At 68.5% G+C, this 54,715-nt stretch carries 59 protein-coding genes and 1 tRNA gene (1 of these 60 cut by a window edge); 19 read left to right on the top strand and 41 right to left on the bottom strand.

Going from position 1 to position 54,715, the window contains the following annotated elements:
- The 6 genes in view from ribB to rpiB are tightly spaced (at most 7 nt apart) and all read right to left on the bottom strand, a layout consistent with a single transcriptional unit that may run on beyond the window.
- Positions 1-421: the beginning of a 3,4-dihydroxy-2-butanone-4-phosphate synthase gene (ribB, locus tag B7Z76_RS03250; RefSeq protein ID WP_174503905.1), read on the bottom strand. It extends 707 nt beyond the left edge of the window; the window shows 421 of its 1,128 coding nt (coding positions 1-421); it begins with the start codon at positions 419-421; its stop codon lies off the left edge, out of view.
- Positions 421-1,035 (bottom strand): riboflavin synthase, encoded by a 615-nt coding sequence (locus tag B7Z76_RS03245; protein WP_174503904.1) that lies wholly within the window; start codon positions 1,033-1,035, stop codon positions 421-423. The genes ribB and B7Z76_RS03245 overlap by 1 nt, the downstream gene beginning before the upstream one ends.
- Positions 1,036-1,038: 3 nt before the next feature.
- Entirely contained in the window at positions 1,039-2,130 is a 1,092-nt protein-coding gene (gene ribD, locus B7Z76_RS03240) for a bifunctional diaminohydroxyphosphoribosylaminopyrimidine deaminase/5-amino-6-(5-phosphoribosylamino)uracil reductase RibD (protein WP_291342113.1), read from the bottom strand.
- 2 nt (positions 2,131-2,132) lie between these two features.
- Positions 2,133-2,588, bottom strand: coding sequence for a transcriptional regulator NrdR (gene nrdR / locus B7Z76_RS03235; protein WP_174503902.1), 456 nt, complete (start codon positions 2,586-2,588; stop codon positions 2,133-2,135).
- Between the two features lie 7 nt (positions 2,589-2,595).
- Positions 2,596-3,894, bottom strand: coding sequence for a serine hydroxymethyltransferase (gene glyA, locus B7Z76_RS03230; RefSeq protein WP_174503901.1), 1,299 nt, complete (start codon positions 3,892-3,894; stop codon positions 2,596-2,598).
- Complete coding sequence (gene rpiB, locus B7Z76_RS03225) at positions 3,891-4,343, bottom strand: ribose 5-phosphate isomerase B (protein WP_174503900.1); 453 nt, start codon at positions 4,341-4,343, stop codon at positions 3,891-3,893. The genes glyA and rpiB overlap by 4 nt, the downstream gene beginning before the upstream one ends.
- A 130-nt stretch (positions 4,344-4,473) precedes the next feature.
- On the opposite strand from rpiB, the gene B7Z76_RS03220 reads away from it, so the two are divergent.
- From B7Z76_RS03220 to B7Z76_RS03200, 5 genes are all read left to right on the top strand, one after another.
- Positions 4,474-4,550 (top strand) — tRNA-Arg (locus tag B7Z76_RS03220).
- A 39-nt stretch (positions 4,551-4,589) separates the two neighbouring features.
- Positions 4,590-4,775, top strand: a complete 186-nt coding sequence (locus B7Z76_RS03215; protein ID WP_174503899.1) for a Trm112 family protein — start codon at positions 4,590-4,592, stop codon at positions 4,773-4,775.
- Entirely contained in the window at positions 4,772-5,134 is a 363-nt protein-coding gene (locus B7Z76_RS03210) for a gamma-butyrobetaine hydroxylase-like domain-containing protein (protein ID WP_174503898.1), read from the top strand. Before B7Z76_RS03215 ends, B7Z76_RS03210 begins: the two co-directional genes overlap by 4 nt.
- Positions 5,135-5,280: 146 nt before the next feature.
- A complete protein-coding gene (locus tag B7Z76_RS03205) occupies positions 5,281-6,216 on the top strand; it encodes a tetratricopeptide repeat protein (protein WP_291342110.1) in 936 nt (311 codons plus the stop codon).
- Positions 6,217-6,230: 14 nt separating this feature from the next.
- Positions 6,231-6,884, top strand: coding sequence for an LON peptidase substrate-binding domain-containing protein (locus tag B7Z76_RS03200; protein ID WP_291342108.1), 654 nt, complete (start codon positions 6,231-6,233; stop codon positions 6,882-6,884).
- A 55-nt stretch (positions 6,885-6,939) separates the two neighbouring features.
- Here B7Z76_RS03200 and B7Z76_RS03195 read toward each other — a convergent pair whose 3' ends face one another.
- From B7Z76_RS03195 to B7Z76_RS03170, 6 genes are read right to left on the bottom strand one after another with little or no spacing between them, the layout of a single operon-like run.
- The gene (locus B7Z76_RS03195) at positions 6,940-8,007 is read right to left on the bottom strand and encodes a flagellar biosynthesis protein FlhB (protein WP_174503895.1); all 1,068 of its coding nucleotides are present in this window, start codon (positions 8,005-8,007) and stop codon (positions 6,940-6,942) included.
- Positions 8,008-8,048: 41 nt separating this feature from the next.
- A complete protein-coding gene (locus tag B7Z76_RS03190) occupies positions 8,049-8,828 on the bottom strand; it encodes a flagellar biosynthetic protein FliR (protein ID WP_174503894.1) in 780 nt (259 codons plus the stop codon).
- Positions 8,829-8,830: 2 nt separating this feature from the next.
- Entirely contained in the window at positions 8,831-9,139 is a 309-nt protein-coding gene (locus B7Z76_RS03185) for a flagellar biosynthetic protein FliQ (RefSeq protein WP_236656381.1), read from the bottom strand.
- A 52-nt stretch (positions 9,140-9,191) separates the two neighbouring features.
- Positions 9,192-9,494, bottom strand: a complete 303-nt coding sequence (locus tag B7Z76_RS03180; protein ID WP_174503893.1) for a flagellar hook-basal body complex protein FliE — start codon at positions 9,492-9,494, stop codon at positions 9,192-9,194.
- Positions 9,494-9,898, bottom strand: coding sequence for a flagellar basal body rod protein FlgC (gene flgC, locus B7Z76_RS03175; RefSeq protein WP_174503892.1), 405 nt, complete (start codon positions 9,896-9,898; stop codon positions 9,494-9,496). The genes B7Z76_RS03180 and flgC overlap by 1 nt, the downstream gene beginning before the upstream one ends.
- A gap of 15 nt (positions 9,899-9,913) precedes the next feature.
- Positions 9,914-10,294 (bottom strand): flagellar basal body protein, encoded by a 381-nt coding sequence (locus B7Z76_RS03170; RefSeq protein ID WP_174503891.1) that lies wholly within the window; start codon positions 10,292-10,294, stop codon positions 9,914-9,916.
- A 212-nt stretch (positions 10,295-10,506) separates the two neighbouring features.
- Here B7Z76_RS03170 and B7Z76_RS03165 point away from each other — a divergent pair, with 212 nt between their 5' ends.
- Together B7Z76_RS03165 and fliP are read left to right on the top strand one after the other, a co-directional pair.
- Positions 10,507-10,791, top strand: coding sequence for a hypothetical protein (locus tag B7Z76_RS03165; RefSeq protein ID WP_174503890.1), 285 nt, complete (start codon positions 10,507-10,509; stop codon positions 10,789-10,791).
- Entirely contained in the window at positions 10,791-11,552 is a 762-nt protein-coding gene (fliP, locus tag B7Z76_RS03160) for a flagellar type III secretion system pore protein FliP (protein WP_174504875.1), read from the top strand. The genes B7Z76_RS03165 and fliP overlap by 1 nt, the downstream gene beginning before the upstream one ends.
- A gap of 53 nt (positions 11,553-11,605) precedes the next feature.
- On the opposite strand, the gene B7Z76_RS03155 is transcribed toward fliP, so the two are convergent.
- Both B7Z76_RS03155 and B7Z76_RS03150 read right to left on the bottom strand, forming a co-directional pair.
- Positions 11,606-12,940, bottom strand: coding sequence for a HAMP domain-containing sensor histidine kinase (locus B7Z76_RS03155; RefSeq protein ID WP_236656380.1), 1,335 nt, complete (start codon positions 12,938-12,940; stop codon positions 11,606-11,608).
- 68 nt (positions 12,941-13,008) lie between these two features.
- Complete coding sequence (locus B7Z76_RS03150) at positions 13,009-13,935, bottom strand: patatin-like phospholipase family protein (RefSeq protein ID WP_174504873.1); 927 nt, start codon at positions 13,933-13,935, stop codon at positions 13,009-13,011.
- 219 nt (positions 13,936-14,154) lie between these two features.
- Between B7Z76_RS03150 and rpmH the strand changes: the two genes are divergently transcribed.
- The 6 genes from rpmH (at position 14,155) to argB (ending at position 18,539) form a co-directional block, all read left to right on the top strand.
- Positions 14,155-14,289 (top strand): 50S ribosomal protein L34, encoded by a 135-nt coding sequence (gene rpmH / locus B7Z76_RS03145; RefSeq protein ID WP_076454639.1) that lies wholly within the window; start codon positions 14,155-14,157, stop codon positions 14,287-14,289.
- 67 nt (positions 14,290-14,356) lie between these two features.
- Positions 14,357-14,725: a ribonuclease P protein component gene (rnpA, locus tag B7Z76_RS03140; RefSeq protein ID WP_174503889.1), complete on the top strand. Its 369-nt coding sequence runs from the start codon at positions 14,357-14,359 to the stop codon at positions 14,723-14,725.
- A complete protein-coding gene (yidD, locus tag B7Z76_RS03135) occupies positions 14,722-14,976 on the top strand; it encodes a membrane protein insertion efficiency factor YidD (RefSeq protein WP_174503888.1) in 255 nt (84 codons plus the stop codon). The genes rnpA and yidD overlap by 4 nt, the downstream gene beginning before the upstream one ends.
- The gene (yidC, locus tag B7Z76_RS03130; protein ID WP_291342101.1) at positions 14,969-16,786 is read left to right on the top strand and encodes a membrane protein insertase YidC; all 1,818 of its coding nucleotides are present in this window, start codon (positions 14,969-14,971) and stop codon (positions 16,784-16,786) included. The genes yidD and yidC overlap by 8 nt, the downstream gene beginning before the upstream one ends.
- Positions 16,787-16,796: 10 nt before the next feature.
- Positions 16,797-17,498 (top strand): ribosome biogenesis GTP-binding protein YihA/YsxC, encoded by a 702-nt coding sequence (gene yihA / locus B7Z76_RS03125; protein ID WP_291342099.1) that lies wholly within the window; start codon positions 16,797-16,799, stop codon positions 17,496-17,498.
- Positions 17,499-17,639: 141 nt separating this feature from the next.
- Positions 17,640-18,539, top strand: a complete 900-nt coding sequence (gene argB / locus B7Z76_RS03120; protein WP_291342097.1) for an acetylglutamate kinase — start codon at positions 17,640-17,642, stop codon at positions 18,537-18,539.
- Between the two features lie 54 nt (positions 18,540-18,593).
- Here the strand turns inward: argB and B7Z76_RS03115 are convergent, their stop codons facing one another.
- A complete protein-coding gene (locus B7Z76_RS03115; RefSeq protein WP_236656377.1) occupies positions 18,594-20,264 on the bottom strand; it encodes a methyl-accepting chemotaxis protein in 1,671 nt (556 codons plus the stop codon).
- Between the two features lie 187 nt (positions 20,265-20,451).
- Positions 20,452-21,744 (bottom strand): hemolysin family protein, encoded by a 1,293-nt coding sequence (locus B7Z76_RS03110; protein ID WP_174503885.1) that lies wholly within the window; start codon positions 21,742-21,744, stop codon positions 20,452-20,454.
- A 195-nt stretch (positions 21,745-21,939) separates the two neighbouring features.
- Between B7Z76_RS03110 and B7Z76_RS03105 the strand changes: the two genes are divergently transcribed.
- The gene (locus B7Z76_RS03105) at positions 21,940-24,651 is read left to right on the top strand and encodes a glycosyltransferase (protein ID WP_174503884.1); all 2,712 of its coding nucleotides are present in this window, start codon (positions 21,940-21,942) and stop codon (positions 24,649-24,651) included.
- 162 nt (positions 24,652-24,813) lie between these two features.
- Here B7Z76_RS03105 and leuB read toward each other — a convergent pair whose 3' ends face one another.
- The 11 genes from leuB to B7Z76_RS03050 form a co-directional block, all read right to left on the bottom strand.
- Positions 24,814-25,926, bottom strand: coding sequence for a 3-isopropylmalate dehydrogenase (gene leuB, locus B7Z76_RS03100; RefSeq protein WP_291342095.1), 1,113 nt, complete (start codon positions 25,924-25,926; stop codon positions 24,814-24,816).
- Positions 25,927-25,978: 52 nt separating this feature from the next.
- Positions 25,979-26,599 carry a 3-isopropylmalate dehydratase small subunit gene (gene leuD, locus B7Z76_RS03095; RefSeq protein ID WP_291342142.1) on the bottom strand — a complete coding sequence of 207 codons (621 nt, stop codon included), beginning with the start codon at positions 26,597-26,599 and terminating at the stop codon, positions 25,979-25,981.
- Positions 26,599-27,999, bottom strand: coding sequence for a 3-isopropylmalate dehydratase large subunit (gene leuC / locus B7Z76_RS03090; RefSeq protein ID WP_291342094.1), 1,401 nt, complete (start codon positions 27,997-27,999; stop codon positions 26,599-26,601). The genes leuD and leuC overlap by 1 nt, the downstream gene beginning before the upstream one ends.
- Positions 28,000-28,285: 286 nt before the next feature.
- Positions 28,286-28,660, bottom strand: coding sequence for a 50S ribosomal protein L19 (gene rplS / locus B7Z76_RS03085; protein WP_174503881.1), 375 nt, complete (start codon positions 28,658-28,660; stop codon positions 28,286-28,288).
- A gap of 27 nt (positions 28,661-28,687) precedes the next feature.
- A complete protein-coding gene (gene trmD / locus B7Z76_RS03080) occupies positions 28,688-29,392 on the bottom strand; it encodes a tRNA (guanosine(37)-N1)-methyltransferase TrmD (RefSeq protein ID WP_174503880.1) in 705 nt (234 codons plus the stop codon).
- Positions 29,389-29,898, bottom strand: a complete 510-nt coding sequence (rimM, locus tag B7Z76_RS03075; RefSeq protein WP_291342092.1) for a ribosome maturation factor RimM — start codon at positions 29,896-29,898, stop codon at positions 29,389-29,391. The genes trmD and rimM overlap by 4 nt, the downstream gene beginning before the upstream one ends.
- A 15-nt stretch (positions 29,899-29,913) precedes the next feature.
- Positions 29,914-30,258, bottom strand: coding sequence for a 30S ribosomal protein S16 (gene rpsP / locus B7Z76_RS03070; protein WP_007421700.1), 345 nt, complete (start codon positions 30,256-30,258; stop codon positions 29,914-29,916).
- Between the two features lie 179 nt (positions 30,259-30,437).
- Entirely contained in the window at positions 30,438-31,811 is a 1,374-nt protein-coding gene (ffh, locus tag B7Z76_RS03065) for a signal recognition particle protein (protein WP_291342086.1), read from the bottom strand.
- 168 nt (positions 31,812-31,979) lie between these two features.
- On the bottom strand, positions 31,980-33,398 hold the full coding sequence (locus tag B7Z76_RS03060; protein WP_174503877.1) for an NAD(P)(+) transhydrogenase (Re/Si-specific) subunit beta: 1,419 nt from the start codon (positions 33,396-33,398) through the stop codon (positions 31,980-31,982).
- A gap of 13 nt (positions 33,399-33,411) precedes the next feature.
- Positions 33,412-33,807: an NAD(P) transhydrogenase subunit alpha gene (locus B7Z76_RS03055; protein ID WP_174503876.1), complete on the bottom strand. Its 396-nt coding sequence runs from the start codon at positions 33,805-33,807 to the stop codon at positions 33,412-33,414.
- Positions 33,808-33,817: 10 nt separating this feature from the next.
- Positions 33,818-34,957, bottom strand: coding sequence for a Re/Si-specific NAD(P)(+) transhydrogenase subunit alpha (locus B7Z76_RS03050; RefSeq protein WP_291342083.1), 1,140 nt, complete (start codon positions 34,955-34,957; stop codon positions 33,818-33,820).
- 233 nt (positions 34,958-35,190) lie between these two features.
- On the opposite strand from B7Z76_RS03050, the gene B7Z76_RS03045 reads away from it, so the two are divergent.
- Complete coding sequence (locus B7Z76_RS03045) at positions 35,191-35,853, top strand: ATP-dependent Clp protease proteolytic subunit (protein WP_291342081.1); 663 nt, start codon at positions 35,191-35,193, stop codon at positions 35,851-35,853.
- Between the two features lie 143 nt (positions 35,854-35,996).
- On the opposite strand, the gene B7Z76_RS03040 is transcribed toward B7Z76_RS03045, so the two are convergent.
- On the bottom strand, positions 35,997-36,893 hold the full coding sequence (locus B7Z76_RS03040; protein WP_291342079.1) for a LysR family transcriptional regulator: 897 nt from the start codon (positions 36,891-36,893) through the stop codon (positions 35,997-35,999).
- Positions 36,894-37,223: 330 nt separating this feature from the next.
- On the opposite strand from B7Z76_RS03040, the gene B7Z76_RS03035 reads away from it, so the two are divergent.
- Together B7Z76_RS03035 and B7Z76_RS03030 are read left to right on the top strand one after the other, a co-directional pair.
- Entirely contained in the window at positions 37,224-37,772 is a 549-nt protein-coding gene (locus B7Z76_RS03035) for an SRPBCC family protein (RefSeq protein ID WP_291342077.1), read from the top strand.
- 73 nt (positions 37,773-37,845) lie between these two features.
- Positions 37,846-38,745 carry a GntR family transcriptional regulator gene (locus B7Z76_RS03030; RefSeq protein WP_174503871.1) on the top strand — a complete coding sequence of 300 codons (900 nt, stop codon included), beginning with the start codon at positions 37,846-37,848 and terminating at the stop codon, positions 38,743-38,745.
- A gap of 134 nt (positions 38,746-38,879) precedes the next feature.
- Here B7Z76_RS03030 and B7Z76_RS03025 read toward each other — a convergent pair whose 3' ends face one another.
- The 11 genes from B7Z76_RS03025 to B7Z76_RS02975 form a co-directional block, all read right to left on the bottom strand.
- Positions 38,880-40,367 carry a carboxypeptidase M32 gene (locus B7Z76_RS03025; RefSeq protein ID WP_291342140.1) on the bottom strand — a complete coding sequence of 496 codons (1,488 nt, stop codon included), beginning with the start codon at positions 40,365-40,367 and terminating at the stop codon, positions 38,880-38,882.
- Positions 40,368-40,381: 14 nt separating this feature from the next.
- Positions 40,382-41,098, bottom strand: a complete 717-nt coding sequence (locus tag B7Z76_RS03020; RefSeq protein WP_291342075.1) for an SURF1 family protein — start codon at positions 41,096-41,098, stop codon at positions 40,382-40,384.
- A gap of 3 nt (positions 41,099-41,101) precedes the next feature.
- Positions 41,102-41,953, bottom strand: a complete 852-nt coding sequence (locus B7Z76_RS03015; protein WP_174503869.1) for a cytochrome c oxidase subunit 3 — start codon at positions 41,951-41,953, stop codon at positions 41,102-41,104.
- 48 nt (positions 41,954-42,001) lie between these two features.
- Positions 42,002-42,175 (bottom strand): hypothetical protein, encoded by a 174-nt coding sequence (locus B7Z76_RS03010; RefSeq protein ID WP_174503868.1) that lies wholly within the window; start codon positions 42,173-42,175, stop codon positions 42,002-42,004.
- A complete protein-coding gene (locus B7Z76_RS03005) occupies positions 42,172-43,125 on the bottom strand; it encodes a heme o synthase (protein ID WP_174503867.1) in 954 nt (317 codons plus the stop codon). The genes B7Z76_RS03010 and B7Z76_RS03005 overlap by 4 nt, the downstream gene beginning before the upstream one ends.
- Positions 43,126-43,239: 114 nt before the next feature.
- Entirely contained in the window at positions 43,240-44,838 is a 1,599-nt protein-coding gene (gene ctaD / locus B7Z76_RS03000; protein WP_174503866.1) for a cytochrome c oxidase subunit I, read from the bottom strand.
- Positions 44,839-44,869: 31 nt separating this feature from the next.
- Complete coding sequence (gene coxB / locus B7Z76_RS02995; RefSeq protein WP_174503865.1) at positions 44,870-45,820, bottom strand: cytochrome c oxidase subunit II; 951 nt, start codon at positions 45,818-45,820, stop codon at positions 44,870-44,872.
- A gap of 164 nt (positions 45,821-45,984) precedes the next feature.
- Positions 45,985-46,686 carry a class I SAM-dependent methyltransferase gene (locus B7Z76_RS02990; RefSeq protein WP_174503864.1) on the bottom strand — a complete coding sequence of 234 codons (702 nt, stop codon included), beginning with the start codon at positions 46,684-46,686 and terminating at the stop codon, positions 45,985-45,987.
- Between the two features lie 175 nt (positions 46,687-46,861).
- On the bottom strand, positions 46,862-47,479 hold the full coding sequence (locus B7Z76_RS02985) for a GcrA family cell cycle regulator (protein WP_291342069.1): 618 nt from the start codon (positions 47,477-47,479) through the stop codon (positions 46,862-46,864).
- 119 nt (positions 47,480-47,598) lie between these two features.
- Complete coding sequence (locus B7Z76_RS02980) at positions 47,599-48,147, bottom strand: SH3 domain-containing protein (RefSeq protein ID WP_236656376.1); 549 nt, start codon at positions 48,145-48,147, stop codon at positions 47,599-47,601.
- Positions 48,134-48,901 carry a molybdopterin-synthase adenylyltransferase MoeB gene (locus B7Z76_RS02975; RefSeq protein ID WP_174503862.1) on the bottom strand — a complete coding sequence of 256 codons (768 nt, stop codon included), beginning with the start codon at positions 48,899-48,901 and terminating at the stop codon, positions 48,134-48,136. Before B7Z76_RS02975 ends, B7Z76_RS02980 begins: the two co-directional genes overlap by 14 nt.
- A 267-nt stretch (positions 48,902-49,168) precedes the next feature.
- Between B7Z76_RS02975 and queC the strand changes: the two genes are divergently transcribed.
- The gene (queC, locus tag B7Z76_RS02970) at positions 49,169-49,912 is read left to right on the top strand and encodes a 7-cyano-7-deazaguanine synthase QueC (protein WP_174503861.1); all 744 of its coding nucleotides are present in this window, start codon (positions 49,169-49,171) and stop codon (positions 49,910-49,912) included.
- 267 nt (positions 49,913-50,179) lie between these two features.
- Complete coding sequence (locus B7Z76_RS02965; protein ID WP_174503860.1) at positions 50,180-51,592, top strand: nitronate monooxygenase family protein; 1,413 nt, start codon at positions 50,180-50,182, stop codon at positions 51,590-51,592.
- Positions 51,593-51,756: 164 nt separating this feature from the next.
- On the opposite strand, the gene B7Z76_RS02960 is transcribed toward B7Z76_RS02965, so the two are convergent.
- Entirely contained in the window at positions 51,757-54,111 is a 2,355-nt protein-coding gene (locus tag B7Z76_RS02960; RefSeq protein ID WP_291342065.1) for a xanthine dehydrogenase family protein molybdopterin-binding subunit, read from the bottom strand.
- Positions 54,108-54,581: a (2Fe-2S)-binding protein gene (locus B7Z76_RS02955; protein ID WP_174503858.1), complete on the bottom strand. Its 474-nt coding sequence runs from the start codon at positions 54,579-54,581 to the stop codon at positions 54,108-54,110. The genes B7Z76_RS02960 and B7Z76_RS02955 overlap by 4 nt, the downstream gene beginning before the upstream one ends.
- Positions 54,582-54,715 lie beyond the last annotated feature (134 nt).

The following is a 54,715-nucleotide window of genomic DNA, read 5'->3' as shown; positions in this document are numbered from 1 at the left end:
TCAGCGGGAAGATGTGCCCCGGCGTGACGATATCCGCCGCCCCGCATTCCGGGTTGATCGCGACCGCGACGGTCCGCGCCCGGTCGGCGGCGGAAATCCCCGTCGTCACCCCCTCGCGCGCCTCGATCGAGACGGTGAAGGCGGTCTCGTGCCGCGACCCGTTGGACTGCGCCATGAGCTTGAGCCCCAGCGTCTCGCACCGCGCCCGCGTCAGCGCGAGGCAGATCAGCCCCCGCGCGTGCCGGGCCATGAAATTCACCGCATCCGGTGTGGCGAACTGCGCCGGGATCACGAGGTCGCCCTCGTTCTCGCGGTCCTCGTCATCCACCAGGATGAACATGCGCCCCGCCCGCGCCTCCTCGATGATCTCCTCGGCCGAGGCGAGATATTCCTGCAACGACGCGCTCTTCAGATGGTCCATCAGCCTGCCTCCGCCAGCCGCGCCACGTAGCGCGCCAGCATGTCGATTTCGATATTCACCGCATCGCCCACCGCCAGGGTGGCGAAGCTGGTATGCGTTTCCGTGTGCGGGATGATGTTCACCCCGAATTCCGCCCCGTCAACCTCGTTGACCGTGAGCGACACGCCATTGACCGCAACGCTGCCCTTCGGCGCGATGAAGCGGGCGAGGTCGCGCGGCACCCGGAAGCGCCACCTTGTCGAGCCGCCCTCCGGTTGCGTCGAGACCACCTCGCCCAGCCCGTCGACATGGCCGGAGACGACATGCCCGCCAAGCTCGTCGCCCATCCGCAGCGCCCGTTCGAGATTGACCGCCGTCCCCGCCCGCCAGGTGCCGAGCGTCGTCTTCGACAGCGTCTCCCCCGAAACCTCGACGGCGAACCAGTCCGCCCCCCGCTCGATCACGGTCAGGCAGCAGCCCGAACACGCGATCGACGCGCCGAGCGCCACCTCGCCGATCCCCGCCCAGGCGGGGTTATCCGCCGGCACGCCGATCACGAGCCGCGTGTCCGTCGCGGCCCCGCCCGGCCGCAGCTCGCGCACCGCGCCGACCCCGGTGATGATCCCGGTGAACATCGCTCAGTCCCTCCGATAGCGCGCGCGGCGGTCGCCGCCGCAATCCGTTTCGCCCACGCGCGCGAACCGCGCCGCCGCCGCCGGCGTCTCGATGCCGTACCCCGCCACCGCGCCAAGCCCGTCATCGCCGATCACGATCGGTGCGGTGAACCATTCCAGCCGGTCCACCAGATCGGCGCGGATCAGCGCGGCCGCAAGAGTGCCGCCGCCCTCGGCCAGCACCCGGGTCAACCCCGCCCCCCCCAGCGCGGCGAGGGCCGCCCCGAGATCGACGCCGACCGTCGCCGCCGGCACCTCGAACAGCCGCACACCCAGCGCCAGCAGCGCCGCCCGCCGCGCCGGATCGGCACCGTCGCGATGCACGATCCACAGCGGATCGCGCGCCGCCCCGCGCACCAGCCGGCCATCGAGCGGGATCCGCAGATGCGAATCCACGATCACCCGCACCAGCGGGGTCGTCCGAAATCCCTCGATCCGGCAGGTCAGTTCGGGGTCGTCGGCGAGCACCGTTCCCACCCCGACCATCACCGCGTCATGCATCCCCCGCAGCGCGTGGCCAAACTGGCGCGCCGCCGCCCCGGTGATCCACTGGCTCGCCCCGGTCCGGGTGGCGATCTGCCCGTCGAGCGAGGTCGCGAGCTTGAGCGTCACCAGCGGCCGCCCGGCGCGCACGCGCAGGATGAAGCCTGCATTGATCTCCGCCGCCTCCGCCGCCCCGACACCCTCGACCACCTCGATCCCCGCGGCGCGCAGCCGCGCGATCCCCGCCCCATCGGTCCGCGGATCGGGATCGGCCATGGCGATGACGACGCGCGCGATCCCCGCCGCGATCAGCGCATCCGCGCAAGGCGGGGTCCGGCCATGATGGGCGCAGGGTTCGAGCGTGACACAGGCGGTCGCCCCCCGCGCCGCGTCCCCGGCCATGGCGAGCGCCTCGGTTTCCGCGTGCGGCCGCCCGCCCGGCGCCGTACGGCCGCGCCCGACCACCGATCCGTCGCGCAGGATGACGCAGCCGACGCTCGGGTTCGGCGCCGTCTCGCCCAGGCCGCGCCGGGCCAGCGCGAGGGCGGAGCGCATCGGGGCCAGATCGTCCATGCCTATTTCGGCTGGTCCATCGTGCCAAGGAACGCCTTGAAATCCTTGGTCTCGCGGAAATCGCGATAGACCGAGGCGAAGCGCACATACGCCACCGCGTCGACCTCCTTCAGCGTGTCCATCACCAGCTCGCCGATCTCGCTCGAGGGAATTTCCGCCTCGCCCGAGGCTTCGAGCTTGCGGACGATGCCATTGACGATCCGCTCGATCCGCTCGTCATCCACCGGCCGCTTGCGCAGCGCGGTGCGGATCGAGCGGGCGAGCTTGTCGCGGTCGAAGCCGACCCGCCGCTGGTCCGCCTTGATCACCACCAGCTCGCGCAGCTGCACCCGCTCGACGGTGGTGAAGCGCTGGCTGCATTGCGGGCAGAAGCGCCGGCGGCGGATGGCGGTGCCATCTTCCGCCGGCCGGCTGTCCTTCACCTGGGTGTCGGCTTCACCGCAGAACGGGCAGCGCACCGCGCATTCACCGGTAGATCGGGAACCGGGCGCAGAGATCCAGCACCTTGGCGCCGACCGCCGCCTCGACCGCATCGTTCGTGCCATCGTTGGAGGCCGAAAGCCCGTCCAGCACCTCGACGATGAACCGGCCGACCATGCGGAACTCCTCGGTTCCGAACCCGCGCGTCGTCGCCGCCGGCGTGCCGAGGCGAATGCCCGAGGTCACCGCCGGCTTGGCCGGGTCGAACGGGATCGCGTTCTTGTTGGCGGTCATGTGCGCCCGCTCCAGCGTCGCCTCGGCCGCCTTGCCCGTCACGTTCTTCGGCCGCAGGTCGACCAGCACGAGATGGCAGTCGGTGCCGCCGGTGACGATGTCGAGCCCACCCTCGACCAGCGTTTCCGACAGCACCCGCGCATTCTCCGCCAGCGCCTTCTGATAGGCGCGGAATTCCGGGCGCAGCGCCTCGCCGAACGCCACCGCCTTCGCCGCGATGACATGCATCAGCGGCCCGCCCTGCAAGCCGGGGAACACCGCCGAATTCAGCTTCTTGCCCAGCTCCGAGTCGTTCGACAGGATCATGCCGCCGCGCGGCCCGCGCAGGGTCTTGTGCGTCGTCGTGGTCACCACGTGCGCGTGCGGCACCGGCGAGGGGAAGATCCCCGCGGCGACCAGCCCGGCGAAATGCGCCATGTCGACCAGGAAATACGCGCCCACCTCGTCCGCCACCTTGCGGATGCGGGCGAAATCGATGAACCGCGGATAGGCCGAACCGCCGGCGATGATCAGCTTCGGCCGGTGCTCGCGGGCCAGACGCTCCAGCTCCTCGTAGTCGAGCGTGCCATCCTCGCGCTTGACGCCGTACTGCACGGCGTTGAACCACTTGCCCGACAGGTTCGGCGCCGCGCCATGGGTCAGATGCCCGCCGGCGGCGAGGCTCATGCCGAGGATCGTGTCGCCCGCGTTCAGCAGCGCGAGGAACACCGCCTGGTTCGCCTGCGCGCCCGAATGCGGCTGGACATTGGCATAGGTGCAGCCGAACAGCTGCTTCGCCCGCTCGATCGCCAGCTCCTCGGCAACGTCCACCGCAGAGCAGCCGCCATAATAGCGCTTGCCCGGATAGCCCTCGGCGTATTTGTTGGTCAGCACCGATCCCTGCGCTTCGAGCACCGCGCGGGAGACGATGTTTTCGGAGGCGATCAGCTCGATGCCGTCCTGCTGGCGGGCAAGCTCGCGCCCGATCGCGGCGGCGAGATCGGGATCGGTCTCGGCCAGCGAGGTGTTGAAGAAGCGCGAGATGTTCGCAATCGGGCTCTGCTCGTTCATGCTTTCGGCTCCGGATTGAGTTTGGCGACCCTGTTCTGGTGACGGCCGCCTTCGAACTCGGTGGTCAGAAACGCGTCGAGGGCTTCGAGCGCGACCACTTCGCCGGTCAGCCGCGCGCCCAGGGCAAGGATATTGGCATCGTTGTGCTGGCGCGAAAGGCGCGCCTCCGTCGCGGTGTGGGCCTGGGCGCAGCGCACGCCTGCATGCCGGTTCGCCGCGATCGCCATCCCGATCCCCGACCCGCAGACGAGCAGCCCGAACCGGGCCGCCCCGGCCTCGACACGCGCGCTCACCGCATGGGCAATGTCGGGATAATCGACGCTCGCCGGCGAATTGGTGCCGCAATCGACCACGTCCCACCCCGCCTTGCGCGCGGCGTCCGCCAGCCGGTCCTTCAGCTCGAAGCCGGCATGATCGGCGCCGACCACCAATGTCCTTGTCTCGCTCATTGCGGCGGCTTAGCACGCCCCGCCCCGCCGCGAAACCGGATTTCCGCCCCGCCGCCATGTCATGCGGCGCGCACAACCGTCCCATGGGGTTGCGGGATCGCCGCCGATCCGCTAATGCGCCTCCCACGGCGGACCCGTAGCTCAACTGGATAGAGCACCAGACTACGAATCTGGGGGTTAGGAGTTCGAGTCTCTTCGGGTCCGCCATCTCCCGCCCCTTCAGGTCCATATCCAGGGGATGCCCTCATGGCCGACACCGCGCCGATCGACCCTCGCCTTCTCGAAGTGCTGGTCTGCCCGCTGACCAAGGGCAAGCTGATCTACGACCGCGAGGCCGCCGAGCTGATCAGCCCCACCGCCGGCCTCGCCTTTCCGGTCCGCGACGGCATCCCGATCATGCTGGTCGACGAAGCCCGCCAGATCGAGCCATGACCGCGCCCGAACCCACCGAGCTGCGCCTGCGCCGCGCCGAGCGGATCCTCGAGATCAGCTTCGCCGATGGCGCGCATTTCGCGCTCGATGCCGAATATCTCCGCGTCGAGAGCCCGAGCGCCGAGGTTCAGGGCCACAGCCCGGCCGAGCGCCAGCTCGTCGCCGGCAAGCAGGGCGTCGGCATCGCCAAGCTGGAGCCGAACGGCAACTACGCCGTGCGGATCACCTTCGATGACGGCCATTCCACCGGCATCTATTCGTGGGACTACCTGCACCGGCTCGGCCGCGAGCACGCCCAGCGCTGGGCCGCCTATCTCAAGGCGCTCGACGCCGCCGGCCTGAGCCGCGCCGCGCCGTAACCCAAGGTCGTACAGCTCGGGTCAGACCCGCCGCGCGCGCCATTCCGCGCCGCTTCCGCGACCGGCTCGACCCATCCATGCGTCCGACTGGCTTGCACCCGCGCCGTTGTCTATCATCTATGAAGACATAGAAACGGATCATGACCATGGACCATCTGACAGACTCCGACGCGCAGCGCCCCATTGGCGCCGACGCCCAGATCATCGAAGGCAGCCAGGCCAGCTTCATGGCCGATGTCGTCGAAGCATCGCGCAAGGTGCCGGTGCTGGTCGATTTCTGGGCAACCTGGTGCGGCCCCTGCAAGACCCTGACGCCGACGCTCGAAAAAGTGGTGCGCGCCTATGGCGGGCGCATCCGCCTGGTCAAGATCGACATCGACGAGAACCGCGCCCTCGTCCAGCAACTCGCCAGCCTCGGCCTGCCGCTGCAATCGGTCCCCACCGTCGCCGCCTTCTGGCAGGGGCAGATCGCCGACCTGTTCCAGGGCGCGCTGCCGGAAAGCGAGGTGCGCCGCTTCGTCGACGCCCTGCTCAAGCTCGCCGGCTCCTCCGCCCCCTCGGCGGACCTGATCGCCCAGGCCCGCGCGGCCATGGAGCAAAACCGGGCCGAGGAGGCCGCGGCGCTCTTCGGCGCCGCCCTCGATGAGGATGAAAACCGCCCCGAGGCCTGGGCCGGCCTGGTTCGCGCCCTGATCGCCCTCGGCGCGGACGACCGTGCTGCTGCCATCCTCGCCGAAATCCCGCCAGCCCTCGCCGATCACGCCGAAATCGCCGCGGCGAAAACGGCGCTGTCGGTGGCGCAGGAGGGCCGCGCCGCAGCCCGGCAACTGGCCGAGCTGCAACAGAAGCTCGCTTCGAACGAAAACGATCACGCGGCCCGCCTCGCGCTCGCGGTCGCGCTGAACGCGACCGGCAACCGCACCGAGGCCGCCGAGGCCCTGCTCGACATCATGCGCCGCCAGCGTGGCTGGAACGACGATGCCGCGCGGCTGCAACTCCTCAAGTTCTTCGACGCCTGGGGTGTGGACGACGCCGACACGATGGCCGCCCGGCGGAAGCTTTCCGCACTGTTGTTCAGTTGAGTTCGCTGTTCGGCATGTCAGGCGCACACGCGCGGCTGGAAGGGGTCCCGGAGGTCTTTCCGGTGTTTCCCCTCACCGGCGCCGTGCTGTTTCCCGGCGGGCGGCTGCCGCTCAACATCTTCGAGCCGCGCTACCTCGCGATGGTGGACGACGCGATGGGCGCCGGCCGCCTGTTCGGCATGATCCAGCCCCTGCCGGATGTGCCGCGCACCGACAGCGGCCCGGCCCTCCACCGCATCGGCTGCCTCGGCCGGATCACCGCCTTCAGCGAGACCGAGGACGGCCGCTACCTCATCACCCTCACCGGGCTGATGCGCTTCGAGGTCGTCGAGGAAGCCGAGATGCGCCGCGGCTACCGGCGCGTCCAGGGCGACGTCTCGGCCTTCCGCGACGATGTCGATCCCCTCTCCGGCAACCCAGTAGGAGACGAGGCGCCGGTCACCCGCGCCATGCTGGTCGAGGCGCTGCGCCACTATTTCGAGGCAACCGGCATCGATGCGAACTGGGACGCGATCGAGGAGATTTCCGACGAGGCCCTGATCGTGACGCTCTGCATGGCCTGCCCCTTCAGCCCGGCGGAAAAGCAGGCGCTGCTGGAAGCAAAAACCGATTCCGCCCGGGCGGAAGCCCTGCTGGCCATCCTCGAGATCAACGCCCGCCGCGGCTGATCCCGCTCCCGTCGGCCACCGCCTACGGCCCGACACGCGCCAGGTCCCGAGGCGCTCAGATACGCTGCGTCTGCTTCTCCGCGAGGCGCCAGATATAGGCGATGATCTCGGCGACCGTCCGGTAATGCTCGGGCAGAATTTCGGATTCCAGCTCCTGCTGGAACAGCGCGCGCGCGAGAGGCGGGTTCGGCACGATCGGAATCCGCGCGTCGCGCGCAAGATCGCGGATGCGCGCGGCCTGCTCGTCCACCCCCTTGGCGACGATCTTCGGCGCCTCGGCCTGCCCCGGCTGATATTCGAGGGCGACGGCATAATGCGTCGGATTGGTGACGACCACGGCCGCCCGCGCCATCGCCGCCTGCAGGCTCCGCTTGGCCAGCGCGTTCTGCGCCGCCTTGATCCGCGCCTTGATGCGCGGATCGCCCTCCATCTCCTTTTGCTCGTCCTTGATTTCCTGTTGCGTCATCTTCACCGAATCGGCAAAGCGCCGCCGCGTGAGGACGAAATCGATCCCGCCGGCAATCGCCTGGATGACGACGACAGCCCCGAGCATCGCCACGATCGAGCCGAAAATCGCCCTGACCAGGGTCATGTCCGAGCCGACCAGCAGCGTCTCGATCCCGCGCAGCCGATCGACCATGACGATGTAGAGCGCAACGCCGATCGCGACGAGCTTGAGGATGGTCTGCGCCGAGAACCCGAGGCTCTGGGCGCCGAACATCCGGGTCAGCCCGGTCATCGGGTTCAGCCGCGCGAAGCTCAGCCCGAGTGCCGAGGTGTTCAGCCGCAGTCCGGTCTGAAACAGCGTGACGATCGCCGCCGCCAGCACCATCGTCGCGGCGAGCGGCAGCACGATGCCCGCCGCCGCCATCGCCACATCCGATGTCGCCCGCCCGAGCGAAGCGCCGGCATCCATCGTCGCGGCACGGGTGAACAGCGAGGCGAGAACCGTCACCAGATGATCGGCCGAGTCTGGCAGCCGGCTGCTGGTGAAGGCGAACGCCACCACGAGGCCCGCGAGGGAAGCCACCTCGCGCGACGTTCCCTGGCCATGACCGTCGAGCGCCTTTGACAGCCGGATCGGCGTGGCGGCTTCGGTTTTACTTTCCTTGTCTTCATCCATCGCCGGATGACCTCACGCGCCACCGCCCCCGGCCGGCGCGCCTACCAGCTCGCATAGGCCTGCAGCATCGGCAGCGTCGCGTCATGCCAGACCGAGATCATCGGCGAGGCGAGAAAGGCAAGCAGCGCCGTGCCGCCGAGCAGTTGCAGCGGTGCTGCGATGAAGAAGATCTGGATATTCGGCGCCGCCTTCGACATCAGGCCGAGCCCCGCCTGCCAGACAATGCCGATGAAGAGAAACGGCGCCGCGAGATGCAGCGCGGTGACGAATTCCGCCGAAACCGCCTTCACCGCGAATTCCAGCAGCACGCCGGCCGACGGCAGGTGCGCATCGCCGATCCCGGCCGGCAGCGGCAGGGTGCGGAACGAACGGACGATCGCCAGCACCGGCAGCAGGAACAGACCGCTGGCAAAGACGAGCGCGGGCAGCAGCAATCCCATCGCGTTGGCGACGAGCGTGCTGTTCGGCCCGATCGTCGAATTCGGCAGCAGCACGCTCGACAGGCCGATCTGGTAGGAAATGATCTGCCCGGCGACGGGCAAGCTCAGCAGGATCACGCCGGTCAGCCAGCCGAGCGACAGGCCGATGACGACCTCCCGCAGGATCTCGACCGCGAAGACGAGAATCGACGCCGGCAGATGCGGCATCGCGCCGCCGATCAGCGGAACGATGATCGCGGTCAGCGCCACCGACAGCCCGATGCGCAACTGCGCCGGCGCGAAGCCGGCACCCATGAACGGCACCGCCATCACCAGGCTCGAAATCCGCATCAGCGCCAGCAGCGGGCCATAAATCAGGTCGGCGAGGTCATGCGGAAACATCGCTAGCCCACGTGGATCATGGCGCTGAAGATCTGGTGGGCGAACGCCGCAAGCGTGCTGAACAGGAACCCGCCCATGATCATCAGCGTGCCGACCACGGCGGCGATCTTCGGCAGGAACGAAATCGTCGCCTCGTTGATCTGGGTCACCGCCTGCAACAGCGAGATGACGACGCCCGAAACCAGCGAGGCCAGCAAAGGCGGCGCCGAGAGTTTCGCCGCGACCACCAGCGCCGCGTGCAGCGTGGTGATCACCGCCGGATCGGTCATGCCCTGCACGGGCACCTCCGGCGTGCCGCGCGACACAGGCACGGCCCGGCATCGGGGGCGGGCCGGCGCGCGCGCTGGTGCGATGCCTGCATGGTCAGATGGGCATGTTCATGATCGACTGATACGCCGTGATCAGCCGGTCGCGGATCGCGACGGTGGTCTGCAGCGCGACCTGCGCCTGCGCCACCGAGGCGACGACATGGGTGAGATCGCCATTGCCCAGCAGCCCCGCATTTGCCGCCTGTTCGGTCGAGGCGCTTTGATGGACGGCGCTGGTCACGACATTGGAGACAAAATCGCCGAAGCTCGGCCCGGCCGACGAGGACGGCCCGGCAACGCGCCCATAGGCCGAAAGGGCGCTGGAGGGGCTGACCAGCCCGCTGATGGTGCCCGACATCAGATCAGGCCCAGGGTGCGGGTCATCATGCCGCGCGTCGCGTTCATCACCGAGAGATTGGCGTCATACGACCGCTGCGCCTGCTGCATGTCCATGAGCTCCACGAGACTGTTGACGTTGGGCATCTTGACGTAGCCCTGCGCGTTCGCCGCGGGGTTGGACGGATCGTATTTCATCGGGAACGGCGCCTTGTCCCGGCTGATCGCGGCAACCTGGACGACGTTGGTCCCGGCTGCCTGGCTATAGACGTCCTGAAACGCGATCGTCTTGCGCTGATACGGGTTGCCGCCAGGGGTGGAGCTGGTGCTGTCGGCGTTCGCGAGGTTCTGCGCGATCACCTGCAGGCGGGAATTCTGCGCGGAGAGAGCCGCCGCCGAAATGTCCAGCGTGGTACCGAATTTCATGCTGATATTCCCCGATTACGGGTTGGGGCCAAGTGCAGTCGCGAACATTCCAAGGTAGGTCTTGTAGATGTTCACTGCATATTGCTGGTTGATCTGGTTTCCGGCGATCGCCGCAAGCTGGCTTTCGAGCGAGACGCCGTTGCCGTCCGGCGATTTCGCCGCAACCGTCGAGACCCTGGTGGAAAAGGACTGGCTGGACGATGGCGCGATGTCATTGGCGCTGGTCGTGACCATCGCCAGGTTACCGCTCCCGTTCAGCACGTTCGAAAAGGCAACCGGCGCCTTCGGCACATAGCCTGGCGTATCGGTATTGGCGATATTGCCCGCCAGAACGGATTGCGACTGTGCCAGATACATCAGCCGGTCGGCCGCAAGGCCGAGTAGATTCAAGGTCATTTTGCCCTCCGAAACCCGAACGGAAAAATGCCAGCCAAAGCTTAACGAACAGTCAAGGAAACGCGCCGGTAATTTTTTTATTTCCCGGACGCAAAGATCCTAAAATCAATATTAAATTAACTTTTTTACCGTCATGTCACCGCCAAGACCGCATCCCCTCCCAATTCGGCGAGGCGACGAACCGGTCGATCGGATCCGGAGACCTTCATGCGATGAGCATGGCACAAATCGGCAGCGTGGTCATGGCGCTCGGGGCGGTTCTGCTCCTGATCGCGATTGCCGCCTTCTTCCTGCGCAAGCTGCGCTCCGGCCCGGCGCTCGCCGGCCTCGCTGCGTCCTGGGGCATGCCGGGCCAGACCCTGTCCTGCCGTGTGGGCCGCGGCACGACCCTCTCGATCGTCACCCTCGGCGGGCATCGCTTCGCGGTACTGAACGGCCCGAGGACCGACCAGTTCCAGCTCATCCCCTCCTCCGAGCCCGGCAGCCCCGCGCCATGATGCAGCGCCTCCTCCGCCTCGCCCTGCTGTCGCTGGCCGGAGTCGGCCTCGCGCTGCTGGTCTTCCCGCATGTCGCAAGCGCGCAATCGGTCGATTTCCATCTCGGCTCCGGCAGCGCGCCCGAAACCGCGAAGCTCGTGCAGCTCATCCTGCTCATCGGGATCCTCTCGCTCGCGCCGAGCCTGCTGGTGATGCTGACCGCCTTCACGCGGATTATCATCGTCCTGAGCCTGCTGCGCACCGCGCTCGGCACGCAAACCACACCGCCGACCTCGGTGCTGATCGGCCTCGCCCTCTTCCTGACCTATTTCGTGATGGCGCCGGTCTTCGCCCAATCCTGGCATGTCGGCCTCCTGCCAATGACACAGGGCGATGTCGGCACGATCGAGGGGCTGAAACTGGCAGCCGCGCCGTTCCACACCTTCCTGGCCGACAATGCCCGCCCGGCCGACATCCGGGTCTTCCTCTCCCTCGCCCATGTGAAACCCCCGGCGAACATGCAGGACGTGCCCTGGCGCGTGCTGATCCCCGGCTTCGTCGTCGGCGAGCTGCGCCGCGGCTTCGAGATGGGCTTCATGATCTTCCTGCCCTTCATGGTCATCGACATCGTGATCTCATCGATCCTGATGAGCCTCGGCATGATGATGCTGCCGCCCACCGCGGTTTCCATGCCGTTCAAGATCATCTTCTTCGTGCTGGTGAATGGCTGGCAACTCGTCGCCGGCAGCCTGGTGCGCAGCTTCCCGCCCGTCCATTTCTAGAGCATCATCCGAGCAGATAGAGTCATCTGACCGGGTGAGCCGACGCGCCGCGATCAGGCCGGCTCGAGCGGGATCGCGAGACGGAACAGGGTGCCCAGGTCGCTGGTCGCCACCAGCGACAGCTCGCCGCCATGCGCGCGGACCAGATCGCGCGCGATGGCCAGTCCAAGCCCGGTCCCGCCGCTGCGGGCGGAGCCGGTAAACGGGCGGAACAGATTGGCCCGCGCCCGCTCCGGCAGGCCCGGCCCGTCATCGCCGATCTCGATCAGCAACTGCCCGGCCTCGATGCGGCCGACGACGACGACCCGCGCGGCCCCCGCCTCGGCGGCATTGCGCATGAGGTTGAGCAGCGCGCGCTGGATCTGCGTGCGGTCGAGCATCGGCGCGATATCCTCCGGCACGTCGATCTCGATCGCGAGCCCCTCGTGCAGCAGGCGCGTCTGCCCCGCCACCTCGCCCACCAGCGCCGCGAGCGGACATGCCGCCCGCAGCAGCGGCGGCGGCCCCTCGCGGGCGAAGCCGAGCGTATGGGTGACGAGGTCCGTCGCCCGCTCGACCGCATCGACCAGCGTCGCCGCCCCGCTGCGGATCGCGGGATCGGCGCTGCCCGAAAGCCGGTCGGCGACGAGCAGCGCGGTCGAGAGAATGTTTCGCAGATCGTGGCTGATCTTCGCCACCGCCGTGCCCAGCGCCGCCAGCCGCGCATTGCGCCACAGCGCCGCGCGCAGCTCGGTCTGCATCGTCGCGAGCTCACGCGCGGCGATGGCGATTTCATCGCCCCTGAGCGGTTCGCCCGCGGCCACGGCCAGCGGCATCGCATGCTCCGGGTCCTCGCGGAAACGGGCGATGCTCTCGGTCAGGCGCCGCATCGGCAGCACCAGGATCCGGTTGAGCACCAGATAGACCATCAGCCCCGTCAGCAGCGCGATCGCCACCGACAGCGCCGCGATATGCTCGACATAGCGCCACAGATGCGCCGCGAGAACCGGATTGTGCACCACGATCTGCACGATCACCCCGTGCTGCAGCGGGCTCGGCGCGGTCACCAGCACGTCGCGCGGCGCGAGGCCGAACTGCACCTCGATCGCCCGGACCACCGAGCCGAACAGCGTTTCATGCGCGAGGTTGATCGCCCCTTCCGCGTGAACGGTGCCGCGCGGCGGCAGGACCAGGATGCTGCGTCCCCCCTGCGCCAGGCGGATCGCCTCGGTGCCCGAAAGCCGCAGCAACTCGTTGCGGGTCGACAGGTCGACAACCCCGTGCGGCGCCGCCGACACCGTCAGCGCCGCCAGATGCGCCTCGGTCACCCGGTTCACCAGCCACGCGCTGCGCTCCCGCCCGAGGCTGGGCAGCAGGATCATCACCTCGGTCAGCAGCGTGACGATCACGGTCAGCCAGAGCAGCCTCGCCGACAGGCTATGGCCGATCCAGCGCCCGAAGACGTTGCGCAGCGCGCTCAGGCGGCCTCCGCGCGGAAGGCGGCGCGCCCGGCCTCGAACAGCCGGTCGAGAAAGGCGCGGTCGGCATAGGCGCGGGATTCGGGCGAAAGCCCGGCCAGCGCCCGGTCGGCGGGATATTCGACGAAGTCGAGATCCGCCGGCAGCAGCGCGCACTCCGCGTCGATCGCGGTCTGGAACGCCAGCTCCTGCACCCGGTTGAGAATATCCGCCGGCTGGCTCGGCACCCCCGCCCGCAACCGGCTCTGCGCGCGGATCAGCACGAGCCGCTCCGGCGCCAGCTCCAGCAGCGGCCCGAGCGGCGGATTGCCCGAATAGGCCCCGTCCCAATACGCCACACCGTCGATCAGCACCGGCGGGAACAGCGTCGGCAGGCAGGACGAAGCCAGCAGCGCGTCCACGGTGACGTCGTCATTGGTGAAAATCCTGGGCCGGCCGGATTCCACCGCGGTCGCGGCGATGAACAGGCGCGGCGCCGCCGGCGCGCGCAGCGCCTCGCGGTCGAGCAGGTCGGCGAGGATCGGGCGCAGCGGGTTCTGCCCCAGCGGGTTGACCGATGCCTGGCCGAACAGGCTGAGGACCGTGGCGATCCCCTGCATCGCGAGATTGCTGCCGAATTCGCGGCCGGCCTCGAAGCCGGGCAGCCAGCGGTCGAGATGCGAGGTCAGCGGTGCGAGCATGTTGGTGGCGACCACGCGGTCCCAGAACTGCGCCATCGCGGCGCGCGCGCCGTCCGCCCCGCCGCGGACGAGGCCCTGCACCGCCATCGTGCCGAGGATCGCCCCGGACGAGACGCCGCAGACGGCATCGAACGTCTCGCCCGTTGCCAGCAGCGCGTCGAGCACGCCCCAGGCATAGGCCCCGTGCGACCCGCCCCCTTGCAGGGCGAGCGCGGTTCGGCAAACACTTCGGGCCGGGATTTTCATCGCCTCAATCTGCACGGTCGGAGCAGGGTTGGGCAAGCGGGCGACGATCTTTATCCCCGGCTGCTGCCGGCTTTGTTGACGCCGCCCCCCACAATGCCTAAAGAAAGCCCCCAGCAGGAAGCCGCTCCCGACGGATTGCGGCATTCTATCTGTTTCCTGAATTCCAACCGGCGTTTGCCTTCGGCAATCGCCTCTACGGCAATCATCGGAGTTGAGACCGTGAAGCGCACCTACCAACCCTCCAAGCTCGTCCGCAAGCGTCGTCATGGCTTCCGCTCGCGGATGGAAACCGTCGGCGGCCGCAAGGTCCTGGCGAATCGCCGCGCCAAGGGTCGGAAGCGCCTTTCCGCCTGATTTTTCCTCGCGTCCGCCCGGCGCCGCGCGCCTGCCTGCGCGGCCGGGCCGGGAACTGGTCACGATCATGCGCGCCGCGCCCCTCCACTCCCTGCCTCAGCGTGCCGATTTCCTGCGCGCTGCGAGCCATGGGCGAAAGATGGCGCGCGCCGGTTTTGTCGTGCAAATCCTGCGTACCACGCCCGGCGCTCCCATCCGCCTCGGCCTGACCGCGAGCCGCAAGGTCGGCAACGCGGTGATCCGCAACCGCGCCCGGCGCCGGCTGCGAGCCCTCGCGTGCGAGGAATTGCTGGCCCGCAAGCTGAGCGGTGCCGATATCGTGCTGATCGCCCGCAAGGGCACCGCCGAGATCGATTTCGCCACGCTGAGGGCCGATTTCCGCGCGGTGCTGGACACGGCCTTCCCCCCGCTCACCGCCCCGGCCGCAGCACCGTGACTCCGGCGACGAAACTGCTGCGTGGCGGCGTGCGCGCCTACCAGCTCACCCTGTCCTCGGTGCTGGGCGGACAGTGCCGCTTCTATCCTTCCTGCAGCGCCTATGCGATGGAAGCCCTCGCGGTTCACGGCGCGATGCGCGGCTCCGCCCTCGCCGCGCGGCGCATCCTGCGCTGCCATCCCTGGAACCCGGGCGGGATCGACCCCGTGCCGCCGCCCCCTCACCACGACGAGATGAAACAGAATGGATAACCGACGGCTTCTCTACGCGATTTCGATCTCTCTGGTGATCCTCGTGCTGTTCCAGGTCATCGCGAGCTACGTGCTGCCGCCGCCGAAAAAGGCCCCGCCCCACGCGGTCGCCCACACCGCCCAGACGCAGACGGCCCAGACGGCCCAGACCCAGACTGGACCCGGCGTGCCGGCGCCGCAGCAAGCCGCCCCGGCCGCAACCCCCGGCGGGACGGCGACCGCGGCGACCGCCTCCGGCCCGCGCCTTGCGATCTCGACCCCGCTGCTCAAGGGCTCGATGAGCCTTGTCGGCGCCCGGCTCGATGATCTGGTGCTGACCCATTATCACGAAACGGTGCAGAAAACCTCGCCGCTGGTGCGCCTGCTCGCCCGCGCCGGCAGTGCGAAATCCTATTACGTGCAGTTCGGCTGGGATGCCGCCCCCGGCAGCAGCCTCAAGGTGCCCGGCCCGCAGACGGTCTGGACAAGCTCCGGCGGCGATCTCTCGCCCAGCCACCCGGTCACCCTCTCCTGGGATAACGGCGCGGGCGTCACCTTCGAGCTTCTCCTCGCGGTCGACCGCCAATACATGTTCACCGTCCAGCAGCGCGCCATCAACCACTCCGGCGCCGCGGTCGAGGTCTATCCCTGGTCGCGCATCCGCCGCGACTTCCTGCCGCAGGAGCCCGGCTCCTTCACCCTGCACAAGGGCCCGATCGGCGTGTTCCACGGCACGCTGCACGAGATGGGCTATGAGGGGGTGAAATCCGGCGGCAAGCACCCGAATGCCGGCGAGGCGCCCGGCACCGCCTACCAGACCACCAATCTCGGCGGCTGGGCCGGCATCACCGGCAAATACTGGCTGACCGCGCTGGTCCCGAGCCAGGGCCGCGAGTCGATCGGCGCCTATCGCTACCTCGCAACCCCGGGCAAGACCGATCACGGCGCCTATCAGGTCGACTACATGACCGCCAAGCCGCTCGACGCCGCCCCCGGCGCCACCGCCTCGGCGACGACGCATGTCTTCGCCGGCGCCAAGGTGCTCAGCATCCTCAGCCACTACCAAACGCAATATCGCATCCCCCTGTTCGAGCGGGCGATCGATTTCGGCTGGTTCTTCTTCCTCACCAAGCCGATCTTCATCGCGCTCGACTATCTCGCCGGCGTGTTCGGCAACATGGGTGTGGCGATCATCGTCTTCACCATCGGGCTGAAGCTGGTGCTGTTCCCGCTGGTCCGCACCTCCTACCGCTCGATGGCGCGGATGCGCGCGATCACGCCGAAGGTCCAGGCGCTGCGCGAGCGCTACAAGGACGACCAGATGCAGCAGCAGAAGGAGATCATGGCGCTCTACAAGGCCGAGGGCGTCAACCCCGCCGCCGGCTGCCTGCCGATGCTGCCGCAGATCCCGATCTTCTTCTCGCTCTACAAGGTCATCTTCATCTCGATCGGCATGCGCCACGCGCCCTTCGCGCTCTGGATCCACGATCTCTCGGCCGAAGACCCGACCAACATCTTCAACCTGTTCGGCCTGATCCCGTTCCACCCGAGCACGCTCTCGCCCTTCCTGCATCTCGGCATCCTGCCGATCATCATGGGCATCACCATGTGGGGCCAGCAGAAGCTGAACCCGCCGCCGCCGGACCCGACCCAGGCGAAGATGATGCAGTTCATGCCGGTGATCTTCACCTTCATGCTCGGCCGCTTCGCCGCCGGCCTCGTGCTGTATTACTGCGTGAACAACACGCTCACGATCATCCAGCAATGGACGATCATGCGCAGCACCAACGCCGCCCCCCGCGCCGCCGCCAACGCCAACGCCAAGGGCTGAGCGCGCGCGCATGGACGAACCCCAAACCCCCGAGGCGAGCGAAACCCCCGAGGCGAGCCAGGCGACCGACGCAACCGACCCGACCGACGCGATCGACGCGGTCGAGGAAGGACGGAAGCTCTTCGCCCGCGGGGCGCGGTTCTTCCACGCCGCGCAGACCGCCGAGAGGCTTCCCGAGCCGGAAGGCATCGAGATCGCCCTCGCCGGCCGCTCGAATGTCGGCAAGTCGACGCTGATCAACGCGATCACCGGCCAGCTCGCCCTCGCCCGCGTCGCCCAGGCGCCCGGCCGCACGCGCCAGCTCAACTTCTTCCGCGTCGGCGAGGGTCCGCTGACCATCGTCGACATGCCCGGCTATGGCTACGCCGCCGCCCCCAAGACGGTGAAGCGGGACTGGCAGGGCCTGATGTTCCGCTATCTGCGCGGCCGGCCCAATCTGCGCCGCGTCCTGCTGCTGATGGATGCGCGGATCGAGGACAAGCCGGCCGACCACGCGGTGATGGAACTGCTCGACCAGGCGGCCGTCTCCTTCCAGGTCGTGCTGACCAAGGCCGACAAGATGAAGCCCGAGGCGCTCGCCGCCAAGCGCGCCGCCATCGAGGCGATCGCCCGGCGTCACCCCGCGGCGCTGAACGAGGTGTTCGTCACCTCCGGCGAAACCGGCGCCGGCATTGCCGAGCTGCGCGCGGTGATCCACGGCCTGCTGGCTTGACCGCCCGCGCCCGCCTTCATAGAGCATCATCCGATCCGAAAGGATCGGAAAGCGCCCTGGAGCGCAGCATCCGGCCAGCTCGCTCGATCTGACCGGACGACGCTCTGGACCGCCGGAACAGCAAGGGAAGATCCTGCCGTCATGACGATTTCCGACCGCCACGCCGACGCCGCCGAACAGGCCCGCATCGTTGCCCTGGCTCTGCCCTATCTGCGCCGCTATGCCGGGGCGACGATCGTGGTGAAATATGGCGGCCACGCGATGGGCGAGGACTCGCTCGCCGAGGAATTCGGGCGCGATATCGCCCTGCTCAAGCAGGTCGGCATCAACCCCGTGGTGGTGCATGGCGGCGGGCCGCAGATCAACGCCATGCTCAAGCGGCTGGCGATCCAGTCCACCTTCGTCGATGGCCTGCGCGTCACCGACGCGGCGATGGTCGAGGTGGTCGAGATGGTTCTCGCCGGCACGGTGAACAAGATGGTCGCCGGGCTGATCAACCGGGCCGGCGCGCTGGCCGTCGGCATCTGCGGCAAGGATGGCGGGCTGATCCGTGCGCGCAAGCTGACCCGGACGACGCGCGACCCCGAGGGCGCGATCGAGCGCGCGCTCGATCTCGGCTTCGTCGGCGAGCCGGAACATGTCGATGTCCGGGTGATCCACGCGCTCACCGGCGCGGGGCTCATCCCCGTCGTCGCCCCCGTCGGCGTCGGCGAGGACGGTGCGACCTACAACATCAACGCCGATACGGTCGCGGGCGCCATCGCCGGCGCGCTCGGCGCCAACCGCCTGCTGATGCTGACCGATGTCGCCGGCGTGCTCGACCGCAACGGCACGCTGATCCCCGACCTGTCGATCTCCGAAATCGAGGCCCTGCGCGCCGACGGCACGATTTCCGGCGGCATGATCCCCAAGGTCGAAACCTGCATCGACGCCGTCCGCCATGGCGTGAAGGGCGCCACCATCGTCGATGGCCGCGTCCCCCATGCCTGCCTGCTCGAATTGTTCACCGAAGGCGGCATCGGCACGCTGATCCACGCCTGAGCGCTGCCGGCCGCGTCCTGCCGGGCCGGGTGCTGCCGCGCCGGGCCGCCCGGCTCAGGCCGCGCGTGCCGGCAGACGCTTCACGTTCGCATCCGCGGCGATGCTGAACTGACCCAGCAATTCGGTCAGCGATGCCGCCTCGGACGACATGCCATGGCTCGCCGCCGTGGTTTCCTCCACCATCGCCGCGTTCTGCTGCGTCACCTGGTCCATCTGGTTGACCGCGAGATTGACCTCGGCAAGCCCGGTGGATTGTTCCTGCGACGACGCGGCGATCTCGGCGACCAGCCCATCGAGCGCCGAAACCTGCCTGGCGATGCGCTGCAAGGCCGAGCCGGTCTCGCCCACGAGCTGCACGCCGGCCGACACTTCCCGATCGGAGGTGGCGATCAGCCCCTGGATTTCCCGCGCCGCCGCCGCCGAGCGCTGGGCGAGGGCGCGCACCTCGGTGGCGACCACCGCGAAGCCGCGGCCCGCATCGCCCGCCCGCGCCGCCTCGACCCCGGCATTGAGGGCGAGCAGGTTGGTCTGGAACGCGATCTCGTCGATCAGCCCGCTGATCTGCCCGATCTCGCGCGACGACGCCTCGATCGCGCCCATCGCCTGCACCGCCTTGCGGACGATCTCGTCGGAGTGATCGGTTTCCGACCGCGCATCCCCCATCAGCCTCTTCGCCGCGCTGGTGCCCTCGGCGGTGCGCCGCACCGTCGCGGTGATCTGCTCCAGCGCCGCCGAGGTCTGCTCCAGCGTCGCCGCCTGCTGCTCGGTCCGCCGCGCCAGATCGTCGGAAGCGGCGGTGATTTCATGCGCCCCCGAGCGCACGGCATCGGCATTGCGCGCGATCATCGCCATCACGTCGTGCAGTTGCAGGATCGCGCCGTTGAAATCGTGGCGCAGCTTTTCATACTCGGCGGCGAGCGGACGGCTGAGCTGGAACAGCAGGTCGCCGCTGGCCAGGCGTTCGAGCCCGTCTCCGAGTGCGGCGATCGCCTGCGCCTGCTGCCGGGCGCGGTCCACCCGCTCGGCATCGAGCGCGCGACGGATATCGTCGGCTTCCTGCCGCTGCGCGACGGCCTCGCCCGCGGTCGTCACCTGCGCGGTGAGAACCGTCTTCAGCGCCTCGATGTCGGCCCGCATGCGCGCGAAGCTCCCCGCCCGGCGCTTTGCCTGATCCTGCGTCACCGCGAGCTTCTTCACGCCGACATAAATGACCGCGATCGTCTCGTGATCGGCGATCACCGGCTCATAGATGGAGAAATATCTCTCGCCCAGAATCTCGGCCTCGCCGCGATAGGTGATGCCCTTGCCCAGCACCGCGTCATGGATCGGCCCCGGCGCCAGCCTGGTGCCGACCGCGCGGCCGCCCTCCGGCTTCTGCACATTGGTCGCCACCCGCAGGTCGCGCATGAAGATCGTCACCGTGCCGCCGAACCGCGCCTTGATGTCGTCGACGATATTGTCATCGCCATTGATCCGGTAGTCGCCGAACCAGAGGCACTCCCCCTCGATCCGCGGCTCGCCCAGCTCGGCCAGCCGGGCCCGCAGCGCGTCGATATTGCGGTCGAGCCCGTTCTGCGCCGTCATGTCCCGCTGCACCTCGGCGGCGTGCTGTGCCACCGCATGCAGTGCGGCGGCGAGCCGCGCGATCCGCGCGGTACACATCCGCCCCACGACCGCGACCGCCCCCGCCGCGACGAGCGCGACGACGAGCGCCCAGACGATCATGCGAACCGCGCTCCCCGACCCGCGTGGCCAGGCGACATGACAGGATCGGACGACATCGGCAGGGCTCCTTTCGCCAGGCAGGGTCGTCACCACGACCCCGACGATCAGCCTATCACGGCGCCCTTAACAAACTTCTAAAATTCTGGATTTCAGAGCAACGTCCGATCCGAAAGGATCGGAAAGTGCTCTACGGCGCCGCTGTCGGGTCCCGGCTGATCCGGACATGCTCGACCCGCCGTCCGTTCATCCCCAGCACCTCGAACCGCCAGCCGCCATAGGCGATGGCGTCGCCCTGCCGCGGCACCCGCTTGAGCAGCGCCAGCAGGAACCCCCCGAGCGTGTGATACGAGCCCTGCGCCGGCAGGTTCTCCAGCCCGAACCGGTGCGCCACCTCGTCGATCGGCTCCAGCCCGTCCAGCTCGTAGCGGTCCGGCTCCGGCTCGCCGACCTCGCCATACGCCGCCTCCTCGACATCACCGACGATCGCCTCCAGCAGGTCGCCCACCGTCACCATCCCCTCGAAACTGCCATACTCGTCGAGCACGAACGCCACCCCGAGCGGGTCCGATTTCAGCCGCTCCAGCGCATCCAGCGCGGAGACCGCGTCCGGCACCGCCAGCGGCTGGCGCAGCGCGGTGGCGATCGAGATGTCCTTGCCATCCAGCATCCGGTCGAGAATGTCCTTGGCCTGGACGATGCCGACCACGTTGTCGATGCTGCGGTCGCAGACCACGAAGCGCGAATGCGGCGCCGCCTTCAGCGCCGAGATCACCTGCCCGCGCGGCGCCGTCCGGTCGAGCCAGGCGATGTCCTGCCGCGGCGTCATGATCGCGCGCACCGGCTTGTCGGCCAGCCGCATCACCCGCTCCATCATGTCCCGCTCCTCGTATTCCAGCATGCCGGATTCGGTCCCCTCGGCGAGGATCGCCTTCAGCTCCTCCTCGCTGATCGCCCGCCGATGCGGATCGACCGGCCCGAACAGCCGCAACACGAGATCCGACGTCACGCCCAGCAGCCAGACCAGCGGGGCGGCGGCGCGGGCGAACATGTCGATCGGCCAGGCGACGAGACAGGCGATCCGCTCGGCATTGCGCAGCGCCAGCTGCTTGGGCACCAGCTCGCCGAACACCAGCGTCAGCAGCGTCACCCCCACTACCGTGATCGCCAGCGCCAGCGTATTGGCCAGCGGCGCCAGCGGGCGGATCAGCGCGATCGCCGGCGCCAGCGACTGGGCAAGCTGCGCGCCGCCCACCACGCCGGTCAGCACACTGATCGCGGTGATCCCGACCTGGACGGTGGGCAGAAAACGCTCCGGCGTCTCCGCCAGCGCGCGGGCCCGCGCCGCACCGCTCACGCCCTTGCGCGCGAACAGCGCCAGCGCCGCCTTGCGCGACGAGACCAGCGCCATCTCCGCCAGCGCGAATCCCGCGTTCAGCAGGATCAGCAAGGTCAAGACTATAACCAGAACAATAACGTGCATGCGATCCTTCAGTTCCGGTGAAAGGAAAACCGGTGCTATCCCCGCAACGATCTCCCCCAACGCAGCATAGCCGACACGCGCGGCGCGAACCACACGCCTTTCTTTGGCCATATTCCAGCCGACGCGCTGCCGCACTGCGCCATCACAACCCGTCCCAACGCGGACTTTTTCCGCGGGTCAAACGGACGATCGGTCATGACGCATCTCGCACGGATCAGCCCCCTGCCGCCTCGCACCAGCCCGCACCGCAATGCCGGCGGATGGCGCCATGCCGGCGCCTGGCTCGCCGCCATCGCCACCGGCGCTGCCGCCTTCGGCATATGGGCCATGCTCAACCGTCCGGCCACCAACATTCCCGCCTATCGCGGCGAGATCGGCGGCTTCGCCTTCTCGCCCTTCCGCGCCGGGCAGAGCCCGCAGAGCGGCGTCTATCCCTCGGTCGCCCAGATCCGCAGCGACCTCGCCCTCGTCGCGAAACACACGCACGACATCCGCACCTACACGGTCGAGGGCGATCTCGGCCAGATCCCCGCCCTCGCCGCGCCCTACCACCTCAACGTCACCCTCGGCGCCTGGCTCGACCAGCACACCAAGGCCAACGAGGCCGAGCTGAAGAAGGTCGTCAAGATCGCCAACGCCAATGCCGACGTGAAGTCCGTCATGGTCGGCAACGAGGTAATCCTGCGCCGCAACCTCACCGTGCCCGAACTCGCCGCCGACATCCGATACGTCAAGCAGCGCGTGCACGTGCCGGTCTCCACCGCCGAGCCCTGGCATGTCTGGCTGCACCACCCCGAGCTTGCGAAATCGGTCGATTTCATCACCGTGCATCTCCTCCCCTACTGGGAGGGCGTTCCGGAAAAGGACGCGGTGAACTACGCGCTGATGCGGCTGCACGAGGTCGAGAAACGCTTCCCCGGCAAGAAGGTCGTCATCGGCGAGATCGGCTGGCCGTCGGACGGCATCGATATCGGCGCCGCCCGCGCCTCGCGCGTCCTGCAGGCGCGCTTCCTGCGCGACTTCTTCAACATCGCGCAGAAGCAGCATCTCGACTATTTCGTGATGGAAGCGTTCGACCAGCCCTGGAAAACCAGCTTCGAGGGCCGCGCCGCCGGCTATTGGGGCATGTGGTCGCTCAACCGCCAGGCCAAATGGTCGCTCTCCGGCCCGGTGCAGCAGAACCGCGCCTGGCTCGCCTGGGCGCTCGGCTCCACCCTGCTCGGCGCCCTGCTCACCCTGCTGATGCTCCGCACCCGCCCCGATCTGCGCTGGCAGGGCAAGCTCCTGTTCGCCGGCCTCGTGCAGGGCTTCGGCGCCGCCCTCGCCGCGCTGCTGATGACGATGGGCGAGACCTACCTCTCCTGGTCCGCCGCCGCCGTCTGGGCAACGCTCGCCGCCGGCCAGGCGCTGCTGCTCGTCCTGCTCGTCGCCGACAGTTTCGACCTGGTGGAAACCCTGTTCGGCCGGGTGCGGCTGCGCCATTACGAGCCGGTGCCCGCCCCCCAGGGCACGAAACTGCCCAAGGTCTCGCTGCACGTCGCCATCTGCAACGAGCCGCCCGAGATGGTGAAGCAGACGCTCAACGCCCTCGCCGCCCTCGACTACGGGAATTTCGAGGTGCTGGTGATCGACAACAACACCAAGGACCCCGCGGTGTGGGAGCCGGTCGCCGCCCATTGCGCGCGGCTCGGCGAGCAGTTCCGCTTCTTCACCCTCGGCCAGTATCCCGGCTACAAGGCGGGCGCGCTGAACTTCGCCCTGCGCGAAACCGCGCCGGACGCCGAGATCATCGGCGTCATCGACTCCGACTACATCGTCGATCCCGACTGGCTGCGCTGCATGGTCCCCGCCTTCGCCGACCCGAAAGTGGGCTTCACCCAGTCGCCGCAGGACTACCGCGACAATGACGGCTCGCTCTTCAAGCGGATGATGTTCTGGGAATATGCCGGCTTCTTCCATATCGGCATGGTCAACCGCAACGAGCGCAACGCCGTCATCCAGCACGGCACGATGACGCTGATCCGCAAGGCGGCGCTCGATGCCGAGGGCGGCTGGGCCGAATGGTGCATCACCGAAGACAGCGAGCTTGGCCTGCGCCTGTTCCGCAAGGGGTTCGAGGCGGTCTATTCCAAGCGCAGCTTCGGCCGCGGCGTGATGCCGGACGATTTCAACGCCTTCCGCAAGCAGCGCTACCGCTGGGCCTATGGCGCGATGCGGATTTCCCGCGAGCACTGGAAGGCGTTCCTCTCGCCGTTCGACCGCACGCTGACGATCGGCCAGCGCTGGCACTTCGTCACCGGCTGGCTGCCCTGGATCGGCGATGCGCTGGGCCTTGCCTTCGTGCTGCTCGGCCTCGCCTGGTCGGCCGGGCTGATCCTCGACCCGGTGCGCTTCGAATTCCCGATCATCCTGTTCATGCTGCCCTCGATCGGCCTGTTCGCCTTCAAGATCGTGCAGATCTTCGCGCTCTACGCCGCCCGCGTGCCCTGCGGCCGGGCGGACCGGCTGGGGGCTGCCGTCGCCGGCCTCGCGCTCTCGCACAGCATCGGCAAGGCGGTCTGGAAGGGCCTGTTCACCGACCGCCTGCCCTTCATCCGCACCGCCAAGATGGAAAACGCCCCCGCTCTGGTGCAGGGCCTGTTCATGGTGCGCGAAGAGCTGGTCCTGCTCGCCCTCACCTGGGGCGCGCTGCTCGGCGTCGGCTTCAGCCATCACTGGGCAACCCCGGAATGCCGCCTCTGGTGCCTGGTGCTGCTGACCCAGTCCCTGCCCTATCTCGCCTCGGTCTCGGTCTCGGTCATCGCCGCCCTTCCCGGCAAGACGCTCCACGCGCTGCCGATCCGCCAGCCGGCGATCCTCCCCCGCTCGCGCATGCCGATCAGCGCGCGCACCGCGGCCGGCGACTGACTGGCGCCTGATCCGATCGGATGGTGACATCTGATCGGATCAGGATGCTCAGGTTATCAGCACGCGCACGGCATGAAAAAGGGGCGGCAGGATATCTCCTGCCGCCCCTTTCCATGGTCCGATCCTGGAACACTCTCCGATCCAGAAGGACCGGATCTTGCTTCAGCCGCCGATGCGGTCCAGCTCGCGCAGCACCGCGTCGCCCATCGTGCGGGTGCCGATCCGCGCCGTGCCCTTCTGCTCGATATCCGCGGTGCGCATGCCGCTCGCCAGCACGCTGGACACCGCCGCCTCGATCGCCGCCGCATCGTCCTGCATGTCGAAGGAATAGCGCAGCAGCATCGCGAGGCTCAGGATCTGCGCCAGCGGATTGGCGATGCCCTTGCCTGCGATATCCGGCGCCGAACCGTGGATCGGCTCGTAGAGTGCATGCCGCCGTCCCGCCGCATCCGGCGCGCCGAGCGTCGCCGAGGGCAGCATCCCGAGCGAGCCGGTCAGCATCGAGGCGAGGTCGGAGAGCAGGTCGCCGAACAGGTTGCCGGTCACGATCACGTCGAACTGGCGCGGATTCTTCGCCAGCTGCATCGCGCAATTATCGGCATACATGTGCGAGAGCTGCACGTCCGGATATTCCGCCGCCCCGAGGGCCGCAACCGTCTGCCGCCAGAGCAGGCCGGATTCCATCACGTTCGCCTTCTCCACGCTGGTCAGCCGCCCCTGCCGCTTGCGCGCCAGCTCGAAAGCGACCCGCGCCACCCGCTCGATCTCCGGCGTGGTGTAGACCTCGGTATTGATCCCGCGCTTGGTGCCATCCGGCAGGGTCTCGACCCCGCGCGGCTCGCCGAAATAGATCCCGCCCGTCGATTCCCGGACGATCATGATATCGAGCCCGCGCACGATCTCGGGCTTCAGCGGGCTCGCGTCGATCAGCGCATCGAACACCGGCGCCGGGCGCAGATTGGCGAACAGGCCAAGCTGCTTGCGCAATTCGAGAATGGCGAGTTCCGGCCGGTTGTCGAAAGGCTGGTTGTCCCATTGCGGCCCGCCCACGGCGCCGAACAGCACGGCATCCGCCTCCAGCGCCCGCCCGATCACCGGTGCGGTGATCGGCTTGCCCGTCACCTCGATCGAGGCGCCGCCGACGAGATCCTCGGCGAGTTCGAACCGCGCCCGGCCGCTGCGCGCCAGCCAGTCGATCACCCGGCGGGCTTCGGCCATCACCTCGGGGCCGATGCCGTCCCCCGGCAGGAGCAGCAATTTCCGGTTCGCAATCATGGTCGTCTCTCCCTTGGGGTCTGTGCGGCGTATCACCGGTCGGGCAGGCGGATCAGACGGTCTCGATCCGCGGCCGCCAGGCCGCGCCGTCCAGCTTCGCCTCATAAGCGTCGATCGAGGGCGCCTTCTCCAGCGTCAGGCCGATATCGTCGAGCCCCTCCAGCAGGCAGCGCTTGCGGAACGGATCGATCTCGAAACCATAGGCCTCGCCATCCGGCCGCGAGACGGTCTGCGCCGCGAGATCGACGATGATCCGCGCATTCGCCCCCGATTCCGCATCCTCCATCAGCGCCTCGCATTGTTCGCGCGGCAGCACGATCGGCAGGATGCCGTTCTTGAAACAGTTGTTGAAGAAAATGTCGGCGAAGCTCGGCGCGATCACGCAGCGGATGCCGAAATCCAGCAGCGCCCAGGGCGCGTGCTCGCGCGACGAGCCGCAGCCGAAATTCTCCCCGGCGACAAGGATATGCGCCTGCCGGTAGGGCTCGCGGTTCAGCACGAAATCCGGGTTCTCGCTGCCATCCTCGTTGTAGCGCAGCCCGGCGAAGGCGTGCTTGCCAAGCCCCGAGCGCTTGATCGTCTTGAGGAAGCGCGCCGGGATGATCTTGTCGGTATCGACATTCGCCATCCTGAGCGGGGCGGCGACCGCCTCCAGCCGTTCGAACCTGTCCATCATGCCATCTCCCGTGGATCGGCGAGCGCGCCGGTAATCGCCGAGGCCGCCGCCATCGCCGGCGACACCAGATGCGTGCGTCCGCCCGGCCCCTGCCGGCCCTCGAAATTCCGGTTCGAGGTGCTGGCGCAGCGCTCGCCGGGCTTCAGCTTGTCGGGGTTCATGCCGAGGCACATCGAACACCCCGCCTCGCGCCATTCGAACCCGGCATCGAGAAACACCTGGGCGAGGCCCTCGGCTTCGGCCTGCGCCTTCACCAGGCCGGAGCCCGGCACCACCATGGCCCGCACATGGCCGGCGACCCGCCTGCCCCGCACGATCCCGGCGGCCACCCGCAAATCCTCGATCCGCGAATTGGTGCAGGAGCCGATGAACACGGCGTCGATCTTCGTGCCCTTCAGCGCCTGCCCCGGTGCGAGATCCATGTAGTGCAACATCCGCTCCATCTGCGCCCGGCGGCCGGCATCCGGCTCGGCCGCGGGGTCGGGCACATGGCCGGTGATCGGCACCACCGTCTCCGGGCTGGTCCCCCAGGTCACCTGCGGCACGAGGGCGGACGCATCGATCGTCACCACCCGGTCGTACTGCGCGCCCTCGTCGGAGACGAGCGTCTTCCAGTATTCGATCGCCCGCTCCAGCGCCTCGCCCTTCGGCGCGTAGGGCCGGCCGCGCACATACGCGAACGTCGTCTCGTCCGGCGCGATCAGCCCGGCCCGCGCCCCCGCCTCGATCGACATGTTGCAGACGGTCATCCGCCCGGCCATGTCGAGCGCGCGGATCGCCGCGCCGGCATATTCGATCACATGCCCGTTGCCGCCGGCGGTGCCGATCTCGCCGATGATCGCCAGCACGATGTCCTTGGCCGAGCAGCCCGGCGGCAGCGTGCCATCCACCCGCACCAGCATGTTCTTCGCCGGCTTCTGCAACAGAGTCTGCGTCGCCAGCACATGCTCGACCTCGGAGGTGCCGATGCCGAAGGCCAGCGCGCCCATCGCGCCATGGGTCGAGGTGTGGGAATCGCCGCAGACGATCGTCATCCCCGGCAGCGAAATCCCCTGCTCCGGCCCGATCACGTGAACGATGCCCTGCCGCGCGTCGGTCACCGGGATATAGGGCACGCCGAAGGCGGCGACATTCTGTTCGAGGGTGGCGACCTGCAACGCGCTCTCCGGCTCGGCGATGCCGGCGGCACGGTCCTCGGTCGGCACGTTGTGATCGGCGACCGCGATGGTCGCATCCACCCGCCGCACCTTGCGCCCGGCCATCCGCAGCCCCTCGAAGGCCTGCGGGCTGGTCACCTCATGGACGAGATGCCGGTCGATATAGAGAACCGCCGTGCCGTCGGGCATGCGATCGACGACATGCGCCGCCCAGATCTTGTCGAACAATGTCGAAGCCATGCGTGCGTCCTCCGGGTCTAGAGCACGTTCCGATCCGATTGGATCGGATGTCGTGCTCTATCATATTGATGCTCCAGGTGTCGGCACGGGCCGGAAATCCGCTCCGCACAAGGCATGAGCGTGCGGGCCCTGACACCTTGGGGGTTTCAGTCAGAGCGGCATCGGACGGCAGACGCAGAGGCGCCCGCGTGATGCCCCTCCGGCCGAAACCGTGCTGCGCGGGCGGCGCGCCGCCCGGCGGGGATGGCAGGGGGTGTGTGGCCCCCTGGCGCTCCCCCGGCGCGTATCAGCCGGCGTTGGTCTCGCGCGCGGCCTCGGCGATGCGGGCGGACTTGCCGCGGCGGCCGCGCAGGTAATACAGCTTCGCCCGACGCACCACGCCCCGGCGGGTGACGGCGATCTCGGTCACGTTCGGCGAATAGAGCGGGAACACGCGCTCGACGCCCTCGCCATACGAAATCTTCCGCACGGTGAAGTTCGAGTTGATGCCGCGATTCGACCGCGCGATGCACACGCCCTCGAACGCCTGGATACGGGTGCGCTCACCCTCGGTCACCCGGACCGAGACGCGGAGATTGTCGCCCGGCTTGAAGTCCGGCACGGCGCGGGCTTCCGCGAGCTTGCCGATCTGCTCGGCGTCGATGGTCTGGATCACGTTCATGTCTGGCATCCTTTCGGGGGAGTTCATTTACGGAAGAGCCGGCTGGCTGGCAATGTGCCGGGCCCATAGATCTGGTCTGCGCCGCCTGGTCACGGCCTCGGCCTCGGCGCGGCGCCAGGCGGCGATGGCGGCATGATGGCCGGAGAGCAGCGCCTCCGGCACCGCCCGCCCCTGCCACACGGCAGGGCGGGTGTAATGCGGATATTCGAGCAGCGTGTCCTCCGAGAAGCTCTCCTCCTCGGCGCTCTCCGCCGCCCCCATCACGCCCGGCAGCAGGCGGATGGTCGCATCGAGCAGCGCGAGCGCCGCGATCTCGCCGCCCGAGAGCACGAAATCGCCAAGGCTGATCTCCTCGGCCTCGTTGGCATCGAGGGCGCGCTGGTCGAACCCCTCGAACCGGCCGCAGAGCAATACCGCACCCGGCCCTTCGGCAAGCCGGCGGATGCGCGCCTGGGTCAGCGGCGCGCCGCGTGGGGTAAGCGCCAATAGCGGCCGCCCGTCCCGCGCCTGGCCGATCGCGGCGTCCAGCACGTCCGGCCGCAACACCATGCCCGCGCCGCCGCCAAACGGCGTGTCGTCCACCGCGCGATGCCGGCCGAGGCCGAAATCGCGCAGGTTCACGCAGTCCAGCGCCCAGATTCCCGTCTCCAGCGCGCGTCCGGCCAGCGACTGGCCGAGCGGCCCCGGAAACATCTCGGGGAACAGGGTGATGATGGTGGCGCGGAAGCTCATTCCCGCATCTCCACCTCGGCCGGGCGCACCACCACGGCGCGGCCGCCCGGCAGGTCGATCTCCGGCACCACCGCGCGGGTGAAGGGCAGCAGCGAGCCGTCGGAGAGTTCGATGCTCGCGCCGGCGCCGAAATCATGCACCGCGCGGATCGTGCCGAGTGCGGCCCCATCCGGCCCCACCGCGTGCAGCCCGATGAGGTCGGCGAAATAGAATTCGTCGTCATCCTCGGGCGGCGGCAGGTCGGCCCGGCGCACATAGAGCCGGAGATTGGTCAGCTTCGCCGCCGCATCGCGGTCGGCGATCGCGGCGGCCTCGTCGCCCTCGCCGATGGTGACGCGCGCGATCCCCGCCCCGGTCCAGGCGAGCCCGACCCGCCGGCCGCGCTCATCGCGCAACGGCAGCTCGGCCAGCCCCTCCGGGTCCGGCGAATAGGTGGTGACATGCACGGCCCCGCGCACACCGTGGGGCCGGCCGATCACGCCCATCAGGATCAGGCGATCATCCATCGCTCGGCCGCTGGATCAGGCCTCGGCGGCCTTGGCGCGCTCGGCGGCGCGCTCCTGCGCCTTCTTCTTCGGCGCGGACTGCACCGGCTGCTCGCGGAACGCCGGCATCGGCGCGAGGCCGGCCTTGCCGATGAAGCGGGCGACGCGATCGGTCGCCTGCGCGCCCTGGCTCAGCCAGTGCGTCACGCGATCGGTCACGAGGCGGATGCGATCCTCGTGATCGGCCGGCAGCATCGGGTTGTAGGTGCCGATGCGCTCGATGAACTTGCCATCGCGCGGGCTGCGCGAGTCGGCGACGACGATATGGTAGAACGGCCGCTTCTTCGCACCCGCGCGGGCCAGTCTGATCTTCAACGACATTCCATTGTCTCCTGGTCAGTAGTCTCGGTGGCGGCCAACCCGGCCGCCGTGGTGTCAGTCCGGGCCGAAGCCCGTTATTTCGCTCCGGGCCGAAGCCCGCGGTTTCAGTCAGGGCCGAAGCCCGCGGTCTCAAAACGAGCCGCAGCCCGCGATCCCGAAACGGGCAAGCACCCGCGATCTCAGAACGGGCGGCGCCCGCCTCCCTGCGGCAGCAGCGCGGCCAGCCCGCCGCGCGCGAGGCCCTTCTGGCCCAGCTTCTGCGCCCGCTTCATCATGTCCTTCATCTGCTCGAACTGCTTGAGCAGCCGGTTGACCTCCTGCACCGAGGTGCCCGAGCCCGCCGCCACGCGCTTTTTCCGGCTCGCCTTCATGATGTCCGGATTGGCCCGCTCGGCCTTGGTCATCGAGGCGATGATCGCCGCCTGCCGCTTCAGGATCGAAGTGTCGAGATCCGCCTCGGCGAGCTGCTGCTTGATCTTCCCCACGCCGGGCAGCATGCCCATGATCCCCGACAGCGACCCCATCTTGGTGATCTGCTTGAGCTGCTCGGCATAATCCTCGAGGTCGAACTTGCCGCGCGCCATCTTCTTGGCGAGCTGTTCGGCCTTCTGCTGGTCGACGTTTTCCGCCGCCTTCTCGACCAGGCTGACAATGTCGCCCATGCCGAGGATGCGCCCGGCGATGCGCTCGGGATGGAACGACTCCAGCGCATCGAGCTTCTCGCCCATGCCCATCAGCTTGATCGGCGCGCCCGTCACCGCCCGCATCGACAGCGCGGCGCCGCCGCGCGCGTCGCCATCGAGCCTTGTCATGACGATGCCGGTGACGCTCACCGCCTCGTTGAAGGCCGTCGCCGTGGCGAGCGCGTCCTGGCCGGTCATCGCGTCGACCACCAGCAGCGTCTCCGCCGGCGCCGTCACGTCGCGGATCGCCTTGACCTCGTCCATCAGCGCCTGGTCGATCGCGAGCCGCCCGGCGGTATCGAGGATGACGACGTCGAACACTTCGCGCCGCCCGGTCTCCATCGCCCGCCGCGCGATCTCTACCGGAATCTCCCCCGGCACGATCGGCAGGCTCGCCACCCCGGCGCGCTCGGCCAGCTGCGCGAGCTGGAGCTGCGCCGCCGGGCGCTGGGTATCGAGGCTCGCCAGCAGCACCTTCTTGCGCTGCTTCTCCTTGAGCAGGAGCGCGATCTTGCCCGAGGTCGTGGTCTTGCCCGACCCCTGCAACCCGACCATCAGGAACGGGATCGGTGATGCCGCGTTGAGGTTGAGCGGCACCGCCCCCTCGCCGCCGAGCGCGTCGACCAGCGCGTCATTGACGATCTTGACGACCTGCTGCCCCGGCGAGACCGCCCGCAGCACGTCCGCGCCCACCGCCTGCAACCGCACCTTGGCGATGAAATCCCGCACCACCGGCAAAGCGACGTCGGCTTCGAGCAACGCGAGGCGGATATCCCGCATCGCCTCGATCACATCGCTTTCGGACAGCGCGCCGCGCCGGCGCAACCGGTCGAAAACATCCCCGAGCTTGCCCGACAGGGCGTCAAACATCGCAACCCGCTCCATCAACGAAAAACGCGCCGCGGTGCGAAACTCGCAGCGCGACGGCCTTACCTCCCCCGCCTATGGCCGAATTTCCCGCCGCTGGCAAGAACACCCCCCAAACGAAAGCGGCGGAGCCAGTGGCCCCGCCGCCGGATCGCTCCGCCTTCGCCCGGCTTACTTGCCGAGCGACTGCACGATCTCCTCGGTCATCTTCTTCGCGTCGCCGAACAGCATCATCGTGTTGTCGCGGAAGAACAGCTCGTTGTCGACGCCGGCATAACCCGAGGCCATCGAGCGCTTGACGAACAGCACCGTCTTCGCCTTGTCGACCTCGAGGATCGGCATGCCATAGATCGGGCTCGCCGAATTGGTCTTCGCCGCCGGGTTGGTCACGTCATTGGCGCCGATCACATAGACCACGTCGGCGGTCGAGAACTCGTTGTTGATCTCCTCGAGCTCGAACACCTCGTCATACGGCACCTGCGCCTCGGCGAGCAGCACGTTCATGTGCCCCGGCATGCGGCCGGCAACCGGATGGATCGCGTATTTCACCTCGACGCCCGCGCCCTTCAGCAGGTCGGACATCTCGCGCACCGCGTGCTGCGCCTGGGCCACCGCCATGCCGTAGCCCGGCACGATGATCACCTTCGAGGCGTTGCTCATGATGAAGCTCGCATCCTCGGCCGAGCCGATCTTCACCGCCTTGTCGCCGGCAGCCCCCGCGGGGCCCGCGGCAGCGGCGGCATCGGTGCCGAAGCCGCCGAGCAGCACGTTGATGATCGAGCGGTTCATCCCCTTGCACATGATGTAGGAGAGAATCGCACCCGACGAGCCGACCAGCGCGCCGGTCACGATCAGCGCGATATTGCTGATGGTGAAGCCGATGCCCGCGGCCGCCCAGCCGGAATAGGAGTTCAGCATCGAGATCACCACCGGCATGTCCGCACCGCCGATCGGGATGATCAGCAGCACGCCGAGCGCCAGCGCCAGCGCCGCGATGATCCAGAACAGCACCTGCGAGCCGCCCGAGGCGACGAAGGCGATGATCAGCACCACGAGCAGGATGCCGAGGCCGAGATTGAGCTTGTGCTGGCCGGGGAAGTTGATCGGCGCGCCGCTCATCAGCGCCTGGAGCTTGGCAAACGCGATGACCGCGCCGGTGAAGGTGACCGCACCGATCGACAGGCCGAGCGACATCTCGATCAGGCTTTCGAGATGCAGGTGCCCCGGCGTGCCGATACCGAAGCTCTGCGGCGCGTTCAGCGCCGAGGCGGCGACGAACACGGCGGCAAGACCCACCAGCGAGTGGAACGCGGCGACGAGCTGCGGCAGCGCGGTCATGTTGACCCGCCGCGCCACCACGGCGCCGATCGCGCCGCCGAGGACGACGCCGAGCACGATGAGACCCACGCCCGAGAGCAGCATCGCCGGATGCGCCAGCGTTGCCAGCGCGGCGATCGCCATGCCGGCCATGCCGAGCAGGTTGCCGCGCCGCGCGGTCTCGGGATGCGAAAGCCCGCGCAGGGCGAGGATGAACAGGACGGCCGCCACCAGATAGGCGAGCGTGATCCCGGGATCAGTTGCGTAATTCATTTTCGCGCCGCCCTTACTTCGCTTTTTTCTTGAACATGGCCAGCATGCGCTGGGTCACGAGGAAGCCGCCCACGATGTTCACGCTGGCGAGCAGCACCGCGATGAAGCCGAAGGCATGCGCGGCATAGCCGCCCTTCAGCCCGGTCGCGAGCATGGCGCCAACGATGATCACCGACGAGATGGCGTTGGTCACCGCCAGCAGCGGCGAGTGCAGGGCCGGGGTCACGCTCCAGATCACGTAATAGCCGACGAACACCGCCATCACGAAAATGGCGAACAGGTCGATCAGCGGCGCGCCGTGCGGCGCGTGCGCCGCCGCCTGGGCGGCGAAGCCGGCGGCGTTCTGGGCGAGGATCGTGGCCTTGTGGGCCAGGGCTGCGGCCTGGTCCGCGAGTTGTGCAGGGGTCATGATGTGGCTCCTAGGCGGCGGCTTGCGGCTGGAAATTCGGATGGACGATGGCGCCATCCCGCGTGAGCAGGACGCCCTTCACGATGTCGTCATCGGCGGGCAGTTTCGGCCGCCCGGCCTCCTTGTCCCAGAACCCGGTGAGGAAGGTCGAGAGATTGCGCGCATAGAGCGTGCTGGCGGCGACGCCGATCCGCGACGGCCAGTTCTTGTGCCCGAGCACGATCACGCCGTTCTCCGTCACGATCCGCTCGCCCGGCACCGTCGCCTCGCAATTGCCGCCGGCATCCGCCGCGATATCCACGATCACGCTGCCCATGCGCATCTTCGCCACCGCATCGGCGGTGACGATGGTCGGCGCCTTGCGGCCCATCACCAGCGCGGTGCAGATCACGATGTCGTTCTTGGCCACCGTCTCGGCGATCAGCGCGGCCTGCTTGGCGCGGAACTCCGCACTCATCTCCTTGGCATAGGCGCCGGTCTGTGCCTTGCTCTCCTCGTCCTCGACGCCGACGAAGGCGGCACCGAGCGACTTGATCTCCTCCTTCGCCGCCGGCCGCACATCGGTCGCCGAGACGATGGCGCCGAGCCGGCGGGCGGTGGCGATCGCCTGCAACCCGGCAACCCCCGCGCCCACCACGAACACGCGCGCCGGCGGCACCGTGCCGGCCGCCGTCATCATCATCGCGAAGCCACGCGGAAACGCCTCCGCCGCCTCGATCACGGCGCGATACCCGGCGAGATTCGCCTGGCTCGACAGCACGTCCATCGACTGCGCGCGGGTGATGCGCGGCAGCAGCTCCATCGAGCAGGCATCGACGCCGGCCTTGGCATAGGCCTGCACCCGCTCCTGGTTCCCCATCGCGCCGAGCGTGCCGACCAGCAGCGCGCCGCGCTCGATCTGTGCCAGAATCTCGTCGCCGGGCGGCTGCACCGTGAACACGATCCCGGCCCCCTTGAGCGCCGAAGCCGCATCCGGCGCGATCTCCGCGCCAGCCTCGCGCAGCGCCGCGTCGGACACCGAAGCCCGCTCGCCGGCCCCTGCCTCGATCACCACGTCAAGCCCGAGTGCCTTCAGCTTCTTGATCGAATCCGGCACGGCGGCGACGCGGGTCTCGCCCGGCAGGCGCTCCTTCAAAACCGCAAGACGCATATTGTCCATCCCCTCGTTCAACACCGGGCGCCATCCTGGCCCCCCATGTTCGGAAATATTGTGTCGCACCGTATCCTTACAAAGCGGCAATTATGCCACAATCGCGAAGCCGGCCTGCCAAGCTCGCACCATGTGCGGGCCGCGCTGTCAAGACGTCAGCCTTGCGCCGCCCGTCGTCTCGACAGGGGAAGCCGCATACACCACAATAAGGTAACCGGATTTGAGGAGCAGGCATGACACCCGACAGCAGCAACCGCATCGCCCCCCGCGCAGACGACGAGGACGCGCCGGAAAAGGACGCGCCGGCGACCGAAACGCCGGAAACCGCCCGCGCTTCCCGCGGCGGCGAGCTTGAGAACCGTCTGTTCAAGCAGCGCAAGGTCTTGATCTTTGGCGAGATCCACGACCGCATCGCCCGCGCCGTCACCGGCCAGCTCCTCGCTCTCGCCGGCGCGAGCGACGAGCCGATCGACGTTTTCGTGAACTCCCCCGGCGGCCATGTCGAGAGCGGCGACACGATCCACGACGTGATCCGCTTCGTCGACGCCACCGCCCCGGTCCGCATCATCGGCACCGGCTGGGTCGCCAGCGCCGGCGCGCTGATCTATCTCGCCGGCCACAAGGACCGCCGCTTCTGCCTGCCCAACACCCGCTTCCTGCTGCACCAGCCGATGGGCGGCGTGCGCGGCCCGGCCACCGATATCGACATCGAGGCCCGCGAGATCATCAAGATGCGCGAGCGGATCAACCGCATCATCGCCCGCGAGACCGGTCAGGACTATGCCCGCGTCGAAAAGGACACCGACCGCAATTACTGGATGGGTGCCGACGAGGCGATCGCCTACGGCATGGTCAGCCGCATCGTGCAGACGATGAAGGATCTGGACGCCGCCTGAAACAAGGGGGCGGCGGAAGCGGCGTCAGTCGCGGCCGCCCTATGGCGGCCGCCAGACTATCGCCGCCCTATGGCGGCCGCCAGACTATTTCCGCCCTCCTGCGGCCGCCAGACTATCGCCGCCCTCCTGCGGCCGCCGCCCCGCTACTGCGGGGCCTCGCGCAGCAAGGCGAGCAGCGCCGCCGCCGCCCGGGTGCGGGTGCGGTCCTGGTGCTGGACCGCGAAATAGGTCCTGCGCGGCAGTTGCACCGGCACCTCGACCACCTTGCCCGCGGCCAGCGCGTCGGCGCAGACCAGCTCCGACAGGATCGTCGCCCCCGCCCCGCCGCTCACCGCCGTCAGCACCGAATTGTTCGCCGGCAGCTCGATCGCGACATCCACCGCCGCATGGTCGATCCCGAGCCCGGCCAGCGCCTCGAAGAACATCGCCCGCGTGCCCGAGCCGTCCTCCCGCAGCACCCAGCTCCCCGCCGCCAGCGCGGCTGCGTCCGGCGTCCCCCGCCCCGCCCAGGGATGATCGGGCGCGACCACCATCACCAGCCGGTCCTGCGCGATCGGCTCGGCCGCGAGCCTTGGCTGGATCAGCGTCTCGCCCGGCCCCTCGACGAAGCCCAGCTCCGCATCCCCCTCCAGGATCGCCCGCGCCACCTCGGCCGAATTGCCGATCGACACCGCAAGCCCGACGCCCGGATAGGCATGGCGGAACGCGACGAGCCGCAACGGCAGGAAATGATTGGCGATGGTCTGGCTGGCCTTGATGGCGAGCCGCCCGCGCGCGAGCCCGGCGATCTCGCGCATCGTCAGCGCCGCCTGCTCCGCCCGGTTCAGGATCGCCCGCGCCTCGGTAATGAACACATGCCCCGCCTCGGTCAGCGCGATGCCGCGGCCGACCCGGTGAAACAGCCTGGTGCCGAACTCCCGCTCCAGCGCCGCCACCGCCCCCGACGCGGCGGACTGCGTCAGCCCCAGCGCCTCGGCCGCCCGCGTCACATGCTCGCGCTCCGCCACCGCAATGAAGATCCGCAACTGTTCGAGCGTCATGTCCCCGGGCGCCTCCATCCCGTCCGGCGGACGGGCATCGCGGCGAGGATACCGGGCGGCGCGGAATTTTGCACATCCACCCCGCCTAGAGCACTTTCCGATCCGATTGGATCGGATGTAGTGCTCTAGCATATTGATAAGTCGAGCATCTTTATCCGATCGGACGATTCCATCTGATCGGATGATGCTCTAATGCGCGCAGGCATCAGTGCGCGCAGGCCCCCGTTCGCGCAGGCGTTTACCGACCCGACAATGCTCTATGGCTTTCGCTCACGCCTGCGTGTAAATCGTGACGGCCGGGACAACCGGACCGTCAACAGGAGGAATGTCTTGAAAATCACAATCGCCCGCCGCGCCGCCCTGGCCGGCCTGCCGCTCGCCCTCGTCGCCTTCGCCGCCAGCCCGGCCCAGGCCAAGGCGCCCGTCCTTCACGTCACCCGCAGCGTCGTCATCAAGGCGCCGGCCGCGAAGGTCTGGTCGGTCGTCCACAATTTCGGCGATCTCACCTGGGTTCCCGCGGTCAAGGGCAGCAAGGCGAGCAAGGGCAACCACCCCGGCTCGGTCCGCCATCTCGATCTCGGCGGCCCGGTCCTGACCGAGCAGCTCCTGCACTACAACCCGAAACACACGAACTACACCTACGAGATCCAGCACACCGCCAACAACATGAAGATCCTGCCGGTGCGCGACTATGTCTCGACCATCTCGGTCCACCGCCTCGGCGCCAACGAGACGAAACTGGTCTGGAGCGGTCATTTCCGCCGGCTCGACCTCTCCGCCCACCCGAAGAAGGGCGAGGACAACGCCACCGCGGTGAAGGCGATCTCCGGAATCTACGAGTCCGGGCTTGCCAACGCGGCGAAGCTCGCCACAAAATAAATTACGACCACATGACAGATCGGCCGGCGGCGTCGCTGCCGGCCGCATCGACCAGGGGACACGCCGGAGCGGGATGGCCAAACCGAATACGCTGCTGAAACGAACGAGCAACGCCCTGCTCGATCATATCGCCACACTCGATACCGGCGACACCTCGCTCGGCTCCGACAGCGCCCTCGCCCGCCATTTCGGCGTGAGCCGCACCACCGTCCGCGCCGCCGTCGAGGCGATGATCGCCCAGGGCATCCTCGCCCGCGGGGCCGAGGGGCTGGAAGTGCTGCGCCGCCCGGAACGCGCCGATTACTACGCCGAATCCGAGACCGACGGCCCGCAGGACCAGATCGAGCGCGTCTTCATGCAGCGCGTCCTGCTCGGGGACTGGCGGCCCGGCCACATGTTCTCCGAGGCCGAGCTGGCGCGCGACAGCAACGCCAGCACCGTCTCGGTCCGCGAATTCCTGATCGGCTTCTCCCGCTTCGGCCTGATCGCCAAGCAGCCGCGCGGCGGCTGGGTGCTGCGCGAATTTCACGACGGTTTCGCCGCCGAGGTGGCCGACATGCGCGAGCTGATCGAGCTTGCCGCCATCGCGCGGATGCCCCGCGGCGGCGATCCGGCCATCGCCGAGGCAGCCGAGGCGCTGATCCTCCGCCACCGCGAGATCGAGGCCGCCATCGCCCGCCGCTACACCGAATTCGCCGCGCTCGACCGCGATTTCCACCTCTGGATCATCGGCTTCCTCAACAACCGGTTCGCCCACGATTTCTACGACATCGTGTCCTTCCTGTTCCACTATCATTACCAGTGGGACCGGCATCACGAGATCGAGCGCACCGCGATCGCCATCACCGAACATCTGGCCGTGCTCGATGCCATGCGCGCCGGCAGCATGTCGCGCGCCCGCCAGGGTCTCGAAACCCATCTCGCCACCTCGCGCGCCTCGCTCAAGGCCGGCCTGCGGCGGGACGCCGCATAGTCATATCCCCCGGCGGGACGCCGCATAGTCATATCCCCCGGCGGGACGCCGCATAGTCATATCCCCCGGCGGGACGCCGCATGGTCATATCCTGCGGCGGGACGCCGCATGGTCACATCCCGAACGGGATCGCCTCAGTCGAGATAGCGCGCCCGCAGATGCGCCTCGAAATCCGTGGGGTCCAGCCTCTTGCCGGTCGCCTCCACCAGCAGCTCGTTGAAGCCGAACCGCGCCCCGTGCCCATGCACATTCGCCCGCAGCCAGTCGCGCAGCGGCGTGAAATCCCCCTCGCCCAGCGCCGTGTCGATCTCCGGCCGCGCCCGCCGCGCCGCGCCCATCAGCTGCGCCGCCGCCATCGCCCCCAGCGTGTAGGAGGGAAAATAGCCGAACAGCCCGGCATACCAGTGAATGTCCTGCAAACACCCCTTGGCGTCGTCCGGCGGCACGATGCCGAGCAGCGCCATCATCCCCTCGTTCCACGCCCCCGGCAGGTCCGCCACCGCGAGATCCCCCGCCACCATCGCCGCCTCCAGCCGGAAGCGCAGGATCACATGGGCGGGATAGGTCATCTCGTCGGCCTCGACGCGGATGAAACTCCGCTCGACCCGCCGCAGCCGTGCCGCCAGCCGCGCCGGCGCGAACGCCGCCGCCGCCTGGCCAAATGCCTCGGCAAGGCGCGGCCCGAGCCAGCCGAGAAACGCGTCGGACCGCGCCGCCTGCAACTCGACGATCAGCGACTGGCTTTCATGCACCGCCATCCCCGCCGCCGCCCCGAGCGGCTGGCGCGCCCAGTCCGTGGGTAACCCGGCCTCATACAGCCCGTGCCCGGTCTCGTGCAGCACGCCCATCAGCGCCGAGGCGAAATCGCCCTCGTCATAACGGGTGGTGATGCGGATGTCGCTCGGCGTGCCGCCGCAGAACGGGTGCAGCGAGCGGTCGAGCCGCGCCGCCTTGAAATCGAGCCCCGCCTGCGCGGCGAGCTGGCGGCACAGCGCCTCCTGCGCCGCCTCGGCAAAGGGCGGTGCGCCCGGCGGCGGTGCCGGCGCGCGGCGCTGCCGCGCCTCGGCGGCGGGCAGGTTTTCCCGCAGGAACGCCTCGTACCGCGCGAATACCGGTGCGATCTCCGCCGAGGTCACGCCCGGCTGGTAGGAATCGATCAGCGCATCATAGGGCGAAAGCCCGAGCGCGCCGGAGAGCGCCGCCGCCTGTTCGCGCACCAGCGAGAGCAGCCGGGCGAGCGGCGCCTTCACCGCGGCGAAATCCGCCTCCCGCCGCGCCCCGCGCCAGGCCGCCTCGCAAGCGGCCGATTCCCGCGCCAGCGCCTCGACCAGTGCGGCCGGCAGCACCGTGGCCCGCCGGTGCGCGCGGCGCATCAGCGCGAGGTTGCGCCGCGCCAGCTCTCCGGCCGGCGGCGCCGCCTCGGCTTCATCGAGATCGGCCCCGGTCTGCGGTGCGACCAGCATCTCGTGCGCAATCCCGGCGAGGGTAGCGAGCTGGTCGCCCCGCGCCGGCGCGCCGCCATCCGGCATCATCGCCGCCTGGTCCCAGCCGAGCATCGCGCTCGCCTCCTCGACCACCGCCATCCGCCCGAACCGGGCTTCCAGCCGTTGATACGCCGACATCACCGACAGATCGTTCACGCGGGCTCCAGCAGCACTTTACGGACATAGAAAATATATTCGAGCACGACGACCAGCGCGAGGCCGAACCAGGTCAGCGCGTATTGCTCGGAATTGTTGGGCGGCAGCGGCAGGCTCGGCGCCGGAATCGGCCCGCCCGCCACCGGCTTCGGCCCCACCGCGACCAGCGTGAACGGCGCGACCCGGTGAAACCCGAACGCCGCCCCGATCGCCGCGGGATCGAGCTTGTAGAACACCATCCGCGCAAGGTTCGGCGCCGGCGCGAAAGGCCCGAATTTCTGCGGCGCCTGCACGTAGCCCGACACCACCGCCTTCCCCTCCGGCAGCGGCACCGCGTGCGGCGCCCTTCCCTGCACCCAGCCGAGATCGACCAGCACGACAACCCCGTCCTCGCCCCGGAACGGGACGATCAGCTGCCCGCCCTGCAACGGGCCTTTCGGGGAATTGCGGATCTGGTCGCCATAGAACGCCACCTTGCCGGAAACCCAGGCGCCGCGCAGCGCGACCTTCTCATACGGCGAGGGTTTCTGCCCGAGCGGCACCGGCGCGCGCAGCTGGGCGGCGCGGATCTCCTGCTGGATGCGGTCCTTGTAATGCCAGCGATGCACCTGCCAGACGCCGAGGGCGAGGAGCAGGACCAGCATCACCAGGCTGAACACGCCCATCCCGATCAGGCGCCGCCAGCGCGCGCGCGGCAGAGCCTGACCGGTCATGCGTCAGGCGGCGGTAATGGCGCTGCGGCCGAAATAGTAGATGCAGACGAACAGGAACAGCCACACCACGTCAACGAAATGCCAGTACCACGCGGCGGCCTCGAAGCCGAAATGCCGCTTCACGGTGAACTGGTTCCTGAGCGCGCGGAAGAAATTCACGATCAGGAAGGTGGTGCCGACGATCACGTGGAACCCGTGGAACCCGGTGGCGATGAAGAACACCGAGGGGAAGATGCCGCCATGATAGAAATTGAACGGCGAGTGCGTGTATTCGTAGGTCTGCCCGCAAAGGAAGGCGAGGCCGAGCAGCACGGTCACACCGAGCCCCTGGATCAGCCCGCGCCGGTCACCCTCGATCAGCGCGTGATGCGCCCAGGTGATGGTGGTGCCGGAGAGCAGCAGGACCATGGTGTTGAACAGCGGCACCGCGAACGGATCGATCGTCGTGACATGCGCCGGCGGCCAGACCGCCTGGTGCATGTAGCCCTGGTGCTCGGGGAAGAAGAAGAAGTTGAAATACGCCCAGAAGAACGAGACGAAGAACATCACCTCGGAGGAGATGAACAGCGCCATGCCGTAGCGCAGGCCGATCTGGGTGACGAGCTTGTGCAGCCCCGGCGTGCGGCTCTCGCGCACCACGTCGCGCCACCAGACGAACATCGTGCTAACCGCGCCGAGGAAGCCGGCGATCAGGAACCAGTAATCGTTGAAATGCGCGACGAAGATGATCCCCGTCGCGATCAGGATGGCGGACATCGCACCGGTCAGCGGCCAGACGCTGGGCTCCACCAGATGATACGGGTGGGGCACCCGACCCGCGATCTGCCCTTCGGCAGTATGACTTTCAGCGCTCATGAGACACTCTCTCCCGATAGAAGCCGGCCGCGAAGGCCCAGGTATGTTTCACCACATCTGCCCGGCGTGATACAGTTTCACCACGGACACCGCGTAAAGCAGCCCGCACAGCGCGATGAGCGCGGCGAGCAATGCCCAGTTCCGCCCCCGCCGGCGGCGATAGAATTCCTGTCGCGCCTCCGGACTCCAGTCCCTGCTGCTGGTCGGCCGCTGCTCGGTCATATCAGGTGGTCCACCACCAGCGCGCCGAACATCAGGAACAGGTACAGGATGGAGAACTTGAATGCCGCCTTGGCCGGCGCGTCGCGGGTCAGGCTGTTGCCCGCCTCGTCCTGCCGGTCGCGCAGCACCCGCCACGCATGCCAGACGAACATCAGCCCGAGCACCATGGCGCTCGCGCCATAGACCGGCCCGGTCAGGTGCAGCACATAGGGCAGCAGCGAGAGCGGCACGAGCCACAGCGTGTAGCGCATCACCGCCAACCGCGTCGCCTTCTGCCCCGCCACCACCGGCAGCATCGGCACGCCAGCATTGGCGTAATCCCCCGAGGCGAATAGCGACAGCGCCCAGAAATGCGGCGGCGTCCAGAAAAATATGATGGCGAACAGCACCACCGGCAGCAGCGCGACATGTCCGGTCACCGCCGCCCAGCCGATCAGCGGCGGAAACGCGCCCGCCGCCCCGCCGATCACGATGTTCTGCGGCGTCCGCCGCTTCAGCCACATCGTGTAGATGAACACGTAGAACGCGATCGACCCGGCCAGCAGCATCGCCGCCAGCAGGTTGGTCGACAGCCACATGAGCAGGACCGAGAGGGCCGACAGTGCGACCCCGTAGGCCAGCGCCCCCTCCGGCGCGATCCGCCCGGCCGGGATCGGCCGGCGCGACGTCCGCCGCATCACCGCGTCGATGTCGCGGTCATACCACATGTTGATCGCCCCGGCCGCACCCGCGGCCATGGCGATGCACAATACCGCGGTGAAGCCGAGCACCGGGTTGATCCCGCCCGGCGCGACCAGCAGCCCCGCAGCACCCGAATATACCACGAGATACAGCACCCGCGGCTTGAGCAGCGCCAGCCAGTCCCCCGCCGTCGCGCCGAGGATCGACTGGTCGAGCAGCGCTTGTTCGGGTGCGGCGGAAGCGGAGGTCCGCAGGATCGTATCGCTCATTCCATCAATCCTGCCGGCGCGGCATGGCCGTGGCCGGTATTGCCGGTGTCGCAAGGATGAGGGCCTCTCCGTCGGAGAGACCCCGCAATCCCTGCCAGATCCGGGCGATCCGCGTCAGCGGATCACCGGAACGTCTTCGAAGGTATGGTGCGGCGCCGGCGAGGGCACTGTCCACTCCAGGGTCGTCGCACCCTCACCCCAGTAATTCGCGGCGAGGGTCTGCTTTCCGGTGAAGATCTTGAACAGGATGTAGAAGAACACCAGCGTGCTCACACCCGAGATCATCGCCCCGACCGACGAGACATAGTTCCACCCCGCGAACGCCACCGGATAATCCGGATAGCGGCGCGGCATCCCGGCAAGGCCAAGGAAATGCTGCGGGAAGAAGGTCAGGTTCACGCCGATGAAGAACAGCCAGAAATGCAGCTTCGCCGCCGCTTCCGGATAAGGCTGGCCATACATCTTGCCGATCCAGTAGTAGAACCCGGCGAAGATCGCGAAGACCGACCCCATCGACAGCACGTAATGGAAGTGCGCGATCACGAAATACGTGTTGTGCAGCTCGGTATCGAGGCCGGCATTGGCCAGCACCACGCCGGTCGCACCGCCGAGCACGAACATGAAGATGAAGCCGATCGCCCAGATCATCGGGGTCTTCAGCTCGATCGAGCCGCCCCACATCGTCGCGATCCACGAGAACACCTTCACACCCGTCGGCACCGCGATCACCAGCGTCGCCGCCTCGAAATAGACCTTGCTGTCCATCGAGACGCCGGAGACGAACATGTGATGCGCCCAGACCACGAAGCCGACGAACCCGATCGCCACCATCGCGTAGACCATGCCGAGATAACCGAAGATCGGCTTCTTCGAGAAGGTCGAGACCACGTGGCTGATCACGCCGAAGGCCGGCAGGATCATGATGTACACTTCAGGATGACCGAAGAACCAGAACAGGTGCTGGAACAGCACCGGGTCGCCGCCGCCGGCCGGCTCGAAGAACGAGGTGCCGAAATTGCGGTCCATGATCAGCATGGTGATCGCGCCGGCCAGCACCGGAATCGCCAGCAGCAGCAGGAACGCCGTCACCAGCATCGACCACACGAACAGCGGCATCTTGTGCATGGTCATGCCCGGCGCGCGCATGTTCAGGATGGTGGCGATGAAGTTGATCGCGCCCAGCAGCGAGGAAATACCGGCCAGATGCAGCGAGAACAGGGTGAAGTCGGTCGCGACGCCCGGCTGGTAGGTAATGTCGGAGAGCGGCGGATACAGCGTCCAGCCCACGCCCGACCCGGCGCCGACCAGCAAGCCGAGATTGACGAAGATGAACGCCATGAACAGGAACCAGAAGCTCATGTTGTTGAGCCGCGGGAAGGCCATGTCCGGCGCGCCGATCATCATCGGCACCATCCAGTTGCCAAACCCGCCGATCAGCGCCGGCATGACGAAGAAGAAGATCATCAGCAGCCCGTGCGCGGTGACGATCGCGTTCCACGCCTGGCCGGAGGTGACCAGCGTATTGTTCGGATGCGCGAGCTGCGCGCGCATGATCATCGAGAGGACACCCCCCTCGATCGCGGCGATGATCGCCCAGGTGATGTAGAGAGTGCCGATATCCTTGTGGTTCGTGCTCATCACCCAGCGGCGGAAGAAGCCGGGCTGGTGGTGGGCATGCTCACCATGGGCATCGTGCAGTGCGGTCGCGGACATTGTCATATGCTCCTGATTCGCCGACTACGATTTATCGCGTGGTTTCCGCCGGGCCCGCGCTCGCCAGCGCGATCCCCGCGGTGCCGGCCGAAGCCGCCTTCTGCGCCGCCGCCTTCAGGGCCAGCACCTCATACTTGTGCACCGGCGGCACATTGCCCTGGGCGGCATCGGCTTTCGCCTCGGCCAGCCACGCCTGGAATTCCTTCATCGGCAACGCAACGATCTCGATCGGCATGTTATCGTGGTTCATGCCACAGATCTGGTTACATTCTCCATAATATACACCCGGCGCGTCGATCTGCGTCCACTGCTTCCAGTACTGCCCCGGAATCGCATAGCGCTGGACGCCGAGCGAGGGGATGAAGAACGAGTGCAGCACGTCGGAGCTGGTGATCTTGAACACGATCTTCTTGTTCGCCGGCACCACCAGCGGATGATCGACCGAAAGCCGCGCGATCTGCCCCGGCTTGATCTGGTTGTCCGGCACCGGATACGAGGTGAAATCGACCCCCTTGGCGGTGGGGTAGTCGTATTCCCAGTACCACTGGTGACCGGTCACCTTCACGGTCATGTACGAATGCTTGTAGTTCGACTGCTCGTAGATCAGGTTGAGCGAGGGCACGAAGATCACGATCAGCAGCAGCGCCGGCACCACCGTCCAGACCACCTCGATCAGCGTGTTGTGCGTCGTCGTCGAGGCCACCGGGTTCTTGGAGGCACGGAACCGCACGATCACGATCCCCAGCAGCAGGCCGACCAGCCCGACCACGCCCGCCATGAGCCAGAGCACGAACTGCATCAGCCAGTCGATATTCTTCTGGATCGGGCTGGCCGCCGGCTGGAACCACCACTCCCACGGCCGCGGTGCGTGAACCGGAAAGCCCACGGCGTTCTTCGCGTCGGCGAGCGCCGGCTGCGTCGCGGCGATCGCCACCGCGAGGCCGATCAGGCCCATGAACAGATATTGATTGGATCGTTTCATCAGCTCCGCCAATTCCGTGTGCTCGGGCCGCGTTCAGCGCGACCGTCCAGGTCAGTTGGGTGAAAAACAAGCCATGGCGCACACGGAGCGGATTACGCCCGGTTCACGCGCATTCAACGAATGGGATATAACACACGCATCGCGCGATCAAGCCATCTATGCGATTAACCCGGCCGCACCGATGCGGGATCAGGGTTGCTCAGCGAGACCAGCCGGAACAGCCCGAACGGCCACATCGGCACCGCCGTCGCCGCCTTGCGCTGCTCCGCCGGGATCAGCCGCTCGATGGCGAAATCCGGGTGCCATCCCAACGCCCGCGAGGCCGGCGCCAGCGCCCGCTCGACCAGCGCCATCGGCCCCGATTCGGCGGCGAAATGATTGACGAACAGGATCAGCCCGCCCGGCCGCACCACCCGCCGCAGCTCGGCCGCCAACCGGCGCGGATTCGGCACCACGGAGGCCACGAACATCGCCACCGCGATGTCGAAGCGGTGATCCTCGAACCCGGTCGCCTCGGCGTCCAGCTCCAGCAGCTGGCGCACATTGCCCAGCCCCTCGCGGGCCACCCGCGCGCGGGCGCGCTCCAGCATGTCGGTGGAAAGGTCGATGCCGGTGATCCGTTTTTCCGGGCGGTAATGCGGCAGGGCCAGCCCGGTGCCGACCCCCACCTCCAGAACCTCGACCCCCTCGGCCGCGTTCACCGCGGCCACCGCCGCCCGCCGCGCCGGGGCGGACACCGCGCCGAACACCCGGTCATAGACGCCCGCCCAGCGGCGATAGGCCGCCCGCACCGCATCCGCGTCGAGCGACGATCCGCGCCCTTCGGCATCCACGGCGCCCGGCGCATCGTTATATGCTTCGCTCATACCCGCAGACCGCTCCTGTCGCTGCTGCCGCCCGAACCGCACGAAGCGAGGCGCCGCACCCCTGGCAGAGCCGCGCAAACCCCGATCGCCGCCCCTCCCGGACGCATTTGCCGCGACACTGCTTCAGGCTGGCTTCATGCGCAAGCCCGGATCGCCTCCGGGCCGGCAAAATGCCTCAGGCGACGTCCTCGCGGCGGTCCCGCACGCGAACATAGGCGATCTCGGCATGCGGCTGGCAATACGGCTTGTTGGCCAGTGCCGGATCGCCGCAGAAGCGGAAACTCGCCGTCCCCGGCTCGCCGATCGGCCAGCAGCAGGCCGGCACGCGCGCGGTGGCCCGGGGCTGCGGCTGCACCGGGCGCGACGACACCAGGGTCGGCCGCGCCGGCACCGCCCGCGCGGGGGCCGCCGGCCGCGAAGGAGCAACCGTCCTGATCTCGGTCTCGGCCGCCGGCATCGCCGCGATGGCGGCAGGAGAGGAGACCGAGGCCGGGGCAGGCGCAGTGGACGAGGCCGGCCCGGCCGGCACTGCGAGCGAGGGCAGGGCCGGCTCGGCCGGCACTGCGAGCGAAGGCAGGGTCGGCCCGGTCACCCGCGCCGGCGCCGGCCGCGCGGACGCCGCCCCCGAGGGATCGCGCCGGATCGGCGATGGCCGCGCCGGCAGGTCGAGCCGATGCGCCTTGCCGACCACCGAATTCTTGGAAATGTTCAGCCGCCGGCCGATTTCAGCGGTCGAAAGCCCTTCGTCCCAAAGCTGGCGGAGACGGGAAACGATCTCGTCGGTCCATTCCATGGCCTGTCCTGCCCCTCTCTTTTGCTACAACATTCTGTAGCCGAGCGGCGCCTCGTTCTCAACATCTAGTTGAGCGACCGTTGCGAGATTTCTGTGGAAAACCCGTATTCGCGTACCGCCTATTTCACCGCCTCGCCGGCGAAGCTGCCCCAGAACGCGTCCCGCCGGAGCCATCCGGTCCGATGTCCGGCCTCGACCCGGCACCATGTCGCGCCCGCCTGGCAGCTCCGGATCACGCCGAGCACCCCCTTGTCGAGATAGGCCACCGCCGCCGCGTCCCGCCGCGGCGCCGCCCGCAGCGTGCCCCGCGTCGCGGTCACGATGAAGCTGCGCACCCCGTGCAGCAGCGCCTCGTGCACCCAGCCATCGCCGCCATCGGGGGCGACCACGTGCCGCCACACGTTGAACTCCCCCGTCACCTCCACCGGCAGGTCGAAGCGGTGATAGACCCAGACGATCGGATACTGGAAGCCCGGCCCCGCCCGCATGTAGATTTCCTTCGAGCGGAAACTCTCGAAGCGCGGCACCGGCCAGCCGGTCGCCGATCCCTTGGCCGGCCCCGGTCCCGTCCCGGCCGGCGGTGCCTGCCAGGCGCCGAGCAGCAGCGCCGCCGCCGCGAGTGCGGCGCCCGTCAGCAGGCGGAACCGCCCGCGCCTAGACGCCGCCACAGCCGCCGCATCCCGGCGCGCGCGGCACCGTGATCGTCCGGAACCGCATGTCCAGCGCGTCCCACAGCAGCAGCCGCCCCGCCAGCGAGGTGCCGATGCCCAGGATCTCCTTCATCGCCTCGGTCGCCTGCAACGTCCCCATCACCCCCGTCACCGGGCCGAGCACCCCGGCCTCCGAACAGGTCGGCACCATGCCGGCCGGCGGCGCCTCGGGATAGAGGCACCGATAACAGGGGCATTCCGGCCCGGCATGCGGCTTGAAGGTGGAAATCTGCCCCTCGAAGCGCAGCACCGCCGCCGAAACCAGCGTCCGCCGCGCCGCGACACAGGCATCGGCGACGAGGAATCGGGTCGCGAAATTGTCGGTCCCGTCGAGCACGATGTCGTGCGCGGCGACCAGTTCGCCGACATTCCCCGCCTCCAGCCGGGCGCGTATCGGGGTGACGCTGACCTCCGGGTTGAGCCCGCGCATCGTCGCCGCCGCACTCTCCACCTTCGGCGCGCCGAGAAACGCGACCCCGTGGGCGATCTGCCGCTGGAGATTGGAGAGTTCCAGCACATCGTCATCGATGATGGAAATCCGCCCCACCCCGGCTGCCGCGAGATAAAGTGCCGCCGGCGAGCCGAGCCCGCCCGCGCCGATGATCAGCACCGAGGCCGCGCGCAACCGCGCCTGCCCGGTCCCGCCCACCTCGCGCAGCAGGATGTGGCGCGAATACCGCGCGATTTCGGTTTCGGTAAAATCCAGATCCATGCTGCACAGATTCGCATCGCCCGCCGCCGTTCGCAAGGGCGCGGAAAACGCGCCCGCTCCATACCGACAACAACGCGCTCGGCGCGCCCGCTCCATATCAATACCAACGCGGAAAACGCGCCCGCTCTATACCAATACCACCGCGCTCGGCGCGCCCCCTCTATATCGACAACATCGCGGCGACCGCGCCCGCTCCATATCAACACCACCGCCAGCACCGCCCCGATCCCGCTTGATCGCAACCGCCCCGCCCGGCATCCTCTCCCGATGACCACGCCCCCCCAGGAAGCCGCCAGCGCGGCACTCGTCCTCTTCTCCGGCGGCCAGGACAGCGGCACCTGCCTCGCCTGGGCGCTCGACCGCTACGACCGGGTCGAGACGATCGGCTTCTTCTACGGCCAGCGCCACGCGGTCGAGCTGGAGTGCCGCGCCCCGCTGCGCGCCGCCATCGCGGCCCTGCGCCCCTGGCGCGCCACCCTCGGCGCCGACACGATGCTCGACCTCAGCGCCGCCCTCGCCACGATCGGCACCACCGCGATGACCGCCGAGATCGAGATCGAGACCACCGAATCCGGCCTGCCCAACACCTTCGTCCCCGGCCGCAACCTGCTCTTCCTCACCTATGCCGCCGCCCTCGCCTATCGCCGCGGCATCCCCACCCTGGTCGGCGGCATGTGCGAGACCGATTATTCCGGCTACCCCGACTGCCGGAACACCACGATGCAGGCCATGCAGCTCGGCCTCACCCTCGGCCTCGACCGCGCGGTCACGATCGAGACCCCGCTGATGTATCGCGACAAGGAAGCCACCTGGGATCTCGCGGCCAGCCTCGGCGGTGGCGCACTGGTCGAGGCGCTGCGCACCCTCAGCCACAGCTGCTACCGCGGCGACCGCTCGGTCCTGCACGAATGGGGCCATGGCTGCGGCGCCTGCCCCGCCTGCGACCTGCGCGCCGCCGGCTGGCAGCGCTGGCGCGCCGGGCGCGGGGCGGATTTTGTGACTGGCTTGTGACAGTTTCGTATGCTGGTGGCCCGTCCGGCTGTTTCTCGTGCATCCATTTGATGATATGAATACGTATCCGGGTGGTGCAGACGGTCGCGACACCGCACCGCAGGCCGGGACAGGACGCCACACCGGCGCGCCGGCGGCATCTCCCGCCGGAGCGAGGCTGGCGTCCCGTCCGCCAGGTCCGCGGTCCGCAGCGCGATATCGGCAGAAGGCTGGTTGTGTTGAAACTCACGAGAGCGCCGCACGGGTGGCGCACAGGTTAGCGAGACGATGAAGACGATCAATGCGATCAGGATGGGTGGCGTCGAGGTTCTCCCGCTGGTCGAGGGCGGCAAGGGTGTGGCGGTCTCGAACGGGCTTTCCGCCGGAAGCTGGGCCGCCTCGGGCGGCGTCGGCACGTTCAGCGCCGTCAACGCCGACAGCTACGACGATGCCGGCCGGCCGATCCCGCAAGTCTATCGCGGCACCACCCGCCGCGCCCGGCACGACGAGCTGGTCGCCTACGCGATCGAGGGCGGCATCGCCCAGGCCCGCCGCGCGCACGAGGAATCCGGCGGCCAGGGGCGCATCCACGCCAACATCCTCTGGGAAATGGGCGGTGCCGAGCGCGTCATCACCGGCATTCTCGAAGGGGCGAAGGGCCTGGTGAACGGCATCACCTGCGGCGCCGGCATGCCCTACCGGCTGTCCGAAATCGCCTCGAAATTCAACATCCACTACTACCCGATCGTCTCCTCCGCCCGCGCCTTCAACGCGCTGTGGCGCCGCGCCTATCACAAGGCGGCGGAACTCCTCGGCGGCGTCGTCTACGAAGACCCCTGGCTCGCCGGCGGCCATAACGGCCTGTCCAATTCCGAAGACCCGACCAGGCCCGAAAGCCCGCTGCCCCGCGTCATCGAGCTGCGCCGGCAGATGCGCGCCTTCGGCCTCGACGAAACGCCGATCATCATGGCCGGCGGCGTCTGGTGGCTGGAGGAATGGGAAGACTGGATCGACAATCCCGAGCTTGGCCCCGTCGCCTTCCAGTTCGGCACCCGCCCGCTGCTGACGAAGGAAAGCCCGATCAGCGATCTCTGGAAGCAGAAGCTCCTCACCCTGAAGCAGGGCGATGTCTATCTCAACCGCTTCTCGCCCACCGGCTTCTATTCCAGCGCGGTGAACAACGGCTTCATCCAGGGCCTGCGCGCCCGCAACGAGCGGCAGGTCGCCTACACCACCGAGCCGGTCGGCGAACATACCGAGGAATACGGCGTCGGCCCGCGCAAGCGCCCGGTCTGGCTCACCCCGGCCGACCTCAAGGACGTCCACGCCTGGGAGCGCGAGGGCTTCACCGAGGCGATGCGCACCCCGGATTCCACCCTCATCTTCGAAAGCCCCGAAGCCGCCGAGGACATCCGGCGCGACCAGGTGAACTGCATGGGCTGCCTCTCGCAGTGCCGCTTCTCCAACTGGTCGCAGGAGGAGCCCGATTTCTCCAACGGCAAGAAGGCCGACCCGCGCAGCTTCTGCATCCAGAAAACCCTGCAGGACATCGCCCACACCCATAACGACCCCGATTCGGTCGACCAGAACCTGATGTTCAGCGGCCATAACGGCTACCGCTTCGCGACCGACCCGTTCTACTCCAACGGCTTCATCCCCTCGGTGAAGCAGCTCGTCGAACGGATCCTCACCGGCCGCTGACCGCTTCCCTTGCCTACCGGAAGCTGACCGCTTCCGTTGCCTACCGGAAGCTGACCGCTTCCGTTGCTTTCCGGAAGCTGACCGCTTCTGTTGCTTTCCGGAAGCTGACCGCTTCCGTTGGTTTCCGGAAGCTGACCGCTTCCGGCCCCACGATCTCGCCGCCCTCAGCCGATGCCGAGGGCGGCCAGCACGCGGGCGGGGGTGATCGGCAGTGAAGTGATCCGCGCGCCGCGCGGCGAGAGCGCGTCGTTCACCGCGTTCAGCACCGCGGCGGCGGCGGCGGCAGTGCCGGCCTCGCCCACGCCCTTGGCGCCGATATGGCTCTCCCGCGTCGGCGTGCAGACATGGCCGATCACGATGTCCGGCATCTCGGCCGCCATCGGCACGAGATAATCCGCCATCGTCGCGTTCAACATCTGCCCCTCGGAATCGTAGCGGCATTCCTCGAACAGCGCCGCCCCCAGCCCCTGCACCACGCCGCCGCGAATCTGCTCGTCCACCAGCAACGGGTTGATGATCGTCCCGCAATCCTCGACCACGTAATGCTTCAGCAGCCGCACGAAACCGGTCTCGGCGTCCACCTCCACCACCGACGCCTGCACCCCGTTGGTAAACGCGAAGGGATAGTCCCGCGGCACGTAATGCCGGCTCGCGACCAGCGCCGGCTCCACCCCAAGCGGCAGCGTGTCGGGCCGGAAATGGGCGATGCGCGCCAGCTCGGCGAGGCTCATCCGCTCAGCCCCGCCCGCCGCGTCCACGATCACGCCATCCCTGATATCGAGCGCTTCCGGTGCGGCCTGCAGGATGCTCGCGGCCAGCGCCAGCGCGCCCTGCCGCAGCGCAGATGCGGCGCGAAACGCCGCCTCGCCGCCCACCCCCGCCCCGCGCGAGGCCCAGGTGCCGCCGCCATAGGGTGTGGCATCGGTATCGCCGAGCTTCACCAGCACCCGCGCCGGGTCCACCCCCATCGCCGCGGCCGTCACCTGGGCGAGCATCGTCGTCGTCCCCTGCCCCTGCTCGGTGGTGCCGGAGAGCAGCACCACGTCGCCGGCCGCATCCAGCCGCGCCGTCGCCCCGTCCTGCGCCGCGATCCGCGCCCCGCCAACGCCGTAGAACGCCGCCCCCGGATTGGTGATCTCGATGAAACTCGCAATCCCGATGCCCCGCCACACCCCGCGCGCCCGCTGCCCTGCCTGCTCCGCCCGCAGCGCGTCATAGTCCATCAGCCGGACCAGCTCGTCGAGACAGGCATGGTGCGACAGCGCCTCGAACCTCATCCCCGCCGGCGAGACGCAGGGATAGGCGTCGTCGGCGATCAGGTTGCGCCGCCGCATCTCGACCGGGTCGATCCCCCGCCGCCGCGCCGCCTCGTCCACCAGCGCCTCGGTCACCGCCGTCGCGATCGGATGCCCCACCGCGCGATATTGCGACATCATCGCCTTGGTCTGGAACACCACCCGCGCCCGCGCCGCGTAATGCGCGAACGCATACGGCCCGCCGACCAGGTTGATCACCTGGTTCGCCTCCACCGCCGAGGTGCGCGGATAGGCCGAATACGGCCCGACCCCGGTCAGATCATCCACCGCGAACCCCTCGATCCGCCCGTCCGCCGCAACCCCGATCCGCGCCGAAACACAGTGCCCGCGCGCATGGATATCGCCGGTGAAACTCTCCAGCCGGTCGGCCACGAACCGCACCGGCCGGCGCAGGATGCGGCTCGCCGCCACCGCCGCCATCTCGTCGGGATAGACATGGATCTTGATCCCGAACGACCCGCCGACATCCGGCCCGATCACCCGCACTTGCCGCTCGGCAAGGCCGAGCAGTGTCGCCAGCACGGTCTGGAACATGTGCGGCACCTGGGTGCCGAGATGCACGGTCAGCCGCTGCTCGCCCTCGTTCCAGTCCGCCACCAGCGCGCGCGGCTCCAGCGTCACCCCGGTATGACGGGCGAAATCGAACTCCAGCGCCACGCGCTCCGCCGCCGCGTCGACCGCCACCGCCCCGCCGCCCGCCTCGATCGTCCGCGCGAAGGCGAGATTGTCCCCGAGTTCGGGATGGATCGCCGCCGCCCCCGGTGCCAGGGCGTCCAGCGGATCGACCACCGGCGGCAACGGATCGTAGTCCACGACAATCCGCTCCGCCGCATCCTCCGCCTCGGCCCGGCTCGCCGCCACCACCATCGCCACCGGCTCGCCCTGGAACCGCACCCGCCCGCGCGCCAGCGGATATTGCGGCGCCGATTTCAACCCCTTGAGATGGGTCAGCACACCGACCCACGGCGCGCACCGCCCCTCCAGCGCCGCCGCGTCGAACACGCCGACCACGCCCTGCATCGCCCGCGCCGGCGCGAGGTCGATCGCCCTGATCTGCGCATGCGCGTAGGGGGATCGCAGGAACGCCGCATGCACCATGCGCGGCAGCGCGATGTCGCTGGCGAACAGCCCGCGCCCCTGGGTCAGCCGCCGCGCATCCGGCCGCGCCATCGCCCGCCCGATCGGCCGGTCGGCGCCGTTCATGCCGCCCTCCGCGCCCGCGCCGTCGCCTCGACCGCGTCGATGATCGCCTCATACCCGGTGCAGCGGCAGTAATTGCCCGAAAGATGCGCGCGGATCGCCGCGCGGTCGGTCGGATCGGGCGCATGGGCGAGGAAATCCGCCGCCGCCAGCATCATCCCCGGCGTGCAATAGCCGCATTGCAGCGCGTTGCGCCGCCAGAACGCCTCCTGCAAATCCGCCAGCTCGCCCGAATCCGACACCCCCTCGATGGTCTCGACCACGCACCCCGCCGCCTGCACCGCGAGCACGAGGCAGCCGCGCACGATCGCCCCGTCCAGCCGCACCGTGCAGGCGCCACACACGCCATGCTCGCAGCCGAGATGCGTGCCGGTCAGGCCGAGCCGCTCGCGCAGGAAATCGGCGAGATGCAGCCGCGCCGGCACCTCGGCCTCGATGCGCTCGCCATTCACGATCAGGGATATCGCCGTCATGGAGCCAGACATTCCTTCATCACCCGCCGCAGCAGCACCCGCGCCAGGTGCAGCCGCACCGGCGCCGAAATCTCCGGGTCCGCATGCGCCGGCAAATCCTCCGCGAGTGCGGCGCACGCCGCCTCGATCCCCGC

This window comes from Acidiphilium sp. 20-67-58, from assembly GCF_002255515.1.
GTDB lineage: Bacteria > Pseudomonadota > Alphaproteobacteria > Acetobacterales > Acetobacteraceae > Acidiphilium.
This window is presented reverse-complemented; position numbering and strand designations above follow the sequence as displayed.

Excerpts from the sequence above, each read along its gene's own strand:
- B7Z76_RS03245 (WP_174503904.1), bottom strand. The coding sequence starts at position 1,035 with ATGTTCACCGGGATCATCACCGGGGTCGGCGCGGTGCGCGAGCTGCGG.
- ribD (WP_291342113.1), bottom strand. The coding sequence starts at position 2,130 with ATGGACGATCTGGCCCCGATGCGCTCCGCCCTCGCGCTGGCCCGGCGC.
- glyA (WP_174503901.1), bottom strand. The coding sequence starts at position 3,894 with ATGAACGAGCAGAGCCCGATTGCGAACATCTCGCGCTTCTTCAACACC.
- rpiB (WP_174503900.1), bottom strand. The coding sequence starts at position 4,343 with ATGAGCGAGACAAGGACATTGGTGGTCGGCGCCGATCATGCCGGCTTC.
- B7Z76_RS03215 (WP_174503899.1), top strand. The coding sequence starts at position 4,590 with ATGGCCGACACCGCGCCGATCGACCCTCGCCTTCTCGAAGTGCTGGTC.
- B7Z76_RS03210 (WP_174503898.1), top strand. The coding sequence starts at position 4,772 with ATGACCGCGCCCGAACCCACCGAGCTGCGCCTGCGCCGCGCCGAGCGG.
- B7Z76_RS03205 (WP_291342110.1), top strand. The coding sequence starts at position 5,281 with ATGGACCATCTGACAGACTCCGACGCGCAGCGCCCCATTGGCGCCGAC.
- B7Z76_RS03200 (WP_291342108.1), top strand. The coding sequence starts at position 6,231 with ATGTCAGGCGCACACGCGCGGCTGGAAGGGGTCCCGGAGGTCTTTCCG.
- B7Z76_RS03195 (WP_174503895.1), bottom strand. The coding sequence starts at position 8,007 with ATGGATGAAGACAAGGAAAGTAAAACCGAAGCCGCCACGCCGATCCGG.
- B7Z76_RS03190 (WP_174503894.1), bottom strand. The coding sequence starts at position 8,828 with ATGTTTCCGCATGACCTCGCCGACCTGATTTATGGCCCGCTGCTGGCG.
- B7Z76_RS03180 (WP_174503893.1), bottom strand. The coding sequence starts at position 9,494 with ATGTCGGGCACCATCAGCGGGCTGGTCAGCCCCTCCAGCGCCCTTTCG.
- flgC (WP_174503892.1), bottom strand. The coding sequence starts at position 9,898 with ATGAAATTCGGTACCACGCTGGACATTTCGGCGGCGGCTCTCTCCGCG.
- B7Z76_RS03170 (WP_174503891.1), bottom strand. The coding sequence starts at position 10,294 with ATGACCTTGAATCTACTCGGCCTTGCGGCCGACCGGCTGATGTATCTG.
- B7Z76_RS03165 (WP_174503890.1), top strand. The coding sequence starts at position 10,507 with ATGAGCATGGCACAAATCGGCAGCGTGGTCATGGCGCTCGGGGCGGTT.
- fliP (WP_174504875.1), top strand. The coding sequence starts at position 10,791 with ATGCAGCGCCTCCTCCGCCTCGCCCTGCTGTCGCTGGCCGGAGTCGGC.
- B7Z76_RS03150 (WP_174504873.1), bottom strand. The coding sequence starts at position 13,935 with ATGAAAATCCCGGCCCGAAGTGTTTGCCGAACCGCGCTCGCCCTGCAA.
- rnpA (WP_174503889.1), top strand. The coding sequence starts at position 14,357 with ATGCGCGCCGCGCCCCTCCACTCCCTGCCTCAGCGTGCCGATTTCCTG.
- yidC (WP_291342101.1), top strand. The coding sequence starts at position 14,969 with ATGGATAACCGACGGCTTCTCTACGCGATTTCGATCTCTCTGGTGATC.
- yihA (WP_291342099.1), top strand. The coding sequence starts at position 16,797 with ATGGACGAACCCCAAACCCCCGAGGCGAGCGAAACCCCCGAGGCGAGC.
- argB (WP_291342097.1), top strand. The coding sequence starts at position 17,640 with ATGACGATTTCCGACCGCCACGCCGACGCCGCCGAACAGGCCCGCATC.
- B7Z76_RS03115 (WP_236656377.1), bottom strand. The coding sequence starts at position 20,264 with ATGATCGTCTGGGCGCTCGTCGTCGCGCTCGTCGCGGCGGGGGCGGTC.
- B7Z76_RS03110 (WP_174503885.1), bottom strand. The coding sequence starts at position 21,744 with ATGCACGTTATTGTTCTGGTTATAGTCTTGACCTTGCTGATCCTGCTG.
- B7Z76_RS03105 (WP_174503884.1), top strand. The coding sequence starts at position 21,940 with ATGACGCATCTCGCACGGATCAGCCCCCTGCCGCCTCGCACCAGCCCG.
- leuB (WP_291342095.1), bottom strand. The coding sequence starts at position 25,926 with ATGATTGCGAACCGGAAATTGCTGCTCCTGCCGGGGGACGGCATCGGC.
- leuD (WP_291342142.1), bottom strand. The coding sequence starts at position 26,599 with ATGGACAGGTTCGAACGGCTGGAGGCGGTCGCCGCCCCGCTCAGGATG.
- leuC (WP_291342094.1), bottom strand. The coding sequence starts at position 27,999 with ATGGCTTCGACATTGTTCGACAAGATCTGGGCGGCGCATGTCGTCGAT.
- rplS (WP_174503881.1), bottom strand. The coding sequence starts at position 28,660 with ATGAACGTGATCCAGACCATCGACGCCGAGCAGATCGGCAAGCTCGCG.
- trmD (WP_174503880.1), bottom strand. The coding sequence starts at position 29,392 with ATGAGCTTCCGCGCCACCATCATCACCCTGTTCCCCGAGATGTTTCCG.
- rimM (WP_291342092.1), bottom strand. The coding sequence starts at position 29,898 with ATGGATGATCGCCTGATCCTGATGGGCGTGATCGGCCGGCCCCACGGT.
- rpsP (WP_007421700.1), bottom strand. The coding sequence starts at position 30,258 with ATGTCGTTGAAGATCAGACTGGCCCGCGCGGGTGCGAAGAAGCGGCCG.
- ffh (WP_291342086.1), bottom strand. The coding sequence starts at position 31,811 with ATGTTTGACGCCCTGTCGGGCAAGCTCGGGGATGTTTTCGACCGGTTG.
- B7Z76_RS03060 (WP_174503877.1), bottom strand. The coding sequence starts at position 33,398 with ATGAATTACGCAACTGATCCCGGGATCACGCTCGCCTATCTGGTGGCG.
- B7Z76_RS03055 (WP_174503876.1), bottom strand. The coding sequence starts at position 33,807 with ATGACCCCTGCACAACTCGCGGACCAGGCCGCAGCCCTGGCCCACAAG.
- B7Z76_RS03050 (WP_291342083.1), bottom strand. The coding sequence starts at position 34,957 with ATGCGTCTTGCGGTTTTGAAGGAGCGCCTGCCGGGCGAGACCCGCGTC.
- B7Z76_RS03045 (WP_291342081.1), top strand. The coding sequence starts at position 35,191 with ATGACACCCGACAGCAGCAACCGCATCGCCCCCCGCGCAGACGACGAG.
- B7Z76_RS03040 (WP_291342079.1), bottom strand. The coding sequence starts at position 36,893 with ATGACGCTCGAACAGTTGCGGATCTTCATTGCGGTGGCGGAGCGCGAG.
- B7Z76_RS03030 (WP_174503871.1), top strand. The coding sequence starts at position 37,846 with ATGGCCAAACCGAATACGCTGCTGAAACGAACGAGCAACGCCCTGCTC.
- B7Z76_RS03025 (WP_291342140.1), bottom strand. The coding sequence starts at position 40,367 with ATGTCGGCGTATCAACGGCTGGAAGCCCGGTTCGGGCGGATGGCGGTG.
- B7Z76_RS03020 (WP_291342075.1), bottom strand. The coding sequence starts at position 41,098 with ATGACCGGTCAGGCTCTGCCGCGCGCGCGCTGGCGGCGCCTGATCGGG.
- B7Z76_RS03015 (WP_174503869.1), bottom strand. The coding sequence starts at position 41,953 with ATGAGCGCTGAAAGTCATACTGCCGAAGGGCAGATCGCGGGTCGGGTG.
- B7Z76_RS03010 (WP_174503868.1), bottom strand. The coding sequence starts at position 42,175 with ATGACCGAGCAGCGGCCGACCAGCAGCAGGGACTGGAGTCCGGAGGCG.
- B7Z76_RS03005 (WP_174503867.1), bottom strand. The coding sequence starts at position 43,125 with ATGAGCGATACGATCCTGCGGACCTCCGCTTCCGCCGCACCCGAACAA.
- ctaD (WP_174503866.1), bottom strand. The coding sequence starts at position 44,838 with ATGTCCGCGACCGCACTGCACGATGCCCATGGTGAGCATGCCCACCAC.
- coxB (WP_174503865.1), bottom strand. The coding sequence starts at position 45,820 with ATGAAACGATCCAATCAATATCTGTTCATGGGCCTGATCGGCCTCGCG.
- B7Z76_RS02990 (WP_174503864.1), bottom strand. The coding sequence starts at position 46,686 with ATGAGCGAAGCATATAACGATGCGCCGGGCGCCGTGGATGCCGAAGGG.
- B7Z76_RS02985 (WP_291342069.1), bottom strand. The coding sequence starts at position 47,479 with ATGGAATGGACCGACGAGATCGTTTCCCGTCTCCGCCAGCTTTGGGAC.
- B7Z76_RS02975 (WP_174503862.1), bottom strand. The coding sequence starts at position 48,901 with ATGGATCTGGATTTTACCGAAACCGAAATCGCGCGGTATTCGCGCCAC.
- queC (WP_174503861.1), top strand. The coding sequence starts at position 49,169 with ATGACCACGCCCCCCCAGGAAGCCGCCAGCGCGGCACTCGTCCTCTTC.
- B7Z76_RS02965 (WP_174503860.1), top strand. The coding sequence starts at position 50,180 with ATGAAGACGATCAATGCGATCAGGATGGGTGGCGTCGAGGTTCTCCCG.
- B7Z76_RS02960 (WP_291342065.1), bottom strand. The coding sequence starts at position 54,111 with ATGAACGGCGCCGACCGGCCGATCGGGCGGGCGATGGCGCGGCCGGAT.
- B7Z76_RS02955 (WP_174503858.1), bottom strand. The coding sequence starts at position 54,581 with ATGACGGCGATATCCCTGATCGTGAATGGCGAGCGCATCGAGGCCGAG.